53 protein-coding genes and 1 tRNA gene (1 of these 54 cut by a window edge) are annotated in these 56,544 nt (G+C 71.4%); 29 read left to right on the top strand and 25 right to left on the bottom strand.

Annotated features, from left to right (window positions below; genetic code table 11):
- Positions 1 to 105: 105 nt before the first annotated feature.
- The 6 genes from AFM16_RS16555 to AFM16_RS16530 form a co-directional block, all read right to left on the bottom strand.
- Positions 106 to 2,220 (bottom strand): FtsK/SpoIIIE domain-containing protein, encoded by a 2,115-nt coding sequence (locus AFM16_RS16555; RefSeq protein WP_078633766.1) that lies wholly within the window; start codon positions 2,218 to 2,220, stop codon positions 106 to 108.
- Positions 2,221 to 2,313: 93 nt separating this feature from the next.
- Complete coding sequence (locus AFM16_RS16550) at positions 2,314 to 2,553, bottom strand: hypothetical protein (protein ID WP_245177710.1); 240 nt, start codon at positions 2,551 to 2,553, stop codon at positions 2,314 to 2,316.
- A 70-nt stretch (positions 2,554 to 2,623) separates the two neighbouring features.
- Positions 2,624 to 2,941, bottom strand: a complete 318-nt coding sequence (locus tag AFM16_RS16545) for a hypothetical protein (protein WP_078633765.1) — start codon at positions 2,939 to 2,941, stop codon at positions 2,624 to 2,626.
- 22 nt (positions 2,942 to 2,963) lie between these two features.
- A complete protein-coding gene (locus tag AFM16_RS16540) occupies positions 2,964 to 3,848 on the bottom strand; it encodes a protein spdB (RefSeq protein WP_078633764.1) in 885 nt (294 codons plus the stop codon).
- Positions 3,845 to 4,294: a Pycsar system effector family protein gene (locus AFM16_RS16535; protein ID WP_078633763.1), complete on the bottom strand. Its 450-nt coding sequence runs from the start codon at positions 4,292 to 4,294 to the stop codon at positions 3,845 to 3,847. The genes AFM16_RS16540 and AFM16_RS16535 overlap by 4 nt, the downstream gene beginning before the upstream one ends.
- Complete coding sequence (locus AFM16_RS16530; RefSeq protein ID WP_078633762.1) at positions 4,291 to 4,560, bottom strand: DUF6284 family protein; 270 nt, start codon at positions 4,558 to 4,560, stop codon at positions 4,291 to 4,293. Before AFM16_RS16530 ends, AFM16_RS16535 begins: the two co-directional genes overlap by 4 nt.
- Positions 4,561 to 5,230: 670 nt before the next feature.
- Here AFM16_RS16530 and AFM16_RS16525 point away from each other — a divergent pair.
- The 3 genes from AFM16_RS16525 to AFM16_RS39060 all read left to right on the top strand — a co-directional run bounded on the left by AFM16_RS16525 (position 5,231) and on the right by AFM16_RS39060 (position 8,134).
- A complete protein-coding gene (locus AFM16_RS16525; RefSeq protein WP_107419096.1) occupies positions 5,231 to 6,034 on the top strand; it encodes a GntR family transcriptional regulator in 804 nt (267 codons plus the stop codon).
- Positions 6,031 to 6,696: a YdcF family protein gene (locus tag AFM16_RS16520; protein ID WP_078633760.1), complete on the top strand. Its 666-nt coding sequence runs from the start codon at positions 6,031 to 6,033 to the stop codon at positions 6,694 to 6,696. The genes AFM16_RS16525 and AFM16_RS16520 overlap by 4 nt, the downstream gene beginning before the upstream one ends.
- Positions 6,697 to 6,802: 106 nt before the next feature.
- On the top strand, positions 6,803 to 8,134 hold the full coding sequence (locus AFM16_RS39060; RefSeq protein ID WP_143648378.1) for a hypothetical protein: 1,332 nt from the start codon (positions 6,803 to 6,805) through the stop codon (positions 8,132 to 8,134).
- A gap of 430 nt (positions 8,135 to 8,564) precedes the next feature.
- On the opposite strand, the gene AFM16_RS16515 is transcribed toward AFM16_RS39060, so the two are convergent.
- On the bottom strand, positions 8,565 to 10,346 hold the full coding sequence (locus AFM16_RS16515; RefSeq protein ID WP_107419286.1) for a dolichyl-phosphate-mannose--protein mannosyltransferase: 1,782 nt from the start codon (positions 10,344 to 10,346) through the stop codon (positions 8,565 to 8,567).
- Positions 10,347 to 10,440: 94 nt separating this feature from the next.
- Between AFM16_RS16515 and rsmI the strand changes: the two genes are divergently transcribed.
- The 11 genes from rsmI (at position 10,441) to AFM16_RS16460 (ending at position 24,555) form a co-directional block, all read left to right on the top strand.
- On the top strand, positions 10,441 to 11,328 hold the full coding sequence (gene rsmI / locus AFM16_RS16510; protein ID WP_245177709.1) for a 16S rRNA (cytidine(1402)-2'-O)-methyltransferase: 888 nt from the start codon (positions 10,441 to 10,443) through the stop codon (positions 11,326 to 11,328).
- A 295-nt stretch (positions 11,329 to 11,623) separates the two neighbouring features.
- Positions 11,624 to 12,019, top strand: a complete 396-nt coding sequence (locus AFM16_RS16505) for a hypothetical protein (protein ID WP_078633758.1) — start codon at positions 11,624 to 11,626, stop codon at positions 12,017 to 12,019.
- Positions 12,020 to 12,112: 93 nt separating this feature from the next.
- Positions 12,113 to 12,991, top strand: a complete 879-nt coding sequence (locus AFM16_RS16500; RefSeq protein ID WP_030792492.1) for a TatD family hydrolase — start codon at positions 12,113 to 12,115, stop codon at positions 12,989 to 12,991.
- A 147-nt stretch (positions 12,992 to 13,138) separates the two neighbouring features.
- Entirely contained in the window at positions 13,139 to 14,572 is a 1,434-nt protein-coding gene (locus tag AFM16_RS16495; protein WP_030792494.1) for a resuscitation-promoting factor, read from the top strand.
- Between the two features lie 31 nt (positions 14,573 to 14,603).
- Positions 14,604 to 15,470: a 16S rRNA (adenine(1518)-N(6)/adenine(1519)-N(6))-dimethyltransferase RsmA gene (gene rsmA, locus AFM16_RS16490; protein ID WP_078633757.1), complete on the top strand. Its 867-nt coding sequence runs from the start codon at positions 14,604 to 14,606 to the stop codon at positions 15,468 to 15,470.
- Positions 15,467 to 16,363, top strand: a complete 897-nt coding sequence (locus AFM16_RS16485; protein ID WP_078633756.1) for a 4-(cytidine 5'-diphospho)-2-C-methyl-D-erythritol kinase — start codon at positions 15,467 to 15,469, stop codon at positions 16,361 to 16,363. The genes rsmA and AFM16_RS16485 overlap by 4 nt, the downstream gene beginning before the upstream one ends.
- A gap of 823 nt (positions 16,364 to 17,186) precedes the next feature.
- Positions 17,187 to 18,995 carry an ABC-F family ATP-binding cassette domain-containing protein gene (locus AFM16_RS16480; RefSeq protein WP_078633755.1) on the top strand — a complete coding sequence of 603 codons (1,809 nt, stop codon included), beginning with the start codon at positions 17,187 to 17,189 and terminating at the stop codon, positions 18,993 to 18,995.
- A 212-nt stretch (positions 18,996 to 19,207) separates the two neighbouring features.
- A complete protein-coding gene (locus AFM16_RS16475) occupies positions 19,208 to 21,022 on the top strand; it encodes an outer membrane protein assembly factor BamB family protein (RefSeq protein WP_078633754.1) in 1,815 nt (604 codons plus the stop codon).
- An 87-nt stretch (positions 21,023 to 21,109) separates the two neighbouring features.
- Positions 21,110 to 23,275: an outer membrane protein assembly factor BamB family protein gene (locus tag AFM16_RS16470; RefSeq protein WP_078633753.1), complete on the top strand. Its 2,166-nt coding sequence runs from the start codon at positions 21,110 to 21,112 to the stop codon at positions 23,273 to 23,275.
- 249 nt (positions 23,276 to 23,524) lie between these two features.
- The gene (locus AFM16_RS16465) at positions 23,525 to 24,202 is read left to right on the top strand and encodes a helix-turn-helix transcriptional regulator (RefSeq protein ID WP_078633752.1); all 678 of its coding nucleotides are present in this window, start codon (positions 23,525 to 23,527) and stop codon (positions 24,200 to 24,202) included.
- Between the two features lie 38 nt (positions 24,203 to 24,240).
- A complete protein-coding gene (locus AFM16_RS16460) occupies positions 24,241 to 24,555 on the top strand; it encodes a hypothetical protein (protein WP_078633751.1) in 315 nt (104 codons plus the stop codon).
- On the opposite strand, the gene AFM16_RS16455 is transcribed toward AFM16_RS16460, so the two are convergent.
- Together AFM16_RS16455 and AFM16_RS16450 are read right to left on the bottom strand one after the other, a co-directional pair.
- A complete protein-coding gene (locus AFM16_RS16455) occupies positions 24,530 to 24,805 on the bottom strand; it encodes a DUF397 domain-containing protein (RefSeq protein ID WP_078633750.1) in 276 nt (91 codons plus the stop codon). The genes AFM16_RS16460 and AFM16_RS16455 overlap by 26 nt on opposite strands.
- Positions 24,806 to 24,812: 7 nt before the next feature.
- Positions 24,813 to 25,664, bottom strand: a complete 852-nt coding sequence (locus tag AFM16_RS16450; RefSeq protein ID WP_078633749.1) for a helix-turn-helix domain-containing protein — start codon at positions 25,662 to 25,664, stop codon at positions 24,813 to 24,815.
- Positions 25,665 to 25,809: 145 nt separating this feature from the next.
- On the opposite strand from AFM16_RS16450, the gene AFM16_RS16445 reads away from it, so the two are divergent.
- Positions 25,810 to 26,220 (top strand): ATP-binding protein, encoded by a 411-nt coding sequence (locus tag AFM16_RS16445; protein WP_078633748.1) that lies wholly within the window; start codon positions 25,810 to 25,812, stop codon positions 26,218 to 26,220.
- A 98-nt stretch (positions 26,221 to 26,318) separates the two neighbouring features.
- On the top strand, positions 26,319 to 26,627 hold the full coding sequence (locus tag AFM16_RS16440) for a hypothetical protein (RefSeq protein WP_030792533.1): 309 nt from the start codon (positions 26,319 to 26,321) through the stop codon (positions 26,625 to 26,627).
- Positions 26,628 to 26,708: 81 nt separating this feature from the next.
- On the opposite strand, the gene AFM16_RS16435 is transcribed toward AFM16_RS16440, so the two are convergent.
- Positions 26,709 to 27,089: a hypothetical protein gene (locus AFM16_RS16435; RefSeq protein ID WP_051780782.1), complete on the bottom strand. Its 381-nt coding sequence runs from the start codon at positions 27,087 to 27,089 to the stop codon at positions 26,709 to 26,711.
- A 26-nt stretch (positions 27,090 to 27,115) separates the two neighbouring features.
- Positions 27,116 to 28,852: a sodium:solute symporter family protein gene (locus AFM16_RS16430; protein WP_078633747.1), complete on the bottom strand. Its 1,737-nt coding sequence runs from the start codon at positions 28,850 to 28,852 to the stop codon at positions 27,116 to 27,118.
- A gap of 139 nt (positions 28,853 to 28,991) precedes the next feature.
- Here AFM16_RS16430 and galT point away from each other — a divergent pair, with 139 nt between their 5' ends.
- From galT to AFM16_RS16400, 5 genes are all read left to right on the top strand, one after another.
- Positions 28,992 to 30,047, top strand: a complete 1,056-nt coding sequence (gene galT, locus AFM16_RS16425) for a galactose-1-phosphate uridylyltransferase (protein ID WP_078633746.1) — start codon at positions 28,992 to 28,994, stop codon at positions 30,045 to 30,047.
- On the top strand, positions 30,047 to 31,018 hold the full coding sequence (gene galE, locus AFM16_RS16420; protein WP_078633745.1) for a UDP-glucose 4-epimerase GalE: 972 nt from the start codon (positions 30,047 to 30,049) through the stop codon (positions 31,016 to 31,018). Before galT ends, galE begins: the two co-directional genes overlap by 1 nt.
- Positions 31,018 to 32,172, top strand: coding sequence for a galactokinase (galK, locus tag AFM16_RS16415; protein WP_078633744.1), 1,155 nt, complete (start codon positions 31,018 to 31,020; stop codon positions 32,170 to 32,172). The genes galE and galK overlap by 1 nt, the downstream gene beginning before the upstream one ends.
- A gap of 67 nt (positions 32,173 to 32,239) precedes the next feature.
- Positions 32,240 to 32,908 (top strand): hypothetical protein, encoded by a 669-nt coding sequence (locus tag AFM16_RS16410; RefSeq protein WP_078633743.1) that lies wholly within the window; start codon positions 32,240 to 32,242, stop codon positions 32,906 to 32,908.
- A gap of 637 nt (positions 32,909 to 33,545) precedes the next feature.
- On the top strand, positions 33,546 to 34,073 hold the full coding sequence (locus AFM16_RS16400) for a hypothetical protein (RefSeq protein WP_143648376.1): 528 nt from the start codon (positions 33,546 to 33,548) through the stop codon (positions 34,071 to 34,073).
- A gap of 9 nt (positions 34,074 to 34,082) precedes the next feature.
- Here AFM16_RS16400 and AFM16_RS16395 read toward each other — a convergent pair whose 3' ends face one another.
- Positions 34,083 to 34,538: a GNAT family N-acetyltransferase gene (locus AFM16_RS16395; protein WP_030792554.1), complete on the bottom strand. Its 456-nt coding sequence runs from the start codon at positions 34,536 to 34,538 to the stop codon at positions 34,083 to 34,085.
- Between the two features lie 268 nt (positions 34,539 to 34,806).
- On the opposite strand from AFM16_RS16395, the gene AFM16_RS16390 reads away from it, so the two are divergent.
- Complete coding sequence (locus AFM16_RS16390; protein WP_030792557.1) at positions 34,807 to 35,574, top strand: LuxR C-terminal-related transcriptional regulator; 768 nt, start codon at positions 34,807 to 34,809, stop codon at positions 35,572 to 35,574.
- Here AFM16_RS16390 and AFM16_RS16385 read toward each other — a convergent pair.
- The gene (locus tag AFM16_RS16385; protein ID WP_030792560.1) at positions 35,533 to 36,030 is read right to left on the bottom strand and encodes a MarR family winged helix-turn-helix transcriptional regulator; all 498 of its coding nucleotides are present in this window, start codon (positions 36,028 to 36,030) and stop codon (positions 35,533 to 35,535) included. The genes AFM16_RS16390 and AFM16_RS16385 overlap by 42 nt on opposite strands.
- 80 nt (positions 36,031 to 36,110) lie before the next feature.
- On the opposite strand from AFM16_RS16385, the gene AFM16_RS16380 reads away from it, so the two are divergent.
- Both AFM16_RS16380 and AFM16_RS16375 read left to right on the top strand, forming a co-directional pair.
- Positions 36,111 to 36,917 carry a trans-aconitate 2-methyltransferase gene (locus AFM16_RS16380; protein WP_370628040.1) on the top strand — a complete coding sequence of 269 codons (807 nt, stop codon included), beginning with the start codon at positions 36,111 to 36,113 and terminating at the stop codon, positions 36,915 to 36,917.
- A 239-nt stretch (positions 36,918 to 37,156) separates the two neighbouring features.
- Positions 37,157 to 37,330, top strand: a complete 174-nt coding sequence (locus tag AFM16_RS16375; RefSeq protein WP_078633739.1) for a CsbD family protein — start codon at positions 37,157 to 37,159, stop codon at positions 37,328 to 37,330.
- A 109-nt stretch (positions 37,331 to 37,439) separates the two neighbouring features.
- Here the strand turns inward: AFM16_RS16375 and AFM16_RS16370 are convergent, their stop codons facing one another.
- Together AFM16_RS16370 and AFM16_RS16365 are read right to left on the bottom strand one after the other, a co-directional pair.
- On the bottom strand, positions 37,440 to 38,120 hold the full coding sequence (locus AFM16_RS16370; RefSeq protein WP_078633738.1) for a TetR/AcrR family transcriptional regulator: 681 nt from the start codon (positions 38,118 to 38,120) through the stop codon (positions 37,440 to 37,442).
- On the bottom strand, positions 38,117 to 39,130 hold the full coding sequence (locus AFM16_RS16365) for an acyl-CoA desaturase (protein WP_030792568.1): 1,014 nt from the start codon (positions 39,128 to 39,130) through the stop codon (positions 38,117 to 38,119). Before AFM16_RS16365 ends, AFM16_RS16370 begins: the two co-directional genes overlap by 4 nt.
- 302 nt (positions 39,131 to 39,432) lie before the next feature.
- Here AFM16_RS16365 and ppc point away from each other — a divergent pair, with 302 nt between their 5' ends.
- Positions 39,433 to 42,162 carry a phosphoenolpyruvate carboxylase gene (gene ppc / locus AFM16_RS16360; RefSeq protein WP_030792571.1) on the top strand — a complete coding sequence of 910 codons (2,730 nt, stop codon included), beginning with the start codon at positions 39,433 to 39,435 and terminating at the stop codon, positions 42,160 to 42,162.
- 80 nt (positions 42,163 to 42,242) lie between these two features.
- On the opposite strand, the gene AFM16_RS16355 is transcribed toward ppc, so the two are convergent.
- The 6 genes from AFM16_RS16355 to AFM16_RS16330 all read right to left on the bottom strand — a co-directional run bounded on the left by AFM16_RS16355 (position 42,243) and on the right by AFM16_RS16330 (position 47,053).
- A complete protein-coding gene (locus AFM16_RS16355) occupies positions 42,243 to 42,770 on the bottom strand; it encodes a hypothetical protein (protein ID WP_030792574.1) in 528 nt (175 codons plus the stop codon).
- 53 nt (positions 42,771 to 42,823) lie between these two features.
- Positions 42,824 to 43,426 (bottom strand): aminoacyl-tRNA hydrolase, encoded by a 603-nt coding sequence (pth, locus tag AFM16_RS16350; RefSeq protein ID WP_078633737.1) that lies wholly within the window; start codon positions 43,424 to 43,426, stop codon positions 42,824 to 42,826.
- A gap of 85 nt (positions 43,427 to 43,511) precedes the next feature.
- Positions 43,512 to 44,108 carry a 50S ribosomal protein L25/general stress protein Ctc gene (locus AFM16_RS16345; RefSeq protein WP_030792579.1) on the bottom strand — a complete coding sequence of 199 codons (597 nt, stop codon included), beginning with the start codon at positions 44,106 to 44,108 and terminating at the stop codon, positions 43,512 to 43,514.
- A 193-nt stretch (positions 44,109 to 44,301) separates the two neighbouring features.
- Entirely contained in the window at positions 44,302 to 45,276 is a 975-nt protein-coding gene (locus tag AFM16_RS16340) for a ribose-phosphate diphosphokinase (RefSeq protein WP_030792582.1), read from the bottom strand.
- A gap of 130 nt (positions 45,277 to 45,406) precedes the next feature.
- A complete protein-coding gene (gene glmU / locus AFM16_RS16335; RefSeq protein WP_078636974.1) occupies positions 45,407 to 46,855 on the bottom strand; it encodes a bifunctional UDP-N-acetylglucosamine diphosphorylase/glucosamine-1-phosphate N-acetyltransferase GlmU in 1,449 nt (482 codons plus the stop codon).
- Between the two features lie 125 nt (positions 46,856 to 46,980).
- Positions 46,981 to 47,053: transfer RNA gene (locus AFM16_RS16330), tRNA-Gln, on the bottom strand.
- A gap of 110 nt (positions 47,054 to 47,163) precedes the next feature.
- Between AFM16_RS16330 and AFM16_RS16325 the strand changes: the two genes are divergently transcribed.
- Positions 47,164 to 48,468: a sensor histidine kinase gene (locus AFM16_RS16325; RefSeq protein WP_030792588.1), complete on the top strand. Its 1,305-nt coding sequence runs from the start codon at positions 47,164 to 47,166 to the stop codon at positions 48,466 to 48,468.
- Between the two features lie 9 nt (positions 48,469 to 48,477).
- On the opposite strand, the gene AFM16_RS16320 is transcribed toward AFM16_RS16325, so the two are convergent.
- Positions 48,478 to 48,975, bottom strand: coding sequence for an SUKH-3 domain-containing protein (locus AFM16_RS16320; protein ID WP_078633736.1), 498 nt, complete (start codon positions 48,973 to 48,975; stop codon positions 48,478 to 48,480).
- A 64-nt stretch (positions 48,976 to 49,039) separates the two neighbouring features.
- A complete protein-coding gene (locus tag AFM16_RS16315; RefSeq protein ID WP_030792593.1) occupies positions 49,040 to 49,600 on the bottom strand; it encodes a YwqJ-related putative deaminase in 561 nt (186 codons plus the stop codon).
- A gap of 301 nt (positions 49,601 to 49,901) precedes the next feature.
- On the opposite strand from AFM16_RS16315, the gene AFM16_RS16310 reads away from it, so the two are divergent.
- From AFM16_RS16310 to AFM16_RS16300, 3 genes are all read left to right on the top strand, one after another.
- Positions 49,902 to 50,897, top strand: a complete 996-nt coding sequence (locus AFM16_RS16310; protein ID WP_030792597.1) for an SMI1/KNR4 family protein — start codon at positions 49,902 to 49,904, stop codon at positions 50,895 to 50,897.
- A 7-nt stretch (positions 50,898 to 50,904) separates the two neighbouring features.
- The gene (locus AFM16_RS16305; RefSeq protein WP_078633735.1) at positions 50,905 to 53,601 is read left to right on the top strand and encodes an SUKH-4 family immunity protein; all 2,697 of its coding nucleotides are present in this window, start codon (positions 50,905 to 50,907) and stop codon (positions 53,599 to 53,601) included.
- Between the two features lie 175 nt (positions 53,602 to 53,776).
- Positions 53,777 to 54,661, top strand: a complete 885-nt coding sequence (locus AFM16_RS16300; protein ID WP_030792602.1) for a coiled-coil domain-containing protein — start codon at positions 53,777 to 53,779, stop codon at positions 54,659 to 54,661.
- Positions 54,662 to 54,749: 88 nt separating this feature from the next.
- Here the strand turns inward: AFM16_RS16300 and AFM16_RS16295 are convergent, their stop codons facing one another.
- Positions 54,750 to 56,420, bottom strand: coding sequence for a sodium/solute symporter (locus AFM16_RS16295; protein WP_078633734.1), 1,671 nt, complete (start codon positions 56,418 to 56,420; stop codon positions 54,750 to 54,752).
- A protein-coding gene (locus AFM16_RS16290) for a DUF485 domain-containing protein (protein WP_030792606.1) crosses the window boundary here: on the bottom strand, positions 56,417 to 56,544 show its final stretch. The gene runs 274 nt beyond the window's last position; only the last 128 of its 402 coding nucleotides appear in the window; its start codon lies beyond the right edge, outside the window — the gene reads right to left on this strand; the stop codon is at positions 56,417 to 56,419. The genes AFM16_RS16295 and AFM16_RS16290 overlap by 4 nt, the downstream gene beginning before the upstream one ends.

The following is a 56,544-nucleotide window of genomic DNA, read 5'->3' as shown; positions in this document are numbered from 1 at the left end:
CCCTGAACGATCATTCGTGCAGGTCAGGGCGATGGAAGCGGGCCAGGGAGGCGTTCAGGGAGTCCTCCCTGCCTCCCTGACCGTTCGGGGGTCGGCTCCCTGCCTTCAGTCGACGGAAGCGGAACCCTCGCTGTCGCGGTTGGCGAGGGCGCTGGCAACGCGGTCACGGGCGACGACCATCACGCCGTCGGACTTGTACGGCTCCGCGCCGGCGTCGTCCAGGACGCGCTTGAGGTCGATGAACGACCAGCCGCCGTAGGCGTCCGCGTTGCGCGTGGCGAGCCGCGCCAGCACATCCTTCGTCCGCACGCGGGGCGCGTCGCCGACGACGGCGGCGATGTCGGTGAGCGGGTCGTGTTCTTCGCCCAGCTCGATGGCGTGCAGGGTGGTCACGCCGTCGCGCAGGGCCTTGGCACGGTCGGTGATGGCCTCGGCGGCGTCGTCGTCGATGTAGTGCGTGCGGACCGTGATGGACGACTGTCCGGCCGGGATGGTGATGCCGTCGGACGCGACGACCAGGGTTCCCCGGTCCAGGCCCGGACGCAGCAGGTTTGGCGCCGCCCCGCCGTCGACGGCCTTGTCCCCGAGTGCCATGCGGGCCTGCGACTCGGTGCCCAGGGCGAGGGAGGCGCGGGTGTGGGCGCCCTCGCGGACCAGCTTGGGCAGGTTCTCGTTGGTCGGGTCCTGGGTTCCCTGCCACATCAGCACGTTCACGGCCCGCCCCTGGTTGTGGATCTTCCGGACGGCCATGAAGTACCGGGAGTTGGCCTTGGACCCGCCATAGGGGCGCTTGTCCTCATCCTTGGCCGGGCACATGAACGCCACCTGCGCTTCGTCGACCAGCACGATCAGCGGCGGGAACACGGTGCCGGGCGGCGCCTGGATACGGCGGTTCATCTCGTCGACGGCGCCCTCGACCATCTCGGTCACCTGGATCACGTGCTCATCCGTCGGACCCTGGATCAGGGTCGTGGCGAGCCCGTCGAACATGGCCCAGTCGCCCACGCCCTTGAGGTCACCCATGAGGAACTGCACCGACTTGTCCAGCGACAGCCACAGAGCCAGGGAGCGCAGGGCCACGGTCTTGCCCTGGTTCGACAGGCCGGTGATGAGCAGGTGGCGCTGGTACAGGCTCAGCGCGGCAGTGTCCCCGCGCAGGTCCTGACCCCAGGGTGCCTTGCCCTTGGCGTAGTCGGCGGTCATCGTGTCGTCGCTGACCAGCGACGACGGGCCGATCGGCTCATCCAGCGCCCCCGAGTCCGCGATCCACAGCCGCACGGTGCGCGCGGCTGTGGGGATGGTGATGAACACCTCGTGTTCGTGCCGGGTCAGGTTCTCGGCAAGCTTGCGGCGCTTGTTCTGCACCTCGTTGGTCGACACCCCGGAGGGAAGGGTTACGTCGACCTCGACACCGCATCCGGCGATGGTGATCGGTCCGAGCATGGACGCGCCGGCGTCGCCCATCTCCTTGATGGCTCGCGCCAGGGCGGGAACGCCGAGGTCGCGCAGGGCCTTGACCACGATGGACGGCGTGATCGGCTCACCCTCGCCGTTGCGGACGTTCGCCGGGAGTGCCCAGTTGGGGGCGGCCTGCTGCTTGCGGCCGACCGACCACAGGGCGAGCAGGGCCAGGAAGGGGCCGATCGTGAGCGCGGGACCCCAGACGACCTGCACGATCCGGATGAGCAGGGCGATGAAGTCGATGGTCGCCGACAGCGGGGTGATCACGTCGCCGACGTAGCCGGTGTTTATGGCCATGATGACGCCGAGGGCGACCAGGACACCGATGCTCATGCCGGTGCCGACGGCCACACCCTTCGCGGCCTCCACCGGGGAGTGGAGCAGGTCCATGCGGCGGTGGTGGCGTGCGGCACGGAAGCGCTGCAACCGCTCCTCCCACTCCTCGGCCGCTTCCAGGTTCCCGGCGGCTTCCGCCGCGCGGATCATCCGCTCGTAGCGGGACCCGGTACGGCCGTCCCACGTGCGACGGGCCACGATCCGCCCGCCGTTGAGGGTGTAGAGGCTGTGCCGGGCGGCGGCACGCGCGGCAGTGCGGGTGCGCTCGTGCGTGACCGCCGTCTTCACCGCGCGCCCGGAGCGCACCCACAGCGGGACCGGGGCGGGCGGGGCAGGGTCGGGGACCACGGTCAGGGTGGTCACGGCGGCCGGTTCGGCGGACGGGTCGGTGTTCTTGTGCAGGTGGACGACGGTGTCACCCATGACGGGAGCACTCCTGACTGCCCCGATGCGGGGCGGGAAGTCGGCGAGGGGCGCCCCGCCCGGCAACCAGGGCCAGGCGGGACGGGGTGAGGGTCAGCCGCTGTGGCGGGCGCGGTTCTCCGCGCGGCTGAGCTGAGACGGCTTGGTACGTGGGCCGTCCAGCCAGCAGAAGGGGCGGGTGCCGTCGGCGGCCTTGAACACGCGGATGGCGGTGCCAGGGGCGGCGTGCGGGAGGGCGTAGACGCGTCCGCCGTCGAGGGAGGCGAGCATGCGGGCGGCGTGGTGCTCGCAGCCGTCCGCGCCGGCGTTCGCGCGGTCCAGCACGGTCACCACGGCCCCACCGCTGCACGGGGTGGGTCTTCCGGGTGCGCGGCCGGGCAACGGCCGCCCTGGGGGCGCGTGTTCACCACCACCGGGACGCCTTCTTGGCGGCCTTGGCGGCGGCGTACTCGCGCACGATCCGCTGCCGCTCCATGTGCAGCGCGGTGATCTCGGCCGTCAGCCGGGTGACCGCCTGCTCCGAGACGGACTCCAGCCGGTTCTCCTGCCGGGTGGCGCTCTTGCCGCGCAGGACCCGGTACGAGCCCCCGGTGAGCGCCCCGAGGACGGCGCGGCGCTCGGAACTGTTCAGGGGCCACATCTCGCCCCGGCGGACCGCTTCCAGCTTGCGGTTCGTCTTGGTGATCTCTCGGTCGATGCTGCGGGTGTCGGGCTTGCCCATGATTTGAGGACTCCTCAGACAGTCACGGTGCGGAGCGGGAGGGGTGGGCCACGACGCGCTTCCACGCGGCGCGCAGGCGCATCTCGGATGCGGAGTGGCCGGACGTGCGGAAGCGGATGGCCATCTCGCGGTAGGACAGAGCCGGGGTTTCGCTGTGACGGATCTCGTCGACCAGCACGTCAAGCGCCGTGTCGGAGAGGGCGTTGCCGTCGCCCGGCGGGAGCGCGGCAACCGGCTCTGTGGGGCCCCACACGGGCAGTTCCCACGTGGGTGTGACGTCGGGTGTGACGCGGGTCGTCACGCTGGTCAGCGCTCTGCCGGTGTCTTCACCGCGCCGCGCCGTCTCCAAGGTCGACCAGGCTTCGGCGAGGGTTTCGGCGGTCCTGGCCTGGACGCGTGCGACGCGTGCCCCGGCTTGCGTCACGGCCGTCAGCCGGGTCTCCTCGGTGGTCGCTTCGGCGCGCAGCCGGGCGCGGGCCACGGCCGCCTCGTCGCGGGCTTCCTGCTGGATTCCCGCGATGGCGTCCAGCGCGACTGGGGTGAGCGCGGTGCGCTCCCACAGCCCGTGGACCAGCCACAGGGCTTTGGCCGCGACCGGGAGCCACGCCACGGCCAGCCAGGCGCCGCGCGACTGGTCGGCGGTCGCGGCGTGGGAGACCAGCACGCCGGTGGCGATCAGGCCGAACGTCCAGCCGACGGCGGTCACCGCGCGGCTGTGGTCGCCCTGCGCGGCCAACCGGCGCTCGTAGGCGAGGGTGGCGAGCCATCCGCCGTCGATGCCGAGACCGACGACCAGGGCGACGGGCCACGGCATCACGGTGCCCAGCCACATCACCACGACGGCGAGGGTGAGCACCATGGACACCGCCGTCATCGCGACGGCGGGAAGAACGGTCCGGGCCTTCACAGCGCACCTCCCGCCGCGAGCAGGGCGGCGAGGATGAGCAGGGCGCCGCCGGTCATGGTGAGGTCGACCGCGCGGCGCAGGGCGGTGAACTTCACCACCGCGAGCCGGGACAGTCCGGCGACGTCCGCCGCGAGATCTCCGCTGTTGACGGTGGTGGTGATCTTGTCGGCGGTCAGGGTGGCCCACAGAGGGAAACCGTGCCGACCGCGCAGGTTCGGGCGGGTCGACCGCAGCAGCAGACCGGCCGCCGCGACCAGCAGAGCCACCCCCACCCCGCCCGCGACGTAGGCGGGGAGGTTCAGGGGCAGGTCACGGGCCACGGTCCACGTGCCGGCCAGCACCGCGCCGACGAACGCGAGCAACAGCCCGGTCTTGGTGTCTGTCCGCGTGATCTCCGCCTTCACCTCAGCATGCGCGGCGGTCAGCTTCGTGTTCGGGGCGCTCACGCGGCACCGCCCGGCAGCATCTCCCCGACGGTGCGGTTGGCCACGTCCCGCCGCGCGGCCAGCACCCGGTTCCGGGCCCGGCGGATACGGCGGCCGTCGACCTCGTTCACCGGCCGGTCCATGGCCTTGATCTGTGCGTCCAACAGGTCGACCTCCGCCAGGACGACGGGCGACTCCAGCTCGATCGCGTCCAGCTCCGCAGCCGTCGGATCCATCCAGTCGGCGAATGCGGTAACAACGTTCTGAACAGTGACGATGTGCTTCATTGGGTCGTGTTCCTCTCGCAGGGTTGAACGGCCCGAACAGCGGTCCCGGTGTTCCAGCACCGGGACCGCGCGCCGTAGAAGTCGGAACATCCGGCTCCCTTCGACCTCGCCCGTACAGCCCCGCGCAGCACGCGGGCCCGGATGGGCGAGGCAGGCAACCGGCCGCCGTATTCACTGCGCGGCAGAAGCGGTCGGGTGACGCGCTGGGGATGCCGTCGCGTCGGTCCAGCGGGACGGCCCCAAAGGTCTTCGCCGGGTCATGAGGACCTCCGATCGGAGACGAAGGGAATCCGAGGACTTCACCGGCGTCGTTGCCACGGCCGTCCGGTCCCGAGCCTCGAAGGTGTCGGGGCGCCCCATTCGCACTGCTCGACGCCAGCAGAACGACCGCGAGCGGCCGTCGACGGTCCTCACCCGGCCGTCACGGGGACGGGGACTCGGCCCCGTCGAACTTGACTCCCTGTTGAGTTCTCAAAGAACGACCAGCTCAGGGCCCCAACTGCACGAGCTATCCCGAACCGACAAGCCACGGAGACAGCCCAAAGAAGACCCCTCCGACTCGCTGTCCTAGGACAGCGACCGGCCTGAGATGAGAATGCACCGCAGTCCTAGGACTGTCAACAGTCCTAGGACTGTGTGCTTCACTGGGAGGTGTCGAGAGGAGTTCTGCGTGGCACCGAAAGCCCCGAAGTGGCGGGACCTAGCCGACCGCTTCGGCCAGCAGATCAGGAACGGCGACTACGAGCCTGGCCAGCAGCTTCCGCAGATCCGGGAGCTTGTGGAGGCGGGCGAAGGTTCAAAGGAGACGGTCCACCGGGCGTACAAGGCGCTTGAAGCCGAGGGCCTGGTGACCATGACTCGCGGTCACGGCACCGTCGTGCGCCCGAAGTCTCCGCTCCAGCGCCTCGGTATCGCCCGGTATGACAAGGCGAAGTGGCGGGACGGCGACGAGGTCGCGTTCATCGCGGACCGCGTGGCGTCCGGTCGCACCTACAGCCGGAACGAGCAGACTCAAAGCGTCAGCCGAGTGAAGGCGCCGGCGTCCGTGGCCGAAGCCCACGGGCTTCCCGAGGGTGCGGACGTTTACGCCCGCGCCCGGCTCGTAAAGGAAGGCCCCCAGCCCACCCACACTCTGACCAGCTACTACCGCCCCGAGCACGTGGAAGGCACGCGCATCGTCGACCCGACCCCGGGCCCGGCCGGTCGGGGCGGCGGCTTCCGTGTCCTCTATGACGCCGGGTACGAGATCGACCACATGCGCGAGGAACTGTTCGCGCGCGTGCCTACCGCCGAAGAGGCTCAGCTACTCCAGCTCTCGCCGGGGGAGTGGGTGGTAGAACTGCACCGCACCACGTACACGGCGGACGGCACGGTCGTAGAGTTCGCCGTCGGAGTCCACGCGGCATCGCGCTTCGCGTGGTCATATGACTTCAAGGTCCCCGACTCGGCAGCAACGGAGGGCGAGAGCAAGTGATCTCGGCTCAGGCATGGGCGGACGCTCAGCGGCTCTGGGACTTCCAGCAGATGGGCCATGAGCCGCGCCCATGCTCTGTCGCCATCGGACTCGGCAGCCATGACCTCGGGGTGGCCGACGCCACCGCGGAGCTTTTCCACCGGGGCATGGCGCCGGTCGTTCTCTTTACCGGGGCCACCAGCCGGACCACCCGCGACCGGATGCCCCGTGGCGAAGCCGAGCACTACCGGGACCGCGCGGTCGAGCTGGGTGTGCCCGCGAGCGTCATCCTCGTTGAGCCGAACGCCCGGAACACGGGCGAGAACATCCGCTTCTCGCGGGCCCTGCTCGAAGAGCGGCGCATCTCCGTCTCGTCCGCCCTGCTCGTCAGTAAGCCGTACGAGGAGCGGCGGGCGTACGCCACGGCCCGGAAGCTCTGGCCTGAGATCGAATGGGTGAGCGCGTCCACCCCCATGACGCTCCCCGATTACGTCGACTCGATCGGGGACGCGCGTCTCGTCATCGACATGCTCGTCGGTGCTCAACAGCGACTCATGGTGTATCCCCGGCAAGGCTTCATGATCGAGCAAGAGGTTCCCGACGACGTTCTAGCCGCTTACGAGCGACTGCGCGCCGACGGCTTCACGAGCCGCCTCGTACCTGAAACGGCCGATCGGACCTGATGGCGGCTCGTCCGCTTAATCTCATTCAACCCCGTCCAGATGAGAAAACGGGCGACATGACCAGGCAGAGGCGGCACAATACGAGGGAAACACGAAACTTGAGAGCGTGATTATGGCTGACGAAGTTCAAGGCGGAGCCGTCGTCAACACTAGCCCCCGCCCGAGGATGCTAGTTCTGGGATTCCCTGGCGAAGAAGACCTAGTGGCGGAACTCCTCCAAATCTGCCCGACGTCCCGCCACATCGATAGCCTTAGGCAGGTGCGCCAGGCCGAATGGGACATCCTCGTCACCGATGAGAAACTAGAGGAAAAGAAGCAATACTCCGGCATTATTCGGGCCGCCTCGCATTTGTGCATCGTGTATAGATCGCCAAAGGCGAATCATTATCACACCATCGAGTATGCGCCTGGATGGAAGTGTGCAATTTCCTCTGTACCCGGCGTAGTCTCGCAAGAGATTCGGCGCATGCGAAACCTGCCTGAGCGTATTGCGATTCTAGTCCACGAAAAACTCGAACCAGTTGTAATGCAGCGCACAACTCACAGAGTCTTCGAGTGGCGCAAATTGCCCAACAGTGCCGGATCTCTTCAACCCCCCGAAATCGTCCCCTTCATCTCCACCGCCGACAATCACCCTCTTGCCGGCAAGTACGCCCGAAGTGATTCGTCGGAGGCATGGTTGCTTCCGAAAGATGTGCCTGACCTCCCCTCATGGGTGCGTGCCGCTTTGGCGGAGTGGAACGGCTTGGCGCCTGAACGATTTCCTGGAGTACCAGACTGGTCCACTCGGGAGGCGTGGCTGACGAAGGAAGAGCTAAGAATCACTTCAGAGATTCAGAAAGTCGAAAGCGAACGCTTGGAGTACCTGAATCGAGCACGAGAAATCGAAGCAGATTTGCAGGCGCGCCTCGCGGAAGCTCGCGAATCTGCCGATAGGTACGAACGCGCACTCCTTACAGCGCAATCAGACGAGCTAAAGGAGGTAGTAATCCAGACTCTTCAGGAAATCGGATTCACTGTCCTTGACGCTGATGGAAGCGCCGCCTCCGACGACCACTTGGAAGACCTGCACATCATGAACCCTGATAGCCCAGGGTGGGTTGCACTTGGGGAAGTCAAGGGGTACTCCCGAGGGGCAAGAACCGAGGGGTTGACTCAGTTCTTGCGTTTTAATATGCGCTACACAAGCAAGACAGGCCGCAGCCCAGACGCGTGCTGGTACATCGTAAATCAATTCATCAGAAGGGATCCTTCCACCCGCCAACGGGCCCTACACGGAAAGGACGAGGACGTGAAGGCGTTTGGGGCTGCCAATGGCTTGGTGATTGACACTGTCCAACTGTTCCACTTGCTCCGCCAGGTCAGGGATGAAGTCCTGACACCGAGGGATGCCAGGGAATTGTTGCGGAATTCGTCTGGCAGGTTCATCATCCAATGATGGGCAACAACCCGTGCATCCGGCGGCCAGCGAAGCACTCCTTCCCACCACCTGTGGGTGAGGGGCGCGTGAACCGAGAGGCAAGCTCTGCGATCTCCGACATTCATGTAGGTCAACGGTAGTTGACCCACCGTACTGGTCATGATCTTCGGAGCCGTGTGCGCAGGTTCGAATTTTGCCGGGGGCACTCGCTGTCAGAGACTCTCTCGCTCACGGCAACGACAGCGTGGGGTGCTTGTGGGGCAGTAGGGCGCTGGCAGGCAGAAACCCGCAGGTCACGGCGCAATCGCCGGACGGTCGGTAAATCCGCCGGGTCGTTGCGCCGGGCCGTCTCTGGGCCGTCTGAGGGTGGCCAACGATGACCGCTAACGACCAACAACGACCACGAGGACGCGGCAGGCTGCCGCGCCCTCGTGGCATTTCTGCCCAGCTAGACCCAGGTATCCAGCCACATCCGCGACCGCCAGTCGTCGATCGGGATGGCCTCGCCCGTGTACAGGGGCCAGAAGTAGATGAAGTTCCAGGCGATCAGGAGGGTCAGGACGCCCGCGGCCGTCGCGCCGGCGACGCGGCGGGTGTCCGAGGAGCCGGGTGGGCCGACCAGCGCGCCGGTCATCATCGCGACCGCGAGGCACAGGAAGGGCAGGAAGACGACGGCGTAGAAGAGGAAGATCGTGCGCTCCTGGTAGAGGAACCAGGGCAGGTAGCCCGCCGCGATCGCGCAGGCGATCGCGCCCGCGCGCCAGTCGCGGCGCAGCAGCCAGCGCCACAGGACGTACAGGAGCGCGAAGCAGGCGGCCCACCACAGCAGCGGGGTGCCGAGGGCCAGGACCTCGCGGGCGCACTTCTCGCCCGCGTCCGTCGGGCAGCCGTCCGCGCCGGGCGCGGGGGACTCGTAGAAGTACGACACCGGGCGGCCGAGGAGGATCCAGGACCACGGGTTCGACTGGTACGTGTGCGGCGAGGTGAGGTGGGTGTGGAACTGGTACACCTCGTGCTCGTAGTGCCACAGGCTGCGCAGCCAGTCCGGGAAGAGCCAGGTCCAGTTGCCGCCCTTGCCGTCGCCTGCAGCCCAGTCGCGGTAGTAGCCGCCCGAGCCGTCCGTCGGGGAGAGGATCCAGCCCGTCCACGACGCCAGGTAGGTGACCAGCGCGACCGGGACGGTCGACAGGAACGTCCAGCCCGTGTCGTGCTTCAGCACCGCCAGGTACGGCCGGCGGGCGCCCGCCACCTTGCGCGAGCCGACGTCCCACAGCAGCGTCATCAGCAGGAACGCGGCCATGATGTACAGGCCGTTCCACTTGGTGCCGATCGCCAGGCCGAACATCACACCGGCCGCCCAGCGCCAGGGCCGCAGCCCCAGACGGGTGGTCTCCGCGAGGTGCGCGTCGGGGCGGTGACGGCCGTCCGCGTCCGGTGGGAGCGCCGCCGCGAGCCGTTCGCGCGCCCGGTCACGGTCCACCACCAGACAGCCGAACGCCGCCAGCACGAAGAACATCAGCACGCCGTCGAGCAGCGCGGTGCGGCTCATCACGAAGTGCAGCCCGTCCACCGCCATCAGCGCGCCGGCCAGACAGCCCAGGAACGTCGAGCGGAACAGCCGTCGGCCGATCCGGCACAGCATCAGCACACTGAGCGTGCCGAGCAGGGCGGTCATGAACCGCCAGCCGAACGGATCGAAGCCGAAGAGCAGTTCACCGAGCCCGATCACGTACTTGCCGACCGGCGGATGCACCACGTACGCCGCGTCCGAGGGGATCGTGACATGGCCCCCGGAGGACAGGATCGCGTCGTTGGCGTTCTTGTCCCAGTTGACCTCGAACCCGCGATGGACGAGCGCCCACGCGTCCTTGGCGTAGTACGTCTCGTCGAATATCACCGCCTTCGGGCTGCCCAGGTTCCAGAACCGGATCACCCCGGCCACCAGCGTCACCAGCAGCGGACCGCCCCACCCCGACCAGCGCAGGATCCGGTCGGTCCACACCGGCGGCACGCCGAGCGACCGCCACAGCCGGGGCGAGGGCTCCGCGTACGGCGGCACCAGCCGCTCCCGGACATCGCCCGAGGGCACCGCGGCGTAGCCGAAGCGGCGCAGCCGCCGCTGCCACGACGACGGCCGCCGCTCGTGCGCCGGCGGGGCGGGCCGGTGGTCGTCGGTGGCGCCGGCGGAGCCCGTGATGCCGGTGGAGCCCGTGGAACCCGTGGAGTCCATGGAGGACGCGGTACTGGTCACCGCGCCATCGTAGGGAACCGCGCTGTGTGAGTCCCGTGCATGGGCCCCGCTCGCCCCTGCGAGGATGGGAAACGTGACAGTCGCTCCAGGAACCCCGTCCGGAATCCTCGTCCTCGCCGGCACCCCGATCGGTGACCTCTCCGACGCGCCGCCCCGGCTGGCCGAGGAGCTGGCCGGGGCCGATGTCGTCGCCGCCGAGGACACCCGCCGGCTGCGCCGCCTCACCCAGGGCCTGGGGGTGACCCCCAAAGGGCGGATCGTGTCGTACTTCGAGGGCAACGAGTCCGCGCGCACCCCCGAACTGGTCGAGGACCTCCTCGGCGGGGCCCGGGTGCTGCTGGTGACGGACGCGGGCATGCCGTCGGTGTCCGACCCCGGGTACCGGCTGGTGGCCGCCGCCGTCGAACAGGACATCAAGGTGACGGCCGTCCCCGGCCCGTCCGCCGTGCTCACCGCGCTCGCCCTGTCCGGGCTGCCCGTCGACCGCTTCTGCTTCGAGGGCTTCCTGCCGCGCAAGGCGGGCGAACGGCTGTCCCGGCTGCGGGAGGTCGCCGAGGATCGGCGCACCCTCGTCTACTTCGAGGCCCCGCACCGCCTCGACGACACCCTCGCCGCGATGGCCGAGGTCTTCGGCACCGACCGGCGGGCCGCCGTCTGCCGCGAACTGACCAAGACCTACGAGGAGATCAGGCGCGGTCCGCTCGGCGAGCTGGCCGAGTGGGCGGCGCAGGGCGTGCGCGGCGAGATCACCGTCGTCGTCTCCGGCGCCCCCGAGCGCGGCCCCGAGGAACTCGACGCGGCGGAACTCGTCCGCCGGGTCCGGGCGCGCGAGGAGGCCGGCGAGCACCGCAAGGAGGCCATCGCGGCGGTCGCGGCGGAGGCCGGGCTGCCCAAGCGGCAGGTGTTCGACGCGGTCGTGGCGGCCAAGGGGGCGGGCGGGGGGACGGCCGGGGCGTCGTAGCGGAGCCCTTCGAGGACACCGGGTCTCCCAAGGGGTTCACAAGGGGTTCACAAGGGTCTCCCAAGGGGCTCGAACCCCCTCTGAGCAGGGCGCATGCCCGATGAGCGTGCGCCCCATGCGGGGGCAAAGCACCGGTGCGGAAGGCAAAGTTCCGCCCCCTGCCGACGGCCCGTTATGGCAAGGAAGGTCCAAATCGGACCCAACACTCGACAGGCCCCGTGCATTCGCGTCGGCGCGGGCGTCCACTGGTCGTGGGACGGCAGCCGTCCCGCTCCAGCGGACCAGAGGAGCCGGCATGAGCGAGAACCCAGGGCAGACCGGCACGCGCACCGTGACGACCCCGGTCGTGCACGAGTCCTACTCCTTCGCCTGCATGCGCTGCGGGCACGGCTGGGAACAGTCGTACGAGATCGAGCACCACACCGACGCGGAGGGCCAGACGTTCGTCCTCTACGTCGCGGACGGCCGGGTCGTGCCGTCGCCGCTGAGCCGCCCCGCGTGCCAGTACTGCGACGGGCACGTCGTGCGGATCATGCGGGCGGGACAGGTGTCGTCGGTGCTCGGCGCCGCGCACCGGACCCGTCCCGCGCCCCCGGAGGAACCGGCCGGGACGACGGACCCGGCGGCCGCGCCGCACCACCACTGGCACCTGTCCGACCTCCTGCACCCCTTCCACCGCAAGGCGGGCTGAGCGGGAACAGCGAGGACAGCGGGATCAGCGGGAACAGCGGGAACAGCGGGAACTCAGAGGCCGCCGGGCGTGCCCCTTTCGTAGGATCGGGGCATGCCTTCGAACGCCGACGCCAGCACCGCACCACCGCTCCCGCAGCCCCTGCGGGTCCCGGTCGCCGACTCCCACACCCACCTCGACATGCAGTCCGGCACGGTGGCGGAGGGGCTCGCGAAGGCCGCGTCGGTCGGCGTGACCACGGTCGTCCAGGTCGGCTGCGACCTCAAGGGCTCGCGCTGGGCCGCCGAGACGGCCGCCGCGTACGACGCCGTCCACGCGACGGTCGCCCTGCACCCGAACGAGGCACCGCGCATCGTGCACGGCGACCCCGACGGCTGGTCCCGGCAGGGCGCCCGGGAGGCGGGCGGTACGGCGGCGCTCGACGAGGCGCTCGCCGAGATCGACCGGCTGGCCGCGCTTCCGCAGGTCAAGGGCGTCGGCGAGACGGGGCTCGACTACTTCCGCACCGGCCCCGAGGGCAAGGAGGCGCAGGAGCACTCCTTCCGCGCCCACATCGAGATCGCCAAGCGGCACGGCAAGGCCCTGGTCATCCACGACCGCGACGCCCACGCCGACGTGCTGCGCGTGCTGAAGGAGGAGGGCGCGCCCGAGCGGACCGTCTTCCACTGCTACTCCGGCGACGCCGAGATGGCCGCGGTCTGCGCCCGCGCCGGCTACTACATGTCCTTCGCGGGCAACGTCACCTTCAAGAACGCCCAGAACCTGCGGGACGCCCTCGCCGTCGCCCCGCTCGACCTGGTCCTGGTGGAGACCGACGCGCCCTTCCTCACCCCGGCGCCCCACCGCGGCAGGCCCAACGCGCCGTATCTGATCCCGGTCACCGTGCGCGCGATGGCCGCCGTGCGCGGGATCGACGAGGACGCCCTCGCCGGCGCGCTGGCCGCCAACACCGCCCGCGCGTTCGACTACTGAGGCGTCGGACGCCGGGACATCCGAACACAACCCTGAGTAGCCGCGTCGCTTTGGAGAGTGACGATCGCTCCGCTAGGTTCTGGGGGCCCCGATCCGGACCCCCGGTCGGGACTCTCCGGACTCCCAGGACCCCTGGAGCGTGTCGGCGTGAGCAACTCCCAGTACCTGCCGGATGCGCGGTACGCGCAGCCCCCCGATCCCGAGCCGTACGTCGGCCTGCACGAAGCTGAGACGCTCGCGTACGGCGTGTACGCGGCGCCGGGGGCCTACGACGAGGCCCATCGTGCCGGCGGCCCGTACGGCTACGAGGACACCTACCGCCCCGCCTACGAGGCGGCCGAGCCGCCCCCGACGCTCCAGCTCACCGACCCCCTGCCGCCGCAGCGGACCGTGCCCGACTCCGAGGCGCCCACCCTGGTCGGGGTCGGGCACGCCCCGGGGGCCGGGGGCCGGGCCGCGCGCCGCCGTCGGCGGGACGCCGAGCGCCCCGAGTCGGCCCTGCGCCGGCTGCTGCCGCAGGCGCTCGTCGTCGCCTTCCTGGCCGGCGGCACCACCGCGTTCGTCGCCGAGGACAAGGCGGTCGAGCTGACCGTCGACGGCACGCCCCGCACCCTGCACACCTTCGCCGACGACGTCACCGAACTGCTCGCCGAGGAGGGCGTACGGGTCGGGGCGCACGACGTGGTCGCGCCCGCCCCCGGTACGGCCCTCACCGACGGCGACGAGATCGCCGTCCACTACGGGCGCCCTGTACGGCTCACCCTGGACGGGCAGCGGCGCGAGGTGTGGACGACCGCCCGCACGGTGGAGGGCGCGCTGCGGCAGCTCGGGGTGCGTGCGGAGGGCGCGTACCTCTCGCTCGCGCGCTCCCAGCGGATCGGGCGCGCCGGGCTCACGCTCGACGTGCGCACCGAGCGTTCGGTCACCGTCATGGCCGACGGCCGGGCCCGCACCATCCGCACCAACGCGGCGACCGTGGGCGAGGCGGTCGAGGAGGCCGGGATCACCCTGCGCGGCCAGGACGCCACCTCCGTCCCGGCGGGCAGCTTCCCGCGCGACGGGCAGACCGTCACCGTGCTGCGGATCACCGGCGGCAAGGAGGTGCACGACGAGGCGATCGCGTACGCCGTGCGGCGCACCGACGACCCCACCCTGTTCCAGGGCACCGAGGTGGTGGAGCGGCCGGGCCGCGCCGGGCTGCGGCGGATCACCTACTCCGTGCGCACGGTCAACGGCGTGAAGCAGCGGCCGAAGCGGATCCGGACCGAGATCGTCCGCGAGCCCCGCGCGCAGCTCGTCAAGGTCGGCACCAAGCCGCTGCCCACCTCCGTGCGGGGCGCCGACGGGCTCGACTGGCAGGCCCTGGCCGCCTGCGAGTCCGGCGGCCGGCCGGGCGCGGTCGACCCCTCGGGCACGTACGGCGGGCTCTACCAGTTCGACACCCGCACCTGGCAGAGCCTCGGCGGCAGGGGCCGCCCGCAGGACGCACCGGCGGCCGAACAGACGTTCAGGGCGAAGAAGCTGTACGTCCGCAGGGGCGCGAGCCCGTGGCCGCACTGCGGGGCACGCTTGCAGGGCTAGGCCGGGCTCGACCGCCCCGTACCCTTGTCCCGTGAGCAGCCCCACCCCCGACGCCCTCCTGAGCCCCGCCGACGTCCGTGAACTCGCGGCGGTCCTCGGCGTACGGCCCACCAAGCAGCGCGGCCAGAACTTCGTGATCGACGCCAACACGGTCCGCCGTATCGTCCGCACCGCCGGGGTGCGGCCGGACGACGTGGTCGTGGAGGTCGGGCCGGGGCTCGGCTCCCTCACCCTGGCCCTGCTGGAGGCCGCCGACCGGGTCACCGCCGTCGAGATCGACGACACACTGGCCGCCGCGCTGCCCGCGACCATCCAGGCGCGCATGCCGGAGCGCGCCGAGCGGTTCGCGCTGGTGCACTCCGACGCGATGCACGTCACCGAGCTGCCCGGGCCCGCGCCCACCGCGCTGGTGGCGAACCTGCCGTACAACGTGGCCGTGCCGGTCCTGCTGCACATGCTCGCGACCTTCCCGAGCATCGACCGCACCCTCGTGATGGTCCAGTCGGAGGTCGCCGACCGGCTCGCCGCCGCGCCCGGCTCGAAGGTGTACGGCGTGCCGTCCGTGAAGGCCAACTGGTACGCCGAGGTCAAGCGGGCCGGGGCGATCGGCCGCAATGTCTTCTGGCCCGCGCCGAACGTCGACAGCGGGCTCGTCTCGCTGGTCCGCCGGAGCGAGCCGGTGAAGACCAGCGCCTCGCAGCGGGAGGTGTTCGCCGTGATCGACGCGGCCTTCGCCCAGCGCCGCAAGACCCTGCGGGCCGCCCTCGCGGGCTGGGCCGGGTCGGCGCCCGCGGCCGAGGCGGCCCTGGTCGCCGCCGGGGTCTCCCCGCAGGCGCGCGGGGAGTCGCTCACCGTCGAGGAGTTCGCCCGCATCGCCGAGAGCAAGGGGTCCGAGTGAGCGTCACCGTCCGGGTGCCGGCCAAGGTCAACGTCCAGCTCGCGGTGGGTGCCGCGCGCCCGGACGGCTTCCACGACCTGGCGAACGTCTTCCTCGCGGTCGGCCTGTACGACGAGGTCACCGCGACCCCGGCCGACGCGCTGACGGTCACCTGCGCAGGGCCGGACGCGGACCAGGTCCCCCTGGACCGGACGAACCTCGCCGCGCGGGCCGCGATCACGCTCGCCGAGCGGTACGGCCGCAGCCCCGACGTGCATCTGCACATCGCCAAGGACATCCCCGTCGCCGGCGGGATGGCGGGCGGCAGCGCGGACGGCGCGGGTGCGCTGCTGGCCTGCGACGCGCTGTGGGGCACGGGCGCGTCCCGCGAGGAACTCCTCGACATCTGCGCCGAGTTGGGCAGTGACGTGCCGTTCAGCCTGGTCGGCGGGGCCGCGCTCGGCACCGGGCGCGGCGAGAAGCTCACCGCGCTGGAGGTCGGCGGCACCTTCCACTGGGTGTTCGCGATGGCCGTGCGGGGGCTGTCGACCCCGGCCGTGTTCCGCGAGTTCGACCGGCTCGGCGAGGGCCTCGACATCCCCGAGCCGGTGGCGTCCCCCGAACTCCTCGACGCCCTGGCCAAGGGCGACCCGGACGCGCTCGCGGCCCACCTCTCCAACGACCTCCAGCCCGCCGCGCTGTCCCTCTTCCCCGACCTCGCCGCCACCCTCGCCGCGGGCCGCGCGGCCGGCGCCCTCGCCACCCTGGTCTCGGGCTCGGGCCCCACGACGGCCTACCTGGCCCGCGACGCGGCCTCCGCCGAGAAGATCGCCGACGCCCTGCGCACCTCGGCCACCTGCCGCACGGTCCGCCTGGCCCCGGCCCCGGCCCCGGGCGCGACGATCATCACCTGACGGGGCCGGGCCGCCCCGTCCCGCCGCGCGCCCCGCGAAGCGGACGGCGCCGGAGACGGACACCCGCGCGGCACCGCTTCCGCCGCCGTGGTCGCGGCGACCGGGCCGCCCGGGTCGGTGCCTGTGCGCCAGGGAACACGCGGGCCGCCGCATCCGGCCCGGTATCCAGTGGGCGGTGCTCGCGCGCGAGGGCCGATTTCCGGGTCTTGTCGGCGGCCGCCGCGCGGCACTCGCGGAGGGGCCGGACGGTTTGGGCCGGTCACCTGGGCCCAGTCGTCGATCGTCGCGCGGTATCGCTTGCGCGCGCCGATTCACCCCGCCCGCGCCGTACAACGCGCCCCCACCCGCGTTCGTGCGGTCCCCGGGCCCAGTCGGTGGCCGCCACGTGGTATCGGCGGCACGCGCGCCGCGTCGCCCCGCTCGTGCCATGTATCCGCCCAGCCCCCACCGCGTCCGTACGGTCCCCGGACCCGGCCGCCGACCGCCGCGCGGCACCGTCGGCACGCGCGCCGATTCACCCCGTCCGCGTCCCGCACGTACGCCTTCCACCCGCGCGCCCCACGTGGCGCCCGTCGTGGCCGACGGCGTACGGGCCGACAGGCCGCCCATGCACGGGCGGCGCCGGAGACGGGCACCCGTGCGGCCCCCGACCGGACGGCGCCGCTTCGGCCGTCGTCGTCGCGACCGGACCGCCGGCCCGGCGCCCGTGACCGCCACAGGTCGGGCCGGTCCCCCGGAAGGCGCCCCCCGTGGACGCCCCGACCGGACGGTCGTCCGCGCGACTACCCTGGAGGGTCGATCGATCCCCCCGGGCAGGAGAGAAATGGCCGTCAATCTGGTCAATGTCGAGAACGTCAGCAAGGTGTACGGCACCCGTGCCCTGCTCGACGGTGTCTCGCTCGGTGTGTCCGAAGGGGACCGGATCGGGGTCGTCGGGCGGAACGGTGACGGGAAGACCACGCTGATCCGGATGCTGGCCAAGCTGGAGGAGGCCGACACCGGGCGGGTCACGCACTCCGGTGGGCTGCGGATGGGCGTGCTCACCCAGCACGACTCCCTGGACCCCGCCGCCACTGTGCGGCACGAGGTCATCCGGGACATGGCCGACCACGAGTGGGCCGGCAACGCCAAGATCCGGGACGTGCTCACCGGGCTCTTCGGCGGGCTCGACCTGCCCGGCTTCCCGCAGGGGCTGGACACGGTCATCGGACCGCTCTCCGGTGGCGAGCGCCGTCGTATCGCGCTCGCCAAGCTGCTGATCGACGAGCAGGACCTGATCGTCCTCGACGAGCCGACCAACCACCTCGACGTCGAGGGCATCGCCTGGCTCGCCGCCCATCTGCGGGCCCGGCGCTCCGCGCTGGTCTGCGTCACCCACGACCGCTGGTTCCTGGACCAGGTCTGCACCCGTATGTGGGACGTCCAGCGCGGCGCCGTCCACGAGTACGAGGGCGGCTACTCCGACTACGTCTTCGCCCGCGCCGAGCGTGAGCGGATCGCCGCGACCGAGGAGACCAAGCGGCAGAACCTGGTCCGCAAGGAGCTGGCCTGGCTGCGCCGCGGCGCCCCCGCGCGCACCTCGAAGCCCCGCTTCCGCGTCGAGGCCGCCAACGAGCTGATCAAGGACGTGCCGCCGCCCCGCGACACCAGCGAGCTGATGAAGTTCGCCTCCTCACGGCTCGGCAGGACCGTCTTCGACCTGGAGGACGTGTCCGTCCAGGCCGGTCCGAAGGTGCTGCTCAAGCACATCACCTGGCACCTCGGCCCCGGCGACCGCATCGGCCTGGTCGGGGTCAACGGCGCCGGCAAGACCTCCCTGCTGCGTGCCCTGGCCGAGGCCGCCCGCACCGAGGGCGAGGCGCAGCCCGCGGCCGGCCGGATCGTCGTCGGCAAGACCGTGAAGCTCGCCTACCTCTCCCAGGAGGTCGGCGAACTCGACCCGAACCTGCGGGTCCTGGAGGCCGTCCAGCGGGTGCGTGAGCGCGTCGACCTCGGCAAGGGCCGGGAGATGACCGCCGGTCAGCTCTGCGAGACGTTCGGCTTCAACAAGGAGAAGCAGTGGACGCCGGTCGGCGACCTCTCCGGCGGTGAGCGCCGCCGCCTCCAACTGCTGCGCCTGCTCATGGACGAGCCCAACGTCCTCTTCCTCGACGAGCCCACCAACGACCTCGACATCGAGACCCTCACCCAGTTGGAGGACGTCCTCGACGGGTGGCCCGGCTCGATGATCGTCATCTCCCACGACCGGTTCTTCGTCGAGCGCACCACCGACCGCGTCTTCGCCCTCCTCGGCGACGCCACCCTGCGGATGCTCCCGCGCGGCATCGACGAGTACCTGGAGCGCCGGGCCCGGATGGAGGAGGCCGCCGCCGCCTCGGCCCCCGCCGCCGCGCCGAAGCCGGCCACCACCGAGAAGAGCGCGGCCGACCAGCGCGCCGCCAAGAAGGAGCTCCAGAAGATCGAGCGGCAGTTGGACAAGCTCTCCGGACGCGAGTCCACCCTGCACGCCCAGATCGCCGACCACGCCACCGACTTCGCGAAGGTCGCCGAACTCGACGCCGAGCTGCGGACGTTGGCGGGGGAGCGCGAGGAGCTGGAGATGCGCTGGCTGGAACTGGCGGAGGACGCGTAGTCCGCGGCGCGGCACGCTCGCCCTCCGACCGACCGCACTCAGGGGCGTGCGTCGGGGGCGCGTGCGCCGCGTGAAGGGTGCGTGAAGGCGCATAACGAGGGCGTCACGGGCCGGTCCGCCCTTGGGAACAGGGGCGGACAGGGCCGCTGGGCTGTCGTAGGTGGGTGATACAAAGGGCTGGCTAAAAATCAGTGACAAGGGGGAGCACGCTGATGGCTCAGCCGCCCAATCAGCCGCCGCAGGGCGGGTTCGGCCCGCCGGAGAACCAGCCGCCGCAGGTCCCGGCCCAGCCGCCGCAGCCCCCGTCCGCCGTGCCACCGCCGGCACCGCCGACCCCGCCGCAGGGCGGTTTCGGCGCGCCCCAGCCCCCGGCCCAGCCGGGGTACGGCTCCCCGCAACAGCCGCCGCAGCCCGGCCCGTACGGTCAGCCGAGCGGCCCCTACGCGCAGCAGCCCGGACCCTACGGCCAGCCCGGCCCGTACGGCGCCCAGCAGCCCGGCCCCTACGCCCCGCAGCAGCCGGGATACGGCTACCCGCAGCCGCCGCAGTTCCCCGGCGCACCCGGTGTCCCGCCGGGCGGCGGCGGTTCGCGCAACCCCTTCAAGGGGCGCCCCGCCCTGATCGCGGGCGCGGCCGTGGCCGCCCTGCTGGTGATCGGCGGCACCGTGGTCGCCGTGAACATGGGCGGCGACGACGAGGGCGGCAAGAAGAAGCCGGTCGCGGGACCGAGCGACGACGGCAAGGCCACCGCGAGCGAGTCCCCGGTCAACCCCGGTGACGGCAGCGGCGACGGCGCCGAGGAGTCCGAGGACTTCAACGAGGGCCGCAAGCCCGGCGAGGCGAAGGTCCTCTGGTACAAGGAGGCCCCGGACGCCCCCGGCTCCGGCGCGGACGCCCCCGGCATGTGGATCACGTCCACGACGGCGGTGAAGGCGGCGTACAAGGACCTCGTCGGCTACACCGTCGGCGACGGCCGTCCCGCCTGGGACACCATCACGTTCCCGCAGCAGATCTGCGCGGTCACCCCGCAGAAGACGGCCGACGACAAGGTCGTCGTCGCGTACATGAGCGGCACCACCTCGCGCGCCGACTGCAACCAGCTCCAGCAGATCGACCTGAACACCGGCGCCAAGGGCTGGACCGCCGAGGTCGCCGACGGCGCGCTGTTCGACAGCACGAGCAGCATCGGCATGTCGATCACCGGCAACACCCTGATGGTGGGCCGCTCGATGTCCGGCACCGCGTACGACGTGCGCACCGGCAAGAAGCTGTTCGACAAGAAGAAGTACGGCGACGCCTGCTTCCCGAGCGCGTTCGCGGGCGGCGCCCGGCTGATCGCGGTGTCCTCGTGCGCGGCGACCAAGCCCGACGAGCACGACGAACTCCAGGAGCTGGACCCGACGACCGGCAAGGTCAAGTGGACCCAGAAGTTCGACAAGGGGTGGACGGTCGCCCGGACCTACTCCGTCGACCCGCTGGTCGTCTACAGCACCAACCGCGACAAGAACACCTGGAACATCGCCACGTTCAAGCCGACCGGCGGCTTCCGCTCCCAGGTCGCCTTCGACGAGGACTTCGCGCCCGAGTGCGGCTGGGGCCTGCTCCAGCGCGACCTCCAGGGCTGCCTGGGCGCGGTCGCCGACGCGAACACCCTGTACCTGCCGACCTCCGCCACCACCGGCCCCAACGAGATCGTCGCGATCGACCTCTCCAACGGCAAGGAGAAGTGGCGGGCGAAGTCCCCGGGGGACGCGTCGATGCTGCCGGTGTCCGTCGAGGGCGGCAAGCTCGTCGCCTACATGGAGGCGTCCTACAGCAAGCCCGGACAGGTCGTGTCGATCCCGACGACCGGGTCCGCGCACCAGCCGGTGAAGCTGCTGCAACTGCCCGAGGGCACCACCGAGATCGAGCGCGGCTTCTCCTCGCGCGACATCGCCTGGGCCGACGGGCGCTTCTACATCTCGACCACACGACTGACGGGCCGGGACGAGGACAAGGAGAAGCTGATGCTCGCCTACGGCAAGTAGGGGGCCTGGTGCGCCGACCCGCCGCCGCCGTTTCCGCCCCGTCCGCCAGCCCGCCGCACGTCTGAGCTTTCCCGAGGTACCCACACCATGACGCAGCCGCCCCCGAACCAGCCGCCCCAGGACCAGCCCCCGCAGCAGGGCGCTCCGCAGCAAGGGGCCCCGCAGCCGGGTGCCTTCGGCCCGCCCGAGCCGCAGGACACGCCGCCGCGGGACGCCGTACCGCAGGACGACGCGGCGCGGACGGGGGCCGCGGACGACGCGCCCCAGGACACCCCGCCGCAGGCCGCGCCCGAGGCGCCCGCCGCCGCGGGCGGCTTCGGCCCGCCGCAGACGCCGCCGCCGGGACAGCCGTCCGCCCCGGCGTTCGCGCCGCCGGCCGCCCCGCCCGCGGGCCCGCAGCTCAGCAAGACCCCCGAGGGCGGCGGCCCGATGCCGCACCAGAACGCGGCCCCGCCCGCCCAGCCGCCGCAGGCCCCGCCCACCCCGCCGCAGCCGGCGTACGGCTACCCGGGCCAGGTGCCGCCCGGCGCGCCGCCCACCCCGCCGGCCCCGGCGTACGGCTATCCGCAGGCGGGCGGCCCGCAGCCGCCCCAGCCGCCGACCGCGCCCGGCTACGGCTACCCGGGCCAGGCGCCCGCGCCCTCGCCGTACGCGCAGTCCCCGCAGCCGCCGTCCCCCTACGGTCAGCAGGGCTACGGCCAGCAGGGTTACGGCTACCCGGGCCAGCAGCCCGCCACGGCCCCCGGCTACGGCTACCCGGGCGGGCCCACCCTGCCCATGCCCGCCCAGCCGGTCCCCGGCGCGGGCGGCGGGAAGAAGATCAACGCGCAGGTCGCGATCATCGTCTCGGCGGTCGTGGCGATCGCGCTGATCGTCGGCAGTGGCATCTGGTACGCCAACTCCGGTGACGGTGGCGGCGGCAAGAAGGACACGGCGAGCAGCGGCGGCACCAAGGGCGGCAAGGGCGACGACAAGGGCGGCTCCGGCGGCACGTCCGGCGGCGGGGAGAAGGCGCCCGGCGACCCGGCGGCCACGATGCTCTTCAAGGTGCCGATGCCCCCGGTCAAGAAGGACGACAACATCAGCGTCCGGGGCTCCTGGCTGACGGACAAGGCGTATGTGAAGACCGGGGCGAGCGAGGTCTCGGGCTACGACCTCGACAAGGGCACCAAGCTGTGGTCGGTGCCGCTGCCGGGGCCGGTGTGCGAGGCCAGCCGGTTCGCCACCGAGGACCACCGCACGGCGATCGTGTTCCAGGCGAGCAAGGAGGACACCGCCCGCTGCGACCAGGTCGCCGCGATCGACCTGGTCGCGGGCAAGCAGCTCTGGAAGAAGTCGGTGACGTCCGGCGACTACCAGATCGACTTCGACAACGTGACCGTCAGCGCGAACACCGTCGCCGTGGGCGGCACGGACGGCGGCGCCGCCTTCGACATCGCCAGCGGCAAGCAGCTCTGGGCGCCGAAGACGAGCGACACCTGCTACGACGCCGGGTACGGCGGCGGCCCCAAGCTCGTGGCGCTGCGCAAGTGCGGCGGCTACGACGACCCCCAGCTCCACGTCCAGACCATCGACCCGGTCTCCGGCAAGGTGATCTCCGAGTACAAGATGACCCAGGGCATCGAGTACGCGTCCATCGTCTCGACCGAGCCGCTGGTCGTGGCGGCCGACGTCGGCGACAGCGCCGGTGACGGCAGCGGGATCTCCGACTTCTTCTCCATCGACAACAAGACGGGCGAGCTGCGCACCCGTATCTCCGCGCCGGGCGACGACTTCGCGGCCGACTGCGAGGGCATCACGCGGATCGAGCAGTGCTCGGGCCTGGCCGTCGGCAACGACCGGATCTACATCCCGACCGAGGAGCACGACGGCACCGCCGAGTACAGCCGGACGAACGAGATCGTCGCGTTCGACCTGGCCACCGGCAAGCAGACCGGCCAGCGCGCCGACGCGGGCGACGGCTACACGATCTACCCGCTGCGGATGGACGGCAACAGCCTGATCGCCTACAAGCGGCCGCCGTACGACAAGGGCGGACAGGTCGTCAGCATCGACGGCGGCTCCTTCAAGGAGACCGTGCTGCTCCAGAACTCGGACGCGAAGGAGTCGGTGGACGCGGAGACCGGCATGCTGCCGGAGTACTCCGAGTTCATCTACGCCGACGGCCGGCTGTTCATGTCCGATGTGTACGCCGATGTCTCCACGCCCAGCGACCCGGAGTACCTGGCGCTGGCGTTCGGCAGGACCAACTGATCATCTAGTAGTACTAGTTCTGTGGCTTTCGGCCCCGTCCCTGCTCAGGGGCGGGGCCGTGCACGTACCGCTCATCACCCTCGAATACGAGGAATTTCGGCGATCCGGGGCACTTCTCATGGGTAGGGGGAGCGCAACGTCGAACAAGCGTGTAGCTTCCGGGGGCATGAAGGACGGGGTGCCGGGGGGCACCCCTTGTCCGTGTGCCATGCATGTCGTGTTCCGTGGGGGGACTGGGGGGTTGGCTCGATGGGAGTGCGGCTGATGGTGGTCGACGACCACCGCCTGCTGGCCGAGGCGCTGGCCTCGGCGCTGAAGCTGCGAGGACACCGGGTGCTCGCCGCGGCGGCGCCGGCCGCGGGCGCGGCGGAGCTGGTGATCACCCGGGCACCCGAGGTGTGCCTGCTGGGTACGGCGACCCCGGCCGAGCCGGGCATGTTCGACCCGGTGGTCCGCATCAAGCGGGAGCGTCCGCAGGTGGCGGTCCTGGTCCTCGGCCCGGTGCCGAGCCCGCGGGGCATCGCGGCGGCCTTCGCGGCGGGGGCCTCCGGCTATGTACGGCACGACGAGCGCATCGAGGGCGTCGAGCGGGCGATCATGAAGGCGCGGGCCGGTGAGGCGGCGGTGGCCCCCCAACTGCTCCAAGGCGCCTTCAGCGAGCTGCTCAACCCCGCGGCCCAGCCGGACGACGAGGGCCAGCGGCTGCTGCAGATGCTCACCCCGCGCGAGGTCGAGGTCCTGGTCCGCGTCGCCGACGGCGAGGACACCCGCCTGATCGCCGCGGGCATGGGCATCGCCCCCTCCACGGCCCGTACGCACGTCCAGCGCGTCCTGATGAAACTCGGCGTCGGCTCCCGCCTGGAGGCGGCCGCGCTGGCCGCCCGCACGGGTCTGCTGGACCGGGCGGGTCCCGTAGTACGCGATTGAACGATAGGCTGATCATCACGACGGGGGACGGAGAGGCCATGAAGCTGTACCTGATCGCGGCGATACTGCTGCTGGCGTCACTCTTCGCCGCGTCCGGCATCGCCGCGATCACGCGCGGCTGGGTCCTCCCCTGGAACCGCCGCCACGTCCACCGCCTCCGCCTCCACGGCGCGGGCCAACTGGTGGCGGCCTTCGCCCTGTGCTGGCAGCTCGTCTTCGGCTTCCTGGTGGACACCTCCGCGATCCGCCAGGCAGGCACCCTGACCGGCAGCGCGCTCCTCCTGACCGGCATCCTCATGCTGGCCGCGGACCAGTTCCTCCCACGCCCTAAGGGCGCGCCGCGGGCGGAGTAGGCACGGATCCGCCGCGTATGCCTTCCAGGAGGTTGGCGAGGGTGGACGGGGTGGTCGTGAGAACGGTGCCCGGGGTGTCGCTTTCGCGGAGGTGGAGGGTGGTGGGGGAGACGCCGAGTTCGATGCACGTGTCTCCTTCGCCGCCGTCGGAGAACGTGGACTTCTGCCAGGTCGCTGCGAGTTCGATGCACGTGTTGCCTTCGCCGCCGCCTGAGAACGTGGACTTCTGCCAGCGCATGTTCTGGTTCATGGGCGGCTCACAGCTCCTTGGTCAGACGGTGGATGAAGTCCCGTGACGCTGTGGGTTCCAGCGATGCCTTCTCCACTTTACGAAAGAGCGTTCGGAGCTGGCTGAGTTGGGCCTCCGCGTCGATGAACAGGGTGCCGGTCGGGGTGTCACGGAGCCCGGTGTCCAACTGGGCGAGCGGGCCGCCCATGTACATCATCGACGCGTCGGCACCCCCGAAGCCGTCCTGATCGACGGGGATGACACGCACCGAGGCGTGGCCCTGCTCGATCTGGTCGAGGATCCAGCGGAGTTGAGCGAGCGACGTCCGCCGATCCGCGACGCGGACACGCAAGGCGAACTCGTGGACGATCGTCAGGTACGGGGTGGGTGCGTTTCCCTCGATGACTGAGTGCCGTCGCATCCGGTGTTCCACCCGAGGGGTCAGCTCGCTCTCCGGCAGTTCGGGACGCATGTAGCTGAAGACGGCTCGGGCGTAGTCGGCGGTCTGGAGCAGTCCTGGAATGTGGGTGATGACGACCTCTTGCAGGTAGGCCGCATGGTGCTCCGCCTCCGCGACATCCAGGTTCACCTGGGGGAGGACTCCCCGGTACTCGTCCCACCACCCGCGCGTGCGGTCGCCGGCCATCGCTGCCAGGGCGTCGATCAACGCCTCGTCCGTGCAGGCGTAGTGGGCTGCCAGGCGACGGATGCGTTCGGCGCTGACCGCCGCGATGCCCGCCTCCACCTGACTCATCTGGGCCGAGGTCGAGTTCAGGAACGCCGCCACTTCGCGCGCTTTGAACCCGGCCGCCTCGCGAAGTTTCCGCAGCTCCGCCCCCAGGCGCACCTGTCGCGCCGTGGGATGGTTCCTCGCCGCCATGCGCTCCCCAACGTCCTTGTGGTTGTGCCTCGTTCGAGTGTCAGATTACGGCAGCGGCTTGCACAGGCAGAAATTATTGCCCTACCGTCGGTGACGTGCCGCTCACCCTGCGGCGATATCCCACCCCCTGCCCTGGAGCTGACCCATGCCCGAAACCGACGACCCCTGGGAGTACACCCTGTACATCCCCACCGACCCCCGCGCCGTCACCGTCTGTCGTCGCACCCTCCGTCTCATCCTCGACCTGCATCACCTGCCCCACCTCACCGAGACCGCCGAGCTGCTCGTCTCGGAGTTGGTCTCCAATGCCGTGCAGCACGCGCAAGGACCCGCCGCCCTCCGGGTCCGCTACCGCGATCGCGTGCTTCAGGTCGGGGTCTGGGACGGGGACCCCCGGCCTCCCGAGCCGCCCGGCGACTTCGGCAAGCTCGTCGACTCCGAGCGCGGGCGCGGGTTCGCCATCGTGCGGGCCTGTGCCGATACCTGGGGGTGGCAGCCCCTCGCCCGGCTGGGGCGGCGCGGGAAGCTCGTGTGGTGTGAACTCGGCGCTGCCTAGGCGTGGTGAGGTGCAAAACGGATAAGCATAACATACCGTCCGTAACTGCACCGTTTCGTTCTGTAACGAAACACGTCTGACAAGCGAAAAGGAAAGCAATGCGCAAGCTTCACAAGGTCGCTCTCGTGGCCGCCATGATCGGCAGCCTCGGCATGGCCGGCGCGGGTGTCGCCGCCGCCGGTGACGGGGGTTCCAGCCGCGAGTGCACCCAGGGTGCCGCCACCAAGCCCTCCATCAACAACGGGCTCATCAACATCCCGAACCTGAACCTGCCGCTCCTCGGCAACCTCACGGAGTCGACCGCGATCCAGCAGAGCTGTGTGAACGGCAACGACAGCGGCACGCTGACGGGCTCGGGCATCGGCACGGAGCAGTCGGGCGGCCTCCTGGGCGGCCTCCTCGGCTGACGTAACGCCCCCTCGACGCCCTACGGGGCCGGAATCGCCGTACTGCTCGGCGGAACCGGCCCCGTTCGGCATCCGGGCCCCCTACTGTTCGTCCTTCTCCAGACTCTCCGCCGGCAGCGACGGCGTCGGGTGGGCCGTCGGGCGCAGCCAGAGCCAGGCCAGGAAGAACAGACCGAGGGCCAGCATGCCCAGGCCCGTCCACAGGTTGATGTTGATGCCCTGGGCCTTGTCGATCTCCGCGTCGCTGTCGGTCAGACCCGTGATCGTGAGGATGACGCCGTACAGGACGAACAGGCCGCCGATGATGCGCCGCAGGTCGAAGATGCGGGCCGCGGTCTCGGACTTCTGCTCCAGCTCGGTGACCTCGCGCTGGACGTCCGCCTCGGAGTACCCCGCGCGCCGCAGCCGCTCGGCCGCCTCGTCGGAGTCGGGGCGGTCGGCGGGGTCGAATTGCTCGGACATGGTCTCTCCAGTCTCCCGCGGCCGGGTCAGAACGAGAACGGGATGTAGCAGGCGGCGGCCAGGATCACGGCGCCCCAGCCCAGCAGGGCCGGCTTGCGGTACCAGGCGTCGTCGCCCGCCGCCGGCGGCTCGGCCATGCCGGGGGAGACCGTGCCGTACACCAGGCCCTGGAGCTCCGCCTCCGGCTTCGGCGCGGTGAACAGCGACACCGCCACCATCACCACCGCGCCCGCCACGAACCCGGCGATCGCCGAGACGAAGTTCGCGCCCTGGTCGGTGGGGATGCCGATGACGTCCTGCTTGTAGAGGACGAAGTAGTTGATCATCGCGGCCGTGGTGCCGGCCAGCAGACCCCAGAAGCCGGATTTCATCGACGCCCGCTTCCAGAACATGCCGACGATGAAGACGACGAACATCGGCACGTTGAAGAAGGAGAACAGCGTCTGGAGGTAGCTCATGATGTTGGAGAAGGAGGAGGCGAGGAAGGCCGTGCCGATCGACGCCATCACGCCGATCGCGGTGATCAGCCGGCCGAAGCGGACGTAGTAGGCGTCCTCGCGCCCCAGCACCACGTACTTCGCCCAGATGTCGGTCGTGAACACCGTGTTGAAGGACGAGATGTTCGCCGCCATGCCCGCCATGAACGCCGCGAGCAGCCCCGTCACCGCGATGCCCAGCACGCCGTTCGGCAGCAGCTCCTGCATCAGGTAGGGGATCGCGTCGTTGTACTGGAGGTCCGAGCCGGACGTGCCGATCTTCGGGACCAGCACCGCCGCGACCAGGCCCGGGATCATCACCAGGAAGACGATGAAGATCTTCGGGTACGCGGCGATGAGCGGCGTCCGCTGGGCCGCCGAGAGGTTCTTGGCGGACAGGGCGCGCTGGACCTCGGCGAAGTTCGTCGTCCAGTAGCCGAAGGACAGCACGAAGCCGAGGCCGAGCACGATCGTCAGCCAGTTCGCGCCGAGCGGGTTGTCGCTGCCGATGCCCGTGCCGCCCCAGGCGGTCACGAAGTCGTCGCCGTGCGAGGCGGTCAGGGAGTCGGTCAGACCGCCCCAGCCGTCGACCTTCTTCAGGCCGAGCACGGTCAGCGGGATCAGCGCCGCCAGGATCACGAAGAACTGGAGCACCTCGTTGTAGATCGCCGAGGACAGACCGCCCAGCGTGATGTACGCGAGGACGAAGAAGCCGGCGACCACGATCGCGACCCACTGCGGCCAGCCCAGCAGCGCCTCGACGACGATCGCCAGCGCGTACAGGTTGACGCCCGCGATCAGGATGGCCGCGAAGGCGAACAGCAGCGAGCTGAGCAGATGCGCGCCCTTGTCGAAGCGCAGCAGCAGGAACTCGGGGACCGAGCGGACCTTGCTGCCGTAGTAGAAGGGCATCATCACCAGGCCCAGGAAGACCATGGCCGGGATGGCGCCGATCCAGTACCAGTGGACGGTGTACGCGCCGTACTGCGCGCTGTTCGCGGCCATGCCGAGGATCTCGGTGGCCGCCAGGTTGGCCGAGATGAAGGCCAGGCCGGTGATCCAGGCGGGCAGCGACCGCCCGGAGAGGAAGAAGTCGAGGCTGGTCTTCACCGACCGGCGGGCGGCGAAGCCGATGCCCAGGACGACGACGAAGTAGATGCCGAGGATCGTGTAGTCGAGTGCGTTCGTGGGGAGTCGCAGCTCGGTCGCCAGGTCCAGGGCGTGCGCGGGGCCGTGCACGTGGCCGGGTGTGGGGGCATATGTGGGGGCATATGTGGGGGTCTGCATCCGGAGCCAACCTTGTCTGGTGGTCTTTGTTCGGTTGTGATGGTGACTACCGTGGGGGTTTGTGGTTTGATGTGTTCGGTTCTGTTTGAAGACTGACCGGCAATGTTGATATCGATCGGTGTACGGATGGAGAGTCGCGGTGAAGAAGACCTCGACCCGCTTGGCCGACGGTCGTGAGCTCATCTACTACGACCAGCGGGACGACTCGGTGCGCGACGCGGTGGACCGCCGTCCCCTGGACCGCACCGTCACCACTTCGGAGGTACGCCGGGACCCGCTCCTCGGCGACGCGGTGGCGATCGCCTCCCACCGGCAGGGGCGCACCTATCACCCGCCGGCCGACGAATGCCCGCTGTGCCCCTCCCAGGGCGACCGGCTGAGCGAGATCCCGGACTCCTCGTACGACGTCGTCGTGTTCGAGAATCGTTTCCCCTCGCTGGCCGGCGACTCCGGGCGGTGCGAGGTGGTCTGTTTCACCTCCGACCACGACGCGTCCTTCGCCGATCTCACCGAGGCGCAGGCGCGGCTCGTCCTGGACGCGTGGACGGACCGGACGTCCGAGCTGTCGCATCTGCCCTCCGTGGAACAGGTGTTCTGCTTCGAGAACCGGGGCGCCGAGATCGGCGTGACACTGGGTCACCCGCACGGGCAGATCTACGCCTACCCGTTCACCACGCCGCGCACCGCGCTGATGCTGCGTTCGCTCGCGGCCCACCGGGAGGCGACCGGTGGTGAGAACCTCTTCGACGCCGTCCTGGAGCGTGAACTCGCCGGTGAGCGGGTCGTCCTGGAGAGTGAACACTGGGCGGCCTTCGTGCCCTACGCGGCGCACTGGCCGTACGAGGTGCACCTGTACCCCAAGCGGCGCGTGCCCGATCTGCTGGCGCTGGACGAAGCCGCGCGCACAGAGTTTCCCCAGGTCTACCTGGAACTCTTGAGGCGCTTCGACCGTATCTTCGGTGAGGGTGAGCCGCCGACGCCGTACATCGCCGCCTGGCATCAGGCGCCGTTCCGGCTGGAGGAGTTCGAGGGCGTCAACCGCGACGACTTCGCGCTCCATCTGGAGCTTTTCACCGTCCGCCGGACGTCCGGCAAGCTGAAGTTCCTCGCGGGTTCCGAATCCGGCATGAGCGTGTTCATCAACGACGTGCCGCCGGAGCGCGCGGCCGAGCGACTGCGAGAGGTGGCGAGCTGATGAGCAGCGGAAAGTATCTGGTCACGGGCGGTGCGGGGTATGTCGGCGGGGTGGTCGCCCAGCACCTGCTGGAGGCGGGGCACGAGGTCGTCGTCCTCGACAACCTCTCCACCGGCTTCCGCGAGGGCGTCCCGACCGGGGCGTCCTTCATCGAGGGCGACATCCGCGACGCGGGCAAGTGGCTCGACGCCTCCTTCGACGGCGTGCTCCACTTCGCCGCGTTCTCGCAGGTCGGCGAGTCCGTCGCCCAGCCCGAGAAGTACTGGGAGAACAACGTCGGCGGGTCCATGGCCCTGCTCGCCGCCATGCGCGAGGCGGGCGTGCGCCGGCTGGTGTTCTCCTCCACCGCCGCGACCTACGGCGAGCCGGAGCAGGTCCCGATCGTGGAGACCGCGCGGACCAGCCCCACCAACCCCTACGGCGCCACCAAGCTCGCCGTCGACCACATGATCACCGGCGAGGCCGCGGCGCACGGTCTCGCCGCGGTCTCGCTGCGCTACTTCAACGTGGCGGGGGCGTACGGCACCCAGGGCGAGCGGCACGACCCCGAGTCGCACCTCATCCCGCTCGTCCTCCAGGTCGCGCAGGGCCGCCGCGAGGCCGTCTCCGTCTTCGGCGACGACTATCCGACGCCGGACGGCACGTGCGTGCGCGACTACATCCATGTCGCCGACCTCGCCGAGGCCCATCTGCTCGCCCTCGCCGCGGCGGTCCCCGGCGAGCACCTCATCTGCAACCTGGGCAACGGCAACGGCTTCTCGGTCCGCGAGGTCGTCGAGACCGTCCGCGAGGTCACCGGGCACCCGATCCCCGAGGTCCTCGCCCCGCGCCGGGGCGGCGACCCGGCCGTCCTGGTCGCCTCGGCGGTCACCGCCCGCGAGCGGCTCGGCTGGAACCCGACCCGCGCGGACCTCGCCGGAATCGTCGCGGACGCCTGGGAGTTCGCGCAGCACATCGCGAAGGAGCAGTAGTGGGGGCACAGGACGTGCGTGAGGTCTTCGCCGGGCTGTACGGCACGGAACCCGACGGGGTCTGGGCGGCGCCCGGCCGCGTCAACCTCATCGGCGAGCACACCGACTACAACGACGGCTTCGTGATGCCGTTCGCGCTGCCGCACACCGCGCTCGCGGCCGTCTCCCGGCGCACGGACGGCCGGCTGCGGCTGCACTCCGCCGATGTCGAGGGCGGCGTCGCCGAACTCGACCTGGCCGCGCTCGCCCCCGGCTCCGACGACGACTGGACGGCGTACCCGGCGGGGGTCGTCTGGGCGCTGCGCGAGGCCGGGCACACGATCACCGGCGCGGACGTCCATCTGGCCTCGACCGTGCCGACCGGTGCGGGGCTGTCCTCCTCGGCGGCCCTGGAGGTCGTCGTCGCGCTCGCGCTGAACGACCTGTACGACCTCGGCCTCGCCCGCTGGCAGCTCGCCCGCCTCTGCCAGCGCGCCGAGAACATCTACGTCGGTGCCCCCACCGGGATCATGGACCAGACGGCGTCCGCCTGCTGCGAGGCCGGCCACGCGCTGTTCCTCGACACCCGGGACCTCTCCCAGAAGCAGATCCCCTTCGACCTCGCCGCCGAGGGGCTGCGGCTGCTGGTCGTCGACACCCAGGTCAAGCACGCCCACAGCGGCGGCGAGTACGGCAAGCGCCGGGCCGGCTGCGAGAAGGGCGCGGCGCTCCTCGGCGTCGACGCGCTGCGGGACATCCCGTTCGCCGACCTGGACGCGGCGCTGGCCCGCCTGGGCGACGAGGAGGAGGTCCGCCGCCTGGTCCGCCACGTGGTCACGGAGGACGCCCGCGTCGAACGGGTGGTCTCCCTCCTCGAATCCGGCGACCCCCGAGCGATCGGCCCGGTCCTGACGGAGGGCCACGCCTCCCTCCGCGACGACTTCCGCGTCTCCTGCCCCGAACTCGACCTGGTCGTCGACACGGCGGTCACCGCGGGAGCCCTCGGCGCCCGGATGACAGGCGGCGGCTTCGGAGGCTCGGCGATCGTCCTCACCCTGGCCACGGAGGTCGACACGATCACCAAGACTGTGGAAGAAGCCTTCGCCACAGCGGGCTTCACCGCGCCCCGGGTCTTCGAGGCGATCCCGTCGCAGGGGGCGCACCGGGTTCCCTGATCCCGGACTGCCCCGCACCGGTCGGTAGGGTGCGGGGCGGTCGTACGGACATGGCGGAGGGCCGGGGGTGGCTGACGACGACGGTCGGATCAGGGAGCGGCGGGCTGCGACGCGGGCGAGCACGAAGGGGTTCGCTGCCGGCCTGGCGTTGGTGTGCCTTCTCGGCGGTGGGACGTGGCTCTACTTCGTCAAGGGGCTCTATCTGCTCCCCGAGGACATGTGTGATGGCACGCTCGAGCGGGGCACGGTCGTACGGGTGCTGCCGCAGGTGCGCGCGGCGGACGCAGGGTCCCGTGTTCAGGGCGCCGGACCCGACCTCGCCTTCTACTGCCACGTCAACACCAGTGAGGGGTCCTACCTCGACGGTCGTGCGCAAGTGCTGCCCGTCTCAAGGGAGAAGTGGCTCAAGAGCTCTCGGGGAAGCGGGAGTGCCGACAGGGTCGCCCATGTCTCCGCGGACGGGGGCATCGAGGCCGTGGCGAAACTCGAGTCCCGTAGTGCCAGGGTGTACGTGCCGTGTGAGCCGCCCGGTGTTCCTTCGTACAACGCCTCCGCGGACTACGGCGTCGTCACCGAGTTCAGCGTCAGCGACGACAGCAAGGTCACGGGCGCGGAGCTACGGCAGATCCTCACCGATGTCGCGTACCGGCTGAGCGAGCACACCTATGAGTTGGCCGAGTGCGGGAAGGGACGGGACTTGCCCGCGGAACTGCCGCGCTACGAGGAGGGCCGGTGACGGACGAGGAGATCGTCAGGGAGTTCGACGGGCGGGGGCGGGTCGCGTTGATGGTGGGGCAGGCTGGGCTGCGTCGGGTCGAGGAGATCGGCCGTGCTCTCGGCTACCGGCTCGTCGGCGTCGACAACTGCGGTCCCTACGTCGGCGTCCGGATGCGGTTCGAGCGGGACGACGATCCCCGGGCCCGGCGGCGGGCCGAGGAGGCCGTTGCGCGGTTGCGGGGCGGGGGGCCGGTGGTTTCGGGGGCGCCGACGGTGCCGCCTCCGCCGCCGTCCGCGCCGCCCCCGGTCGGGCCGCCGGCGCCGCCCCGGCCGAGGTTTCGGGTGCCGGACGGACCTCCTCCGCCTCCGCCGGTCGGGATGCGGCGGCCCGTTCCGCCGCGGCCCGCCTATCCGCCGTTGCCCCCAGAGCCTCCGCGATGTTGAGTAGCTGACTGAGTACGCGTGCTCAGGGAAGCGGGAGTCGGGGTCGGGAGAGTGGGGGCATGACGAACTCGATGCCTTCCGCAGAATCTTCCCAGCAGTCTCCCGCCGGTCGGGGTTCTCAGAGGAGGGTCGTTCTCCTCGTGGCCGTTTCGCTTCTGCTGGCCGCCGGTGGGTTCACCGCGTGGCGGGCCAGTGCTCGGGACGCAGGGGCCGTGGATGACGCACGGCCGCGGGTGTCGGAGTCCGCTGCCCACGACGCCCGCCCGCTGAAGGGGCGGCCCCGGGTGTCGGACGCTGTCGCCGGGATCTCGTACGGGATTCCCGAAGGGTGGACGGCGGGGGACGAGGAGGGGCTGATTCCCGGGTTCACCTCCTCCGTCACGCGGCGTATGGACGCGGAGGGCGGCAGTATCGTGCTGGCCGGGAAGGGGGAGGCCGTCACGCGGGACCAGTTGCGGGCACGGGCCGAGAGCGCGGCCCGGTCCAACGCCGAGTTCTTCTATCCGGACGGCACCTCGCGCGTCGAGCAGTCCCGCGCCGTCGAGGTCGGCGGGCGGCCCGCCCACACCGTCGTGCTGAGGACGACCGACAAGGAGACGGGCGGCGAGGGCCATCTGCGGCTCACGCTCGTCTCCGTGGACGACAGCCGCTCCGCGTTCCTGCTCGGTGTGGTCCACCCCGCCGGGACCGAGGAGGCGCGGGAGGCCGACGCCGTGGTCGAGAGCGCCGGGCTGCTCTGAACTCCCCGCTCAGCCCAGCCGTTTGGTCAGCGTGTACTCGGTCAGGCCCGGCGGGTAGTCCTCGATGACGCAGGCCACCTCGTAGCCCTGCTTGCGGTAGAAGCCGGGGGCCTGGAAGTCCCAGGTCTCCAGGCGGGCACGGCGGCAGTCGCGTTCCTCGCGGGCGACGCGCTCGGCCTCCGCGAGGAGCCGGGCGCCCAGCCCCGTGCCGCGGTGCCGTTCGTCGACCCACAGGTAGGTGACGTGCAGCCAGCCCGCCCAGGTGTGGCCGACCAGCCCGCCGGCCAGGGCGTCCTCGGCGTCCGACGCCCACACGTGCAGCGGCGCCTCCCGCTCCGCCGGCGTACCGCGCAGGGCACGCAGGACCGGGGAGGCCGCCGTGTTGGCGTCGAGAAGCCGGGAACGAAGAAGATCGCGCCGCGCCCTGTCGACTTCTGTCTCCATACGGAACATGCAGCACACCATAAACGCGCTGGCCAACCAGTTCCGCAATTCGCCTACCGGCGCCCGCCCGCAGCCCTACCCTGTGAGCAGCGCCGGTGGGGGCCGGTGCCGATCAGGGGGCGAGACAGCCGGGTACGACGCCCGTGGTGGGGGTAGCAGTCTCTGCACGGCGGCGGCCGTGCGGCATCGGCATCCTCTCCGGGCGTCGTACCCGCGCAGGTTGTCGTTCTCCGTCTCCGGAACTTGGGGTATCCCCTGCTCTGACAAGGAGCTTGGGGAAGGGGGTTTCGTGGTTCGCATCCGAGTCCTGGTCGTCGACGACCACCGTATCTTCGCCGAGTCGCTCGCCGCGGCGCTGGCCGCCGAGCCGGACGTGGACGTCTCCGCGGCCGGCAGCGGTCCGGCGGCGCTGCGTTCGCTGGAGCGCGCGGCCGCCGAGGGGCGCCGCTACGACGTGCTGCTCGTCGACGCCGATCTCGGCGCCGGCCTGCCCGGCTTACGGCCGGCGGTGCCCGTGCAGGAGGTCGGGGAGGACGGGCCGGTCGACGGGATCTCGCTCGTCGCCGGAGTGCGGGGCGCGCAGCCCCACATCCGGATCGTCGTCCTCGCCGAGAAGGACGATCCGCGCCGCGCGGCCCTCGCCCTCCAGGCCGGTGCCTCCGGCTGGGTGGCGAAGGACTGTTCGCTGTCGCGGCTGCTCACCGTCATCCGCGGGGTGCTGCGCGAGGAGACGCATCTGCCGCCCGCCCTGCTCACCGGGGTGCTGCGGGAGCTGACGGCCGCGCGCAAGCACCGCACCGAGAGCGAGCGGCTGGTGGAGTCCCTCACGCCGAGGGAACGGGAGGTGCTGCGCTGCATGGTCGCCGGGCTGGGCCGCAAGGCCGTCGCCGAGCGGCTGTTCCTCTCCCCGCACACCGTCCGCACCCATATGCAGAACGTCCTCGGCAAACTCGGCGTCCACTCGACGCTCGCCGCGGTCGCGCTGGCCCGCCGGGCCGGGGTGGGACCCGTGGACCTAACCGGGGATGTTGTCGAACGGGGCGGTCAACTGGCGTAGCAGCGCCGCCAGTTCACCGCGCTGGGCGCCGGACAGCTCGGCCAGGATCGCCCGCTCCTGGTCGAGCAGTCCGGCGAGCGCCTGGTCGGCGCGGTCCTTGCCGTCGTCCGTGAGCCGGACCAGCACACCGCGCCGGTCGCTGGGGTCCGGCAGCCGCTCCACCAGGCCCTTCTTCGTCAGCCGGTCGATACGGTTCGTCATCGTGCCCGAGGTGACCAGCGTCTGCGTCAGCAGTTGCCCCGGCGAGAGCTGGTAGGGGGCGCCCGCGCGCCGCAGCGCGGTCAGGACGTCGAACTCCCAGGGTTCGAGCTGATGCTCGGAGAACGCCAGACGGCGCGCGCGGTCCAGGTGCCGGGCCAGTCTGCTCACCCGGCTGAGTACTTCCAGCGGCTCCACGTCGAGGTCCGGGCGCTCCCGGCGCCACGCTGCGACCAGCCGATCGACCTCGTCCTCCATGACGATCAGTGTAGTGGTTGTGTCGACGTGAAGTCTCTTGATGTCGAGTCTCTTGATATCGAGAGAGATATGGGTGAAGGATGGGAGGCATGACGAGCAACCCCACCTGGGACCCCGCCCAGTACCTGCGTCACGCCGGCCACCGCGCCCGCCCCTTCGCCGACCTCCTCGCCCGCGTCCCGGCGCTGCCCGGCGACCCGCCCCGGATCGGCGACCTCGGCTGCGGCCCCGGCAACGTCACCACCGTCCTCGCCGACCGCTGGCCCACCGCCCGCGTCACCGGCTACGACAACTCCCCGCGGATGCTCGCCGACGCCCGCGCGCACGCCGGCCCCCGCCTCGACTTCGCGCACGCCGACCTCACCACGTGGAAGCCGGGCGAGACGTACGACCTGCTCGTCTCGAACGCCGCCCTCCAGTGGGTCCCCGGTCACCTCGACGCCTTCCCCGCCTGGCTCGACGGTGTCGCACCCGGCGGCACCTTCGCCTTCCAGGTCCCCCACAACGTCGACGCGCCCCTGCACGCCCTGATGCGCGACCTCGGCGCCTCCCCGCGCTGGCGCGCCCGGCTCGGTGACGTCCTGCGCCCCCGCGACTCCGTCCACGCCCCCGGCGTCTACCTCGACCGGCTGGCCCGCCTCGGCTGTGTCACCGACGTCTGGACCACCACGTACCAGCACGTCCTGCTCGGCGAGGACCCCGTCCTGGACTGGGTCAAGGGCACCGGCCTGCGCCCCGTCCTCGACGCCCTCGCCGACGACCCCGAGGCCCGCGACACCTTCGTCACCGAGTACCGCGACCTGCTCCGCACGGCCTACCCGGCCACGTCCTACGGCACGGTCCTCCCGTTCCGCCGCCTGTTCGCCGTCGCCACGAAGGGGCACTGACGCTCACCGCCGTCGGCATCGAGGCGTTCGCGGCCCGGCTGGAGGGGCACGGCGTACGCCTCACCTGGGACGACGCCCTGCCCGGGCACCGCCGCTTCCACGCCCTCGACCCCGTCGGCAACCGGCTGGAGTTCCTGGAGCCCCTGGAGCCCCTGGCCGGGAGTGAGGTTTGAGGCGTGCGGGACGGGCCACTCGGCCCGGTGAGACCACCCGCGAACCCCGACTGGGAGTGATGGACAGTGGCAGGCGAGCAGAAGTCCAAGGCGAAGATGGAGCAGGCCAAGGGCAAGGCGAAGGAAGCGGCCGGCCGTGTCGTGGGCAACGAGCAGATGGAGGCCGAGGGCCGCGCCGAGCAGGCGAAGGGCGACGCCCGCCAGGCCAAGGAGAAGACGAAGGACGTCTTCAAGCACTGACCGGCACTGACCGGCACTGACCGGCACCGACCGGCTCACGGCAGCCGACAAGCGGCGGGGCCGCGCCCCCAGGAAGAAGGGGCGCGGCCCCGCCGCATGCTCGTCCGTCCTACGCCTTGCGGCGTCCTATCAGGTGCGGCTTGGCCTCCAGGCCGTCCAGGCCGTGCCAGGACAGGTTCACCAGATGCGCGGCGACCTCCGCCTTCTTCGGGCGGCGTACGTCCAGCCACCACTGGCCGGTCAGCGCGACCATCCCGACCAGCGCCTGCGCGTACAGCGGGGCCAGCTTGGGGTCGAAGCCGCGGTTCTTGAACTCGCGGCCCAGGATGTCCTCCACCTGCGTCGCGATGTCGGAGATCAGCGAGGCGAACGTCCCCGTGGACTGCGGGATGGGGGAGTCACGGACCAGGATCCGGAAACCGTCCGTGTACTCCTCGATGTAGTCGAGCAGCGCGAACGCCGCCTGTTCGAGCAGCTCCCGCGGATGCCCCGCCGTCAGCGACGACGTGACCATGTCCAGCAGCCGGCGCATCTCACGGTCCACGACGACCGCGTACAGCCCCTCCTTGCCGCCGAAGTGCTCGTACACCACCGGCTTGGACACCCCGGCCTTCGCCGCGATCTCCTCCACCGACGTGCCCTCGAACCCCTTCGCCGCGAACAGGGTGCGACCGATCTCCAGCAACTGCTGCCGCCGCTCCGCACCGGTCATCCGGGTGCGCCGCGCGCGTCTGGGCTTCGTTTCGTTGCTCGGGGTGCTGCTGGAATCGGTCGCCACACCGTCCATCATGCCGCGTCGGCACTCGCCTTCCGGCGCCGGGAGCCGTCCTCACCCGTGTTGCGGCGCGAATCGATACGCGAGCGTGACGGCCAGCGCACGTCGTACGCCCATCCGGCCAGTTCGAACCAGCGGATGAAGCGGGCCGAGGAGTCCACCTGGCCCCGCATCACGCCGTGCCGCGCCGACGTCGGGTCCGCGTGGTGCAGGTTGTGCCAGGACTCGCCGCAGGACAGGATCGCCAGCCACCACACGTTGCCCGAACGGTCCCGGGACTTGAACGGCCGCTTGCCCACCGCGTGACAGATCGAGTTGATCGACCAGGTGACGTGGTGCAGCAGCGCCACCCGCACCAGGGAACCCCAGAAGAACGCGGTGAACGCGCCCCACCAGGACATCGTCACCAGACCGCCCACCAGCGGCGGGATCGCCAGCGACACCACGGTCCAGAAGATGAACTGCCGCGAGACCGCGCGGATCGCCGGGTCCTTGATCAGATCCGGCGCGTACTTCTCCTGCGGGGTCTGCTCCTCGTCGAACATCCATGCGATGTGCGCCCACCACAGGCCCTTCATCAGCGCCGGGATCGTCTCCCCGAACCGCCACGGCGAGTGCGGGTCGCCCTCCGCGTCGGAGAACTTGTGGTGCTTGCGGTGGTCCGCCACCCAGCGCACCAGCGGCCCCTCCACCGCCATCGAGCCCATGACCGCGAGCGCGATCCGCAGCGGACGCTTGGCCTTGAAGGAGCCGTGCGTGAAGTAGCGGTGGAAGCCGATGGTGATGCCGTGGCAGCCGAGGAAGTACATGAAGACCAGCAGACCGAGGTCCAGCCAGCTCACCCCCCACCCCCAGGCCAGCGGCACGGCCGCCAGCAGGGCGAGGAACGGCACGGTGATGAAGAGCAGAAGGGTGATCTGCTCCAGCGAACGCTTCTGCTCGCCGCCGAGCGTGGCGGAGGGCAGCGCGGAGCCGCCCGCGTCGGCGTCCGGGGAGTCGTCGATCACATCGGAGCTCGTGGTCATGCGTGTCCCCTGTGGGGTCGAGGGTTCTGTGGTGGGTCGCCGGGTCACGGCACTCGCGCAGTCGGCCGGGTACCGCTTCCTACGGTTCCGTAACCTACGGCATCGTAAGTATGGCAGTGCGTCGTCCGGGGGCAAGAGCCCGTGTCAGCGCGTCCGGCCCGGCACATATCCTTGGAGACGGTCGGACAGCGCGGTCCGCTCTGTTTTCTTCCCGGATGCCCGAGCCCTATGCGGCAGCACGCCGCGCGGACGGCATCCGGGTTCCTCCCGGACGAGCTTCACCACTGCAAGGAGCCGCACCTGTGAGCAGTGCCGACGACCAGACGACGACCAGTGCCGAGCTGCGTGCCGACATCCGCCGACTGGGTGACCTCCTCGGCGAGACCCTCGTCCGGCAGGAGGGTCCCGAGCTCCTCGACCTGGTCGAGAAGGTCCGCCGCCTGACCCGCGAGGACGGCGAGGCCGCCGCCGAGCTGCTGCGCGGCACCGAACTGGAGACCGCGGCCAAGCTGGTCCGCGCCTTCTCCACCTACTTCCACCTCGCCAACGTCACCGAGCAGGTGCACCGCGGCCGTGAGCTGCGCGCCCGGCGTGCCGCCGAGGGCGGTCTCCTCGCCCGCACCGCCGACCGCCTCAAGGACGCCGACCCCGAGCACGTCCGCGACACGGTCCGCAACCTCAACGTGCGCCCCGTCTTCACCGCGCACCCCACCGAGGCCGCCCGCCGTTCGGTCCTCAACAAGCTGCGGCGTATCGCCGCGCTCCTGGAGACCCCGGTCATCGAGTCCGACCGCCGGCGCCTGGACACCCGTCTGGCCGAGAACATCGACCTCGTGTGGCAGACCGACGAACTGCGCGTCGTCCGCCCCGAGCCCGCCGACGAGGCCCGCAACGCCATCTACTACCTCGACGAACTCCACGCGGGCGCCGTCGGGGACGTCCTGGAGGACCTCACCTCCGAACTGGAGCGCGTCGGCGTCCACCTCCCCGAGGAGACCCGCCCGCTCACCTTCGGCACCTGGATCGGCGGCGACCGCGACGGCAATCCCAATGTCACCCCCCAGGTGACCTGGGACGTCCTCATCCTCCAGCACGAGCACGGCATCAACGACGCCCTGGAGATGATCGACGAACTCCGCGGCCTGCTCTCCAACTCCATCCGCTACGCCGGCGCCACCGAGGAGCTCCTGGAGTCCCTCCGGGCCGACCTCGAACGGCTGCCCGAGATCAGCCCCCGCTACAAGCGCCTCAACGCCGAGGAGCCCTACCGGCTCAAGGCCACCTGCATCCGGCAGAAGCTGGAGAACACCAAGCAGCGCCTCGCCCAGGGCACCCCGCACCAGGAGGGCCGCGACTACCTCGGCACCAGCGAGCTGCTCCAGGACCTCACGCTCGTCCAGACCTCCCTGCGCGCCCACCGCGGCGGGCTCTTCGCGGACGGCCGCCTCAACCGCACCCTGCGCACCCTGTCCGCCTTCGGCCTCCAGCTCGCCACCATGGACGTCCGCGAACACGCCGACGCCCACCACCACGCCCTCGGCCAGCTCTTCGACCGCCTCGGCGAGGAGTCCTGGCGGTACGCCGACATGCCCCGCGACTACCGCGCCAAGCTGCTCGCCAAGGAACTGCGCTCCCGGCGGCCGCTGGCCGGCACCCCGGCCCCCGTCGACGCCGCCGGCGAGAAGACCCTCGGTGTCTTCCTCACCGTCAAGCGCGCCCTGGAGGTCTTCGGACCCGAGGTCATCGAGTCGTACATCATCTCGATGTGCCAGGGCGCCGACGACGTCTTCGCCGCCGTCGTCCTCGCCCGCGAGGCCGGCCTCCTCGATCTGCACGCCGGCTGGGCGAAGATCGGCATCGTGCCGCTCCTGGAGACCACCGACGAGCTGAAGGCCGCCGACACCATCCTGGAGGAGATGCTCTCCGACCCCTCCTACCGGCGGCTCGTCGCCCTGCGCGGCGACGTCCAGGAGGTCATGCTCGGCTACTCCGACTCCTCCAAGTTCGGCGGCATCACCACCAGCCAGTGGGAGATCCACCGCGCCCAGCGCCGGCTGCGCGACGTCGCCCACCGCTACGGCGTCCGGCTGCGCCTCTTCCACGGCCGCGGCGGCACCGTCGGCCGCGGCGGCGGCCCCTCGCACGACGCGATCCTCGCCCAGCCCTGGGGCACCCTGGAGGGCGAGATCAAGGTGACCGAGCAGGGCGAGGTCATCTCCGACAAGTACCTCATCCCCTCCCTGGCCAGGGAGAACCTGGAGCTGACGGTCGCCGCCACGCTCCAGGCGTCCGCCCTGCACACCGCGCCCCGCCAGTCCGACGAGGCCCTCGCCCGCTGGGACGCCGCGATGGACGTCGTCTCCGACGCCGCCCACGCCGCCTACCGCGAACTCGTCGAGGACCCCGACCTGCCGACGTACTTCCTCGCCTCCACGCCGGTCGACCAGCTCGCCGACCTGCACCTGGGCTCGCGGCCCTCCCGCCGCCCCGGCTCGGGCGTCTCGCTCGACGGACTGCGCGCCATCCCGTGGGTGTTCGGCTGGACCCAGTCCCGCCAGATCGTCCCCGGCTGGTTCGGCGTCGGCTCCGGCCTCAAGGCGCTGCGCGAGGCCGGTCTCGACACCGTCCTGGACGAGATGCACGGGCAGTGGCACTTCTTCCGCAACTTCATCTCCAACGTCGAGATGACCCTCGCCAAGACGGACCTGCGGATCGCCCAGCACTACGTCGACACGCTCGTCCCCGACGACCTCAAGCACGTCTTCGACCGCATCAAGGCCGAACACGCCCTCACCGTCGCCGAAGTCCTCAAGATCACCGGTGAGGACGAACTGCTGGACGCCACCCCCGTCCTCAAGCAGACCTTCAGCATCCGCGACGCCTACCTGGACCCCATCTCCTACCTCCAGGTCACCCTGCTCAAGCGCCAGCGCGACGCGGCCGCCGCCGGTGCCGAGCCCGACCCGCTGCTCTCCCGCGCCCTGCTCCTCACCGTCAACGGAGTCGCCGCCGGACTGCGCAACACCGGCTGACCCGCGGCGGGACGCCATGAGGGTGCCCCCGGACGCGTGCGGCGTCCGGGGGCACCCTCATGTGTCGTCTCGTCGACGTCTCAGATTGCCAGGAAGGCCGCCGTCATCAGCGCCACCCCCGACCCCGCCAGCACCCAGCCGGCCCGCGACCGCCCCAGACCGCCCGCCACCACCACCGACGCCAGCAGCAGCGCGCCGCCCATCGGCACCCACGCGTAGAGCACCCCGGCCGGGCCCGAGCGCACCACCTCGGTGCCGCCCGGCTTCACCACCACCGTGTACGTCTGCCCCGTGCGCACCGCCACGGACTTCTCGATCACCACCCGCGCCCGCGCCGTCGACCCCGCCGACAGCGGCGTGTACGGCCCCGAACACGTCCGCGCGCCGCACCGGGTCACCTCGATCGTGCCCTGCTCCCGGCCCTTGGTCAGCATCACCTGCTGCGCCGTGCCCCAGGAGGCCCACACCCCCGCCAGCAGGATCAGCGCGGTGACCGCGCCCGCCACCGCCAGCCGCCCGAAGCGCAGCGCGACCACGGAGAAACGGCCCTTGCGGGGAGCGGCCCGATGACGATGGGACGTTGCGGAGGCGGGCATGGCCGGGATCATTGGCCATGCCTGAACGGATCGTCAACCTCCGCCTGAGGCAGCCGCCCGACAAATCACGAGTTGTACGTGCTTTGCGCCCGCTCCAGACCCTCGATCACCAGACATTCCACCGCGTCCGCCGCCCGGTCCACGAAGTAGTCCAGCTCCTTGCGCTCCGCCGACGCGAAATCCTTCAGCACGAAGTCCGCCACCTGCATCCGCCCCGGCGGCCGCCCGATCCCGAACCGCACCCGGTGATAGTCGGGACCCAGCACCTTCGTCATCGACTTCAGGCCGTTGTGCCCGTTGTCCCCGCCGCCCAGCTTCAGCCGCAGCACGCCGTAGTCGATGTCCAGTTCGTCATGCACCGCCACGACGTTGCCCACGGGCACCTTGTAGAAGTCCCGCAGCGCGTTCACCGGACCCCCCGACAGGTTCATGAACGACATCGGCTTCGCCAGGATCACCCGACGGTTCGCGGGCCCCGGCGGACCGATCCGCCCCTCCACCACCTGCGCCTGCGCCTTGCCGGCCCGCTTGAACCTCCCGCCGATCCGCTCCGCCAGCAGATCCGCCACCATGAACCCCACGTTGTGCCGGTTCATCGCGTACTCCGGCCCCGGATTCCCCAGGCCCACGACGAGCCACGGGGCGCTCGCATCCGTCGTCACGTGCATGTCTCCTTACGCAGCAGCCGCTGCTCCCCCCGAGCGGGGGAACAGCGGCTGGAGCTTCGATGTACCGCTACGGAAGCCGTACGGCTCAGGCCTCGGCGGCCTCGGTGCCCTCGGCGGCCTCGCCCTCCGGGGCCTCCTCGGCCTGCGCGGACAGGACCTGCAGGACGACCGTGTCGCCGTCGACGGCCAGCGTCGTACCGGACGGCAGGGTGATGTCCTTCGCCAGGATCGAGGCACCGGCCTCCAGACCCTCCACGGACACCGTGACGGCCTCCGGGATGTGCGTGGCCTCGGTCTCGACCGGCAGCGCGTTCAGGACGTGCTCCAGCAGGTTGCCACCCGCCGCCAGCTCACCCTCGGCCTGCACCGGGATCTCGACCGTGACCTTCTCGCCGCGCTTCACGAGCTGCAGGTCGACGTGCTCCAGGAAACCCTTGATCGGGTCGCGCTGCACCGACTTCGGGATCGCCAGCTCGTTGGCCTTGCCGTCGATGTCCAGCGAGATCAGGACGTTCGGCGTACGCAGCGCGAGCAGCAGCTCGTGGCCCGGAAGGGTCAGGTGCAGCGGGTCGGAACCGTGGCCGTACAGCACACCGGGAACCTTGTTGTCACGGCGGATACGGCGGGCGGCGCCCTTGCCGAACTCGGAACGGGTCTCGGCGGAGATCTTTACCTCGGACATGATCACTCCTCGTAGAAAGCGAAACGGACCTGGTCACCCGGCCACGAACGGCCTGCTACGAAGAGCGCGTCGATAACGGACCACCGCATCCGTCAAGAAAACGGACGACGGCCTCCCTCGCCGAGCAACTGGAGCAGTCTACCGGCGAGAGAGGCCGCGGAAAAATTGACCTTTAGCGAGGCCCGAGCAGGTCCTACTGCTCGTCGAACAGGCTGGTCACCGAACCGTCCTCGAAGACCTCACGCACCGCGTTCGCGATCGTCGGCGCGATCGACAGCACCGTGATCTTGTCGACCTCCAGCTCGCCCGGCGTCGGCAGCGTGTTGGTGAACACGAACTCGCTCACCTTCGAGTTCTTCAGACGGTCCGCCGCCGGACCCGACAGCACACCGTGCGTCGCCGTCACGATCACGTCCTCCGCGCCGTGCGCGAACAGGGCGTCCGCGGCCGCGCAGATCGTGCCACCGGTGTCGATCATGTCGTCGACCAGGACGCACACCCGGCCCTTGACCTCACCGACGACCTCGTGGACCGTCACCTGGTTCGCCACGTCCTTGTCGCGCCGCTTGTGCACGATCGCCAGCGGCGCGCCGAGACGGTCGCACCAGCGGTCCGCCACCCGCACCCGGCCGGCGTCCGGCGACACCACCGTCAGCTTCTCCTTGTCGACCTTCTGGCCGACGTAGTCCGCCAGCAGCGGCAGCGCGAAGAGGTGGTCCACCGGGCCGTCGAAGAAGCCCTGGATCTGGTCCGTGTGCAGATCCACCGTCAGGATCCGGTCCGCACCCGCCGTCTTCATCAGGTCCGCGATCAGCCGCGCCGAGATCGGCTCACGGCCGCGGTGCTTCTTGTCCTGCCGCGCATAGCCGTAGAACGGCACGATCACCGTGATCGACCGCGCCGACGCGCGCTTCAGCGCGTCGATCATGATGAGCTGCTCCATGATCCACTTGTTGATCGGAGCCGTGTGGCTCTGGATCAGGAAGCAGTCCGCACCACGCGCCGACTCCTGGTAGCGCACATAGATCTCGCCGTTGGCGAAATCGAAGGCCTTCGTCGGGACGACCCCGACACCCAGTTCGTGGGCGACCTCCTCGGCAAGCTCGGGGTGGGCGCGGCCGGAGAAGAACATCATCTTCTTCTCGCCGGTCGTCTTGATCCCGGTCACAGCACTGTCTCCTCAGAGGTGTCTCAACGGGGGTGTCGAGCGACTCCGCCGCTGGACGCGACGGGCCGTCTCGGCCGGTGGGGGGTGTGCACTTATCACGGTACGCCGTGTCCGGCGCGCCTGTTTCCGGTCAGTCCTCGGCATCGCCCGGCCGGGAAGCCGCCTCGGCCGCCTTCGCCGCCGCGCTCCCCGGACGCTTGCGCGCCACCCAACCCTCGATATTCCGCTGCTGGCCACGGGCCACGGCCAGCGAACCGGGCGGCACGTCCTTCGTGATCACGGAGCCGGCCGCGGTGTACGCGCCGTCCCCGATGGTGACAGGAGCCACAAACATGTTGTCCGAACCCGTACGGCAGTGCGACCCCACCGTGGTGTGGTGCTTGTCCTGACCGTCGTAGTTCACGAACACGCTCGCCGCGCCGATGTTGGTCTGGTCACCGATCGTCGCGTCACCGACGTACGACAGGTGCGGGATCTTCGTGCCCTCGCCGATCGAGGCGTTCTTCGTCTCCACATACGTGCCGATCTTGCCCTTGGCACCCAGGCGGGTCCCCGGACGCAGATAGGCGAACGGCCCGACGGTCGCGTGCGCGCCGATGTGCGCCGTGTCCGACACCGTGTTGTCCACGCGCGCGCCCGCGCCGACGACGGTGTCCTTCAGCCGGCTGTTCGGGCCGACCTCCGCGCCCTCGCCGACCTGCGTGGCACCGAGCAACTGCGTGCCCGGCTGCACGATCGCGTCCTGCCCGAACGTCACCGTCACGTCCACCCACGTCGACGCCGGGTCCACGACCGTCACACCCGACAGCATGGCCGCCGTCAGCAGCCGGTCGTTCAGGATCCGCCGCGCCTCGCTCAACTGCACCCGGTTGTTGATCCCGGCGATCTCCCGGTGGTCACCGGCCACCGAGGCGCCGACCCGGTGACCGGCCTCGCGCAGAATGCCGAGGACGTCCGTCAGATACTCCTCGCCCTGGCTGTTGTCCGTACGGACCTTCTTCAAGGCGTCGGCCAGCAGCGCGCCGTCGAACGCGAACACCCCGGAGTTGATCTCCCGGATCGCCCGCTGCGCCTCGGTGGCGTCCTTGTGCTCGACGATCGCGGTGACGGCGCCCGTCGCCTCGTCACGCACGATCCGGCCGTACCCGGTCGCGTCCGGCACCTCGGCGGTCAGCACGGTGACCGCGTTGCCGTCGGCCTCGTGCGTGGCGGCGAGCGCGGCGAGCGTGGCGCCGGTCAGCAGCGGAGTGTCGCCGCAGACCACGACGACGGTGCCGTCGACCCCGCCCCCCAGCTCCTCCAGCCCCATCCGGACGGCGTGCCCGGTGCCGTTCTGCTCGGCCTGCACCGCGGTGCGCACCTCGCTGTCGATCTCACCGAGATGCCCGGCGACCAGCTCCCGCGCGTGCCCGACCACCACGACCAGGTGCTCGGGCTCCAACTCGCGGGCGGCGGCCAGCACATGACCCACGAGACTGCGACCGCAGATCTCGTGCAGAACCTTGGGAGTGGCCGACTTCATACGGGTGCCCTCACCCGCTGCGAGTACGACGACGGCTGCCGGGCGAATGGCGCTCACGAAGTTGCCCTTCGGCTGTGGAGTGAGGTGGGACATCCGAAGGATACCGGGGCGTTTCATGGCGGACATGAGAGCGGGCCCCGACGATGCTGTCAGAGCCCGAACCACGGCCGTATGTGCAGTTGCTCCCCCGCAAGGATTCGAACCTTGTCCTGCTGGTACCAAAAACCAGTGTGCTGCCAGTTACACCACGGGGGACAGCGCCTCAGACCATACCGGAGCCTGGCCCCGGAGCCGTAGCGGTGTGGTGCGGACCGGGCGGTGAAACTCGTCGGAAAAGGCGGGGTGTGCGCCCGTAGGCTGGAGGCATGACCACGACGGGGGAAGAGCTCGCGGGGGCCCGGGGAGGGCCGCTGTGGTGGAGCAGGCGGCGTAGTGCGGTGTTCGACTGCGGGCTGGCGCTGCTGTCGGCCGTGGAGTGTGCGGTGGAGGGGGTGCCGTTCGCGCGGGACGCGGGGGTGCCGGTGGCCGTGGGCGTGGTGTTCGGGCTGCTCGCGGGGTCGGTGCTGGTGGTGCGGCGGCAGTGGCCGATCGCGGTGGTGCTGGTGGCGATCGCCATCACGCCGGCCCAGATGGGGTTCCTGATGGGGATCGTCGGGCTGTACACCCTGGCGGCGTCGGAGCTGCCGCGCCGGATCATCGCGTCGCTGGCCGGGATGCAGCTCGTGGGGACGCTGATCGTGACGTTCGTGCAGGTGCGGCAGGGCATGGACCAGGGGCATCAGACGGTCGGGGACTGGTTCATCCCGTTCGCCGCGCTGGCCACCTCGCTGGGGCTGACGGCGCCGCCGGTGCTGCTGGGGCTGTATGTGGGGGCGCGGCGGCGGCTGATGGAGAGTCTGCGGGAGCGGGCGGACAGCCTGGAGCGCGAGTTGCAGTTGCTGGCGGAGCGCGCGGAGGAACGGGCCGAGTGGGCGCGCAACGAGGAGCGGACGCGGATCGCGCGGGAGATGCACGACGTCGTGGCGCACCGGGTGAGCCTGATGGTGGTGCACGCGGCGGCGTTGCAGGCGGTGGCGCGCAAGGACCCGGAGAAGGCGGTGCGCAACGCCGCGTTGGTGGGGGACATGGGGCGTCAGGCGCTGACGGAGCTGCGGGAGATGCTCGGGGTGCTGCGCAGCGGTGGTCCGCGGGAGCGGGCGGGGGTGCCGTTGGCGGCGGTGGGGGTGGCCGCGGCGGCCGCGGCGTCGCGGGCGGTGGAGGAGGCGGAGGGGCCGTCTCTGGAGGAGCTTGAGGAGCTGGTGGGGCAGTCGGCGGCCGCGGGGATGGTCGTGGATCTGTCGGTGGTGGGGGAGGTGCGGGCGTACGCGCCGGAGATCGAGCAGACGGCGTACCGGGTGGTGCAGGAGGCGTTGACGAACGTGCACAAGCACGCGGCGGGCGCGAAGACGTATGTGCGGCTGGCGCACCGGGTGGCGGAGATCGCGATGCAGGTGGAGAACGAGCCGCCGCCGGAGGGGGGTTCGGGGTCCTCGGCGGGGCTGCCGTCGGGCGGCAACGGCCTGGTGGGGATGAAGGAGCGGGTGGTCGGGCTCGGCGGGGTGTTCGTGTCGGGGCCGACGGACGCGGGGGGTTTCCGGGTGTCGGCGGTGATTCCCTCGGCGGCGGGGTGACGTGTCCGGTTAGTCGACGGTGAGGCGTACCGGTTCGGTGCCGGTGAGGAGCGCGGCCAGGGCGTGGTCGATGTCCGGGCCGAGGTACCAGTCGCCGGTGTGGTCGAGGGCGTAGACGCGCCCCTCGTCGTCGATGGCGAGGACGGCCCCGGTGTCGGTCTCGGTGCCGAGCGGCGCCACGTCGGTGTCGAGGGCGCGGCCGAGGTCGGCGAGGGTGCGGGCCATGTGGAGGCCGTGCAGGGGGTCGAGGTGGAGGGTGGCGGGGGCGATCTGGCGGCCGCCGGCGCCGGGGGTGATGGTGAGGCCGCCGAATTCGGCCCACGCCTCGACGGCGGCGGGGAAGACGGCGTGCCGGTGGCCGGCGGGCGAGGTGTGGTCGCGCAGGGTGTCGGCCCAGATCTCGGCCTGCTTGATGTCCCAGCGTCCGGGCTGCCAGCCCGCGGTGCGCAGGGCGGCGTCGATGGGGACGGGGAAGCGGGTGGTTGAGGTGCGCTGGTCGGGGTGCATCTGCCTTCGTTCGTCGTGCCGGTGCCGGTGCGGGTGCGGGTGTGCTGGGTGGGCCGCCGTGGGGTCAGCCGGTCGCTTCCGGATCGACGACGCGGACGCCGAAGTGGGCGCTGAGGGCCGTACAGGCGCGGCAGGGCGGGGCGAAGCTGCCGTGCAGCGGGTCGCCGTCCTCGCGGATGTGGCGGGTGGTGAGCTTGGCCGCTCGGAGCGTCTTGCGGGCTTCGCCGTTGGTCATGGGTTTGCGGGCGGAGCGTCTGCTGCGGGCGGCGTCGGCGGCGGCGAGGTGCCGGGAGATGAGGAGGGCCTCGGCGCAGCGGCCGGTGAAGCGGTCGCGCTGGGCGCTGGTGAGGGTGTCGAGGAAGTCCTGGACGAGGGGGTGCAGCGGCGGGGGCTGGTCGCCGCGGGCGGCGGTGCCGGTGAGGGTGGCGCCGTGGACGGAGAGGGCGGCGGCGACGGTGGGGAGTATGCCGTCGCGGCGGTGACGGAGCGTGGGCGTGTGGGGGGCGTCGGTGGCGGACCAGCCGACGCGGGGGTCGCCGGTGGAGTCGCCGGCGGCGCCGGTGTGGCGCACATCTCCCGACCTGGCCTGGTGCGGTCCCGTTTGCGTTGCGTTCATGATCGTCATCCCCTCCCGAGCATCCCCCCGGACGTCACAGAGTGCCAAATGGCGTGGCGGCTGCGGAAGCTGGGGCGCCGCGACACGCCAGGGCCTGGGCGGGCTGTCACGGCGGGGTGACGGCTGGTCACGGAAGCGGAGGCCCGGTGACCCGTGTCGTCGTACCGCATAGGCTGTCGCCACTGTGAGGCGCGCGGTCGACGCGCGTTGGCAACCGTTGGAGACAGTCGCATACGGGGCGTGGTGGTTCGGGACCGGAAGCGGAACCGGCCGCTGCGGGCCGTACAGAGTGCCGCAGGGGGCAACCGCCATGACGACGAGTCGGCTCGGGCAACAAGCCGCGCCGCCGAACGCGGCCTATGCCGGGCAGGTCGTGCATTTCCCGGATCCGGTCCGGGCGGCGCGGCACCCGAGAGGGGTGCGGGTGGACGAGCGCGGCTACCCGGACTTCTCGGCGTACGCCAGGGCTGCCGCGGAGATCGCGGAGCCGCCGGAGGGCTTCGGGGTCGACGAGCTGCGGCTGACGGACTACGTGTCGGCGAACGCGGCGATGGCGGCCTCGGGGCACGAGCTGTGGGACACGGTGCCGAACGTGGCGACGCCGCACGGCTGGACGTGGCACCACGTGGTGGACTCGCGGCGGCTCGAACTCGTGCCGGTCGAGGTGAAGGCGCTGCTGCGCCACCACGGCGGTCTTTCGACGTCGGTGGTGGACCAGTCGAAGCGCGGCACGCGCCCGTTGCAGGAGACGCGTCCGGCGCACTTCGGGCTGCCGAAGTCGGGTGCGGCGGTGTCGGAGCAGCAGGTGCAGGGGGTCGAGGAGGACCTCGGGTACCGGCTGCCGGGGGCGTACCGGTCGTTCCTGCGGGCGGCGGGCGGCTGTGCCCCGGTGGGCGCGGCGCTCGACGCCGAGCTGGGGCTCCTAGTCGACCAGCCGTTCTTCACGGTGCGCGACGAGGCCGCGGTCAACGACCTGGTCTATGTGAACAAGTGCCTGCGGGACCATCTGACGAAGGACTACCTGGGCGTCGGTTTCGTCCAGGGCGGTCTGCTGGCCGTGAAGGTGAAGGGCGAGCGGATCGGTTCTGTGTGGTTCTGCGCCTACGACGATGTGCGCGACGCGGATCCCGGGGTGCCGCCGGCCGAGCGGGTGGAGCGGTTGCTGCTGCCGTGCGGTGAGGACTTCGACGCGTTCCTGTCGCGGCTCGCGGGCAATCCGCCGGAGCTGGAGACGGTGGCGAATCTGATGGTGGACGGCGGGTTCGCGCGTGCGGTGCCCGTGGCGTCCGTGGCCGCGGGGGAGTGAGCCGACGATGGTGACGTTCGCGCAGGCGCAGGAGCGCGCCGAGGACTGGATCAACGGGGACGTGCCCGCGTACCAGCACCGTGAGGTGCGGGTGCGGGAGTTCGAGCTGGGGTTCGTGGTGTGGGCGGAGGACCGCGCCGACGGTCCGCGCTCGGACGGGGGCGCGCAGCGGCTGGTGATCGCCCGGGACAGCGGGGAGGCCACGCTGTGGCCGGCGCTGCCGGTGGGTGAGGTGATCCGCCGCTACGAGGAGGAGTACGGGCGTGCGCAGGAGCCCGCGGACGCGGTGCCGGCGCCGCCGGCCCGGGTGGATCTGAACCAGACGTCGTTCCTGCTGACGCCGCCGGAGTGGTTGCAGGAGGCGGCGGACCGGATGGGGATCGGGGAGCGGGGCGGGTCGGCCCCGTCGGCCGGGGCGGCTTCGGCTGCTCCCGCCGCTCCTGTCGGGCCTGGTGGGTCTGGTGGGGCCGGTGGGCCTGCCGCGCCTGCCGGGTCTGGTGGGGCCGGTGGGCCGGTGTCGCCCGATCCCGCGCTGCCGCAGACGCAGGCCGGGGTGCCGGTGCCGGGGAGCGGGCTCGCGGAGACGCAGGCCGGGGTGCCCTCCGGGCCGCCCCCCGCCGCGCCCGCGGCTCCGGCCGCCGCCGTGCCGCCCGGGGCGACGCCCTGGACCGGGACCGACACCAACGCCGACGCGGGGGACGACCGTTCCGTACCGCTGCCCGCGACCGTCTTCGCGCCGCCGCTGAGCGGTTCGGACGACGAACTGCCGCCGCCCTCGACGGCGCCGGACGCCAAGACCGCGCTGATGTCGGGCGGCAGCCAGTTGCCGCCGACGGCGGTGGGACATGCGCTCGGCGGACCGGGCGCGGCGGGCGGCCCCGGTGCTCCGGGCGGGCCCGGGGGTGCGCCCACGCCTCCGCCGCCTCCGCCGTCGTACGGCTCCTCGCAGGGGGCCGGTGTTCCGGGGACGCCGCCTCCGGGTGTTCCCGGCGGTTCCTTCGGTGCCGGTGCGCCGCAGTCGCAGCCGCAGCCCCCGGCCGGTCCGGCGGGCCCGGCCACGCCCGCGCGGCCGCTTCCGCCGCACGCCGGTGACATCGCCGACGCGGCGACCAGCAAGGCCGCGCCGCCGCCGCGCCGTGCGCGCGGTGGCGGGTCGACGCCGCCGCCTCCGCCGGGTGTGCCCGGGGCTCCGGGGGCGCGGCCGGGCGCCACGCCGCCGCCTCCGCCCGGTACGCCGGGTGCCCCGGCGGGCGGGTATGTGCCGACGCAGCTCGTCTCCGCCCTCGAACCGGACGGCACACCGCAGGTGCCGGGTGCGCCCGGCGCGCCCGGTGCCCCGGGTGGGCCGGGTACGCCTCCCGGCGGGATGCACCATGCCGCCACGATGTTCGCCGACCCCGGCCAGATGGGCCCGGGCGCGCCGCAGCCGCCGAGCGCCCCCGCGGGCTCCGGTGCGCCCGGCGCACCCCAGACTCCGCCCGGCGCTCCCGGCTCCGCGGGGGGCGCGCAGGGCGCCGTACACCACGCCCGTACGGTCATGGCGCCCCCCGTGGGCGGCCCGGGCGCCCCTCCGCCGCCCGCCGCGCACGCCCCGGGCGTTCCCGGTGCGCCTGGTGCGCCTGGTGCTCCCGGTGTGCCTGGGATGCCGCCCGGTGCGATGCCGCCTCCGCCGGCTCCCGCTCCCGGTCCGGGACAGCCGCCGGCGTACGGGTATCCGCAGGCGCAGGGCCTGCCGACGGTCGGCCCCGGCTACCAGGCCGTGCTGCGCTACCGGGCGCAGGACGGGTCGGAGCAGCAGTTGATCCGGCGTTCGGCGCCGGGCACCCCGCACCCGGAGTGGCAGATCTTCCACGAGCTGCGCGCCATGAACGTGCCGCCGGACCAGGTGCTGGAGCTGCACACCGAGCTGGAGTCGTGCGAGCTGCCGGGCGCGTACTGCGCGCGGATGATCCGGGAGCAGTGGCCGCAGGCGCGCATCACGAGCATCGCGCCGTACGGCACGGACCACGCGAGCCGGCAGCAGGGCATGCAGCAACTGCTGGTTCACCAGGGCGAGTTGCACCAGGTGGCGGACGGTCCCGCGCGGCCCGCGCCGGTGCGGGCGCCGCTGCCCGCGGTGCAGCCGGCGCCGCCCATCCCGCCGGAGGCGATCGCGCAGGAGCTGGCGGCGGCGTTCGGGCCGGGCGTGTTCCGGTTCGAGCAGGCCGCGGTGTCCCGGCAGGGGGTGCCGCCGGTGGTGGCGCACACGCTGGTGGCGGCCGGACTGCCGCTGGACATGGGGCCGTTCTTCTGGGCGCAGGCCCAGCCGGGGCGGCCGGTGCCGACGCTGGCGGAGCTGGCGGCCGAGCGGGGTGTGCAGCCGGCCCCGGACGCGGGCTCGTACCTCGTCATGGGCAGTGACTTCGGCAAGGCGATCTGTGTGCAGTACGGGACGGCGAACATCGTCGCGGTGCCCGTGGAGGCGGGGCCGGGCGGGGCGTCCGTACCGCCGCAGTTCGTGAACACCGGGCTGCCGGAGTTCGCGCGCTGCCTCGCGCTGCTCGGGCGGATGTGGCGGCTGCGGTACGGGCTGAACCAGGAGCAGGCGGGCCGCTGGACCGTCGACTTCCAGGCGCAGTTGGTCTCGCTGGACCCGGCGGCGCTGGGTTCGCCGGACAGTTGGTGGTCGGTGCTGCTCGAACAGATGTGGGACGGACTGCTCTAGACGAGTGGTGCCGTGTGAGGGGCCTGGCCCGGTCGGACGACCGGGCCAGGCCCTTCTCATGTCCCGTGCCGCCCATAACCTGCGCGCGGAGTGTCGCGTTATGAACACTTAAGCCCGATACATCAAGATATGCGCGAAATCCTATTTCGCGTTCGTCTGGTGAGAGGGGCTGCACATGAGCAGCGCACGGGTTGCAGTGCCGGGGTTCGTGACCGTTCGCGGGCGTGGCTACCGGCCCAGAGAGGTCGATGTCTACACCGCCGCGCTCTCCGCCGAACGCGACGCCGCGTGGGAGCGGGTCGCCCGGCTCACGGTGCTCGCCAAGGACATGGTCGGCGAGGTCGAGCGGCTGCGCTCGGCCCTCACCCGGCTCGGTCCGCAGGAGTACGACGCCCTCGGCGAGCGGGCCCGCGATCTGTTCCGGCTGGTGGAGGAGGAGGCGGCGGCCGTCGTCGCGAACGCCCGCGCCGATGCCGAGGCACAGGTCGCGCAGGCCGAGGAGCGTGCCGAGGTGGTGCGCAGGTCGGCGCAGAAGCAGGCCGAGATGCTCCGCGAGGACGCCAGGGAGAACGCCCGCCGCCGGCTGCTCGCCGCCCGCGCCGAGGCGCACGGGATCCGGGTCGACGCGCGCAACAAGCTGAAGGAGTTCCGTCAGGAGGAGCTGTCCGGGCTGCGCAAGGTCCGCAACAGCACGGCGGGCATGCTGGTCGACCCCAAGCGGGACCACGCCGAGAAGACGGCGGCGCTGGAGCGGGAGACCGAGGAGCGGATCGCCGCCATGGAGGCGCAGCACGCCAAGGCGATGGCCCGGGCGCAGGAGTCGCTGGCCGAGGCGGAGCGGGAACTCGCCGAGATGGAGGACTCCAACCGGCGGCGGCACGAGGAGGCCCAGAAGCGGGCCGCGGAGATCCTCGCCGAGGCCCGGCTCCAGGAGGAGCGTGTCGCCCGGGACACCGAGCGGGTGCTGCGCGAGCACGGGGAGCGCTGGGACGAGGTGCAGGCGCACATGGACCAGATGCGCGACAGTCTGAGAGTGCTCACCGGGAACACCGTCGAGTGACCGTCGGCCCTCTCGCGTGCCGCACGGCGGAGGGGCCGACGGCCCCCCTTCCGCGCCGCGCGCCGGAGCGGCCGACGGTCCGGTCCTGTCACGCCCTCCCGGACGAGGACGAGTCCCCCTTGCGCACCGCCGCCCCCGCCAGGATCCAGCCCTCCACCGACTCGTAGCGGCGCCGCTGTTGTTCGGACTCGGCGCGGCCGGAGGCGAGGGTGCCCAGCCAGCCGAGGGCGAAGCCGAGCGGCACGGTGACGACACCGGTGGTGGTGAACGGGAACCAGTTGAAGTCGGCCTCGGGGAAGGCGGCTGCCGGGGAGCCGGAGACCAGGTTGGTGCCCGGCATCAGGACCAGCACGGCGAGGGTGCCGCCGATCAGGGTGCACAGCAGGCCCGTGCGGGTGTAGCGGCGCCAGAAGAGGCTGTAGACCAGGGCGGGGGCCAGGGCCGAGGCGCCGATGCAGAAGGCCAGGGTGATCAGCGGCTGGAGGCTGCGGTGCTGCACCTGGGTGGCGAGCAGGATGGTGGGGATGCCGACGGCGAGCGCGGAGAGCCGGGCCAGCAGCATCTCGCGGCGCGCCGAGGTGTCCCGGACCATGCCGGCGAACACGTCGTGGGCCAGGGAGTTGGCGCAGGCCAGGATCATGCCGGCGACCGAGGCGAGCACGGTCAGGAAGATCGCCGTGGTGACGGCCGTGAACAGCAGGGTCTCCGCGGTGGAGACGTCGGCGCCGAACGCGGCCCGCGATCCCAGCAGATAGGCGGTGTTGCCCTGCGGGTCCGCCTGGGCGATCACCGCGCGGCCGACCAGGGCCGTGGCGCCGAACCCGACGACGGTGATGACCAGCACGAACAGCGCCACGCCCGAGACCGCCCAGGACAGTGAACGGCGTACCTGGCGGGCGTCGGTGGCGGTGTACATGCGCATGGTGATGTGCGGCAGACAGGCGCCGCCCAGCACGACCGCGAGCTGACCGGTGATCATGTCGAGGCGCGGGTAGGGTCCGCCGGCGAACTCCAGCCCGGAGCGCAGGAAGGCGTCCCCGACACCGCTGCCGCGGGCCGCCGCGTCGAAGAGGGCGCCCGGGTTCCAGTCGAAGCGGCTGAGCAGCAGCAGCGCGACGACGGCCCCCGAGCCGAGCAGCATCACGATCTTCAGGATCTGGATGAGGGCGGTGCCCTTCATGCCGCCGATCGCCGCGTAGCTGATCATCAGGGCGCCCATGCAGACGATGCAGGCGGTCTTCACCGCGTCCCCGGAGAAGCCCAGCATGAAGGCGAGGAGCTGGCCGGTGCCGGCGAGCTGCACCAGCATCATCGGCAGCAGCGCGGCGAGGGTGACGGCGCAGGCGGTGATGCGGACGGCGCGGCCGGGCATCCGGCGGGCCAGTGCGTCGCCCATGGTGAACCGGCCCGCGTTGCGCAGCGGTTCGGCCAGCAGGAACATCAGCAGCATCAGCGACAGGGCGGTGCTCAGGGCGAGGACCACGCCGTCGTAGCCGCACAGGGCGATCACGCCGGTGGTGCCGAGGACGGTGGCCGCCGAGATGTAGTCACCGGCGATGGCCAGGCCGTTGCGCAGCGGGGACAGGGAGCGGTAGCCGGTGTAGAACTCGTCGAGGTCGTCGCGGTCCGGGCCGGTCATCACGCACAGCAGGAGGGTGATGGTGGCGACGGCGGTGAAGGCGACGAGGGACATGGTCTGCGCGTCGCCGCTGAACTCCGTGACGGAGGCGGCGAGTCGGGGGAGCGGGGTGGTGCTCATCGGGTCGCTCCTCGGCGTACGTCGATCTCCGACTGCCGGCGGATACGGTCCGCGAGCGGGTCGACATGGCGGCGGGCGGTGCGCTCGTAGAGGGCGATCGCCAGCCAGGTGACGGGCAGTTGGA

This window comes from Streptomyces antibioticus (genome assembly GCF_002019855.1).
In the GTDB taxonomy this organism is placed as follows: Bacteria; Actinomycetota; Actinomycetes; order Streptomycetales; family Streptomycetaceae; genus Streptomyces; species Streptomyces antibioticus_B.
Note: the sequence above shows the minus strand (reverse complement) of the source record. Positions and strands in the feature narration are given on the sequence as shown.

Bases quoted from the DNA above. Each gene is read 5' to 3' on its own strand.
- AFM16_RS16555 (WP_078633766.1), bottom strand. From the start codon at position 2,220: ATGGGTGACACCGTCGTCCACCTGCACAAGAACACCGACCCGTCCGCC.
- AFM16_RS16545 (WP_078633765.1), bottom strand. From the start codon at position 2,941: ATGGGCAAGCCCGACACCCGCAGCATCGACCGAGAGATCACCAAGACG.
- AFM16_RS16530 (WP_078633762.1), bottom strand. From the start codon at position 4,560: ATGAAGCACATCGTCACTGTTCAGAACGTTGTTACCGCATTCGCCGAC.
- AFM16_RS16515 (WP_107419286.1), bottom strand. From the start codon at position 10,346: ATGGACTCCACGGGTTCCACGGGCTCCACCGGCATCACGGGCTCCGCC.
- AFM16_RS16505 (WP_078633758.1), top strand. From the start codon at position 11,624: ATGAGCGAGAACCCAGGGCAGACCGGCACGCGCACCGTGACGACCCCG.
- AFM16_RS16500 (WP_030792492.1), top strand. From the start codon at position 12,113: ATGCCTTCGAACGCCGACGCCAGCACCGCACCACCGCTCCCGCAGCCC.
- AFM16_RS16480 (WP_078633755.1), top strand. From the start codon at position 17,187: ATGGCCGTCAATCTGGTCAATGTCGAGAACGTCAGCAAGGTGTACGGC.
- AFM16_RS16475 (WP_078633754.1), top strand. From the start codon at position 19,208: ATGGCTCAGCCGCCCAATCAGCCGCCGCAGGGCGGGTTCGGCCCGCCG.
- AFM16_RS16470 (WP_078633753.1), top strand. From the start codon at position 21,110: ATGACGCAGCCGCCCCCGAACCAGCCGCCCCAGGACCAGCCCCCGCAG.
- AFM16_RS16465 (WP_078633752.1), top strand. From the start codon at position 23,525: ATGGGAGTGCGGCTGATGGTGGTCGACGACCACCGCCTGCTGGCCGAG.
- AFM16_RS16460 (WP_078633751.1), top strand. From the start codon at position 24,241: ATGAAGCTGTACCTGATCGCGGCGATACTGCTGCTGGCGTCACTCTTC.
- AFM16_RS16455 (WP_078633750.1), bottom strand. From the start codon at position 24,805: ATGAACCAGAACATGCGCTGGCAGAAGTCCACGTTCTCAGGCGGCGGC.
- AFM16_RS16450 (WP_078633749.1), bottom strand. From the start codon at position 25,664: ATGGCGGCGAGGAACCATCCCACGGCGCGACAGGTGCGCCTGGGGGCG.
- AFM16_RS16445 (WP_078633748.1), top strand. From the start codon at position 25,810: ATGCCCGAAACCGACGACCCCTGGGAGTACACCCTGTACATCCCCACC.
- AFM16_RS16440 (WP_030792533.1), top strand. From the start codon at position 26,319: ATGCGCAAGCTTCACAAGGTCGCTCTCGTGGCCGCCATGATCGGCAGC.
- AFM16_RS16435 (WP_051780782.1), bottom strand. From the start codon at position 27,089: ATGTCCGAGCAATTCGACCCCGCCGACCGCCCCGACTCCGACGAGGCG.
- AFM16_RS16430 (WP_078633747.1), bottom strand. From the start codon at position 28,852: ATGCAGACCCCCACATATGCCCCCACATATGCCCCCACACCCGGCCAC.
- galE (WP_078633745.1), top strand. From the start codon at position 30,047: ATGAGCAGCGGAAAGTATCTGGTCACGGGCGGTGCGGGGTATGTCGGC.
- AFM16_RS16395 (WP_030792554.1), bottom strand. From the start codon at position 34,538: ATGGTGTGCTGCATGTTCCGTATGGAGACAGAAGTCGACAGGGCGCGG.
- AFM16_RS16385 (WP_030792560.1), bottom strand. From the start codon at position 36,030: ATGGAGGACGAGGTCGATCGGCTGGTCGCAGCGTGGCGCCGGGAGCGC.
- AFM16_RS16380 (WP_370628040.1), top strand. From the start codon at position 36,111: ATGGGAGGCATGACGAGCAACCCCACCTGGGACCCCGCCCAGTACCTG.
- AFM16_RS16370 (WP_078633738.1), bottom strand. From the start codon at position 38,120: ATGATGGACGGTGTGGCGACCGATTCCAGCAGCACCCCGAGCAACGAA.
- AFM16_RS16365 (WP_030792568.1), bottom strand. From the start codon at position 39,130: ATGACCACGAGCTCCGATGTGATCGACGACTCCCCGGACGCCGACGCG.
- AFM16_RS16355 (WP_030792574.1), bottom strand. From the start codon at position 42,770: ATGATCCCGGCCATGCCCGCCTCCGCAACGTCCCATCGTCATCGGGCC.
- pth (WP_078633737.1), bottom strand. From the start codon at position 43,426: ATGCACGTGACGACGGATGCGAGCGCCCCGTGGCTCGTCGTGGGCCTG.
- AFM16_RS16345 (WP_030792579.1), bottom strand. From the start codon at position 44,108: ATGTCCGAGGTAAAGATCTCCGCCGAGACCCGTTCCGAGTTCGGCAAG.
- AFM16_RS16325 (WP_030792588.1), top strand. From the start codon at position 47,164: ATGACCACGACGGGGGAAGAGCTCGCGGGGGCCCGGGGAGGGCCGCTG.
- AFM16_RS16320 (WP_078633736.1), bottom strand. From the start codon at position 48,975: ATGCACCCCGACCAGCGCACCTCAACCACCCGCTTCCCCGTCCCCATC.
- AFM16_RS16315 (WP_030792593.1), bottom strand. From the start codon at position 49,600: ATGACGATCATGAACGCAACGCAAACGGGACCGCACCAGGCCAGGTCG.
- AFM16_RS16310 (WP_030792597.1), top strand. From the start codon at position 49,902: ATGACGACGAGTCGGCTCGGGCAACAAGCCGCGCCGCCGAACGCGGCC.
- AFM16_RS16305 (WP_078633735.1), top strand. From the start codon at position 50,905: ATGGTGACGTTCGCGCAGGCGCAGGAGCGCGCCGAGGACTGGATCAAC.
- AFM16_RS16300 (WP_030792602.1), top strand. From the start codon at position 53,777: ATGAGCAGCGCACGGGTTGCAGTGCCGGGGTTCGTGACCGTTCGCGGG.
- AFM16_RS16295 (WP_078633734.1), bottom strand. From the start codon at position 56,420: ATGAGCACCACCCCGCTCCCCCGACTCGCCGCCTCCGTCACGGAGTTC.